Source organism: Streptomyces sp. NPDC086519, from assembly GCF_040686075.1.
Classification (GTDB): Bacteria; Actinomycetota; Actinomycetes; order Streptomycetales; family Streptomycetaceae; genus Streptomyces; species Streptomyces shenzhenensis.
In genome coordinates this window covers 54,807-110,856 of sequence record NZ_JBFBJL010000009.1, presented here as the reverse complement: position 1 = coordinate 110,856, position 56,050 = coordinate 54,807, and the positions used below count along the sequence as shown (strand labels likewise).

Here is a 56,050-nt window from a genome sequence, read left to right as displayed (position 1 = left end):
GCGGAGATTGCGGGCGTCGCGGCCCCACAGGATGGACACCAGCGGCTTGCCGCGGTCGGCCAGCGCCCGGATGGCCTGCTCGGTGACCTCCTCCCAGCCCTTGCCGCGGTGCGCGGCCGGGCTGCGCGGAGCCGTGGTGAGCGCCCTGTTGAGCAACAGGACGCCCTGCTGGGTCCACGGGGTGAGGTCACCGTTGGACGGCTGGGGCAGGCCCAGGTCGGTGGTCAGCTCCCGGTAGATGTTGATCAGGCTGCCGGGCAGCGGCCGCACCTCGGGCGCGACCGAGAACGACAGCCCCACCGCGTGCCCCGGGGTCGGGTAAGGGTCCTGGCCGACGATCAGGACGCGAACGTCGTCGAAGGGTTGCTGGAAGGCCCGCAGAACGTTCGGGCCGGCCGGGAGGTAGGTGCGTCCCGCGGCGATCTCCGCGCGCAGGAAGTCGCCCATCGCGGCGATCCTCCCGGCCACTGGTTCCAGGGCTTTCGCCCAGCCCGGTTCGACGATCTCATGCAAGGGTCGTGGTGCCACGGCGTCAGCCTACTGCCGTACACGGGTCGGCGATCAAGCCGTGGCCACCGCGGTCACGGGACGACCGAGGACGACCGGACCCTCGCCCCGGACGACGCAAACCCCCCTCCTTGCGGGAACCTGCCCTCAGGCGACGACCGCGGCCCGTACGCACAGCACGTCCGGCAGATGGGAGGCCAGCTGGCGCCAGCTGTCGCCGTCGTCGGCCGAGGCGAACACCTCGCCGTTGCGGTTGCCGAAGTACACGCCGGCCGGGTCCGCGTCGTCCGTGCAGAGCGCGTCGCGCAGCACCGTGCCGTAGTGGTCCTCCGGCGGCAGCCCCGCCGACAGCGGATCCCAGGTCCTGCCCGCGTCGGCCGTGCGGAAGACCCGGCAGCGGTGCTGGGCGGGCACCCGGTCCGCGTCCGCGTTGATCGGGAAGACGTACGCCGTCTCCGCGCGGTGCGGATGGGCGGCCACCGCGAAACCGAACGTGGACGGCAGCCCCGCGCCGATGTCGGTCCAGTGCGCCCCCGCGTCGTCGCTCCGGTACACCCCCCAGTGGTTCTGCAGATAGAGGCGGTCCGGACTCCCCGCGTCCTGCGCGATCTTGTGCACGCACTGACCGAACTCCGGGTCGGGATCGGGCAGGAACACCGCGGAGACACCGGAGTTGGACGGCGTCCAGCTCGCACCGCCGTCGCTGGTGCGGAACACGCCGGCCGTCGAGACGGCGACCGTCACCGCCTTCGGGTCGCGCCGGTCGGTGACGACGGTGTGCAGGCCCTCACCACCGCCGCCCGGCACCCACTTGTCGCGCGTCGGGTGCTCCCACAGCGGCCGGACCAGCGTGAAGCTCTCCCCGCGGTCCTCCGACCGGTACAGCGCGGCCGGTTCGGTGCCCGCGTACACCACCCCCGGCTCGGCCGCCGCCGGATGGAGCTGCCAGACCCGCTCCAGCGAGGCACCGGTGTCCTTCGGGAACTTCACGGCGGGCCGGGCCGGTTCGCTCCAGGTGCGGCCCAGGTCGTCGGAGTGGAACACCGAGGGCCCCCAGTGCGCGCTGTCGCCGCCCGCCAGCAACCGGGGCCGCTCGCCCCGGGTGTCGATGGCGACCGAGTAGATGGCCTGCGCGTTGAAGTAGGGACTCTCGTCGAACTCCCAGGCGCCACCTCGCCGCCTCCCGAGAAACAGACCCTTCCGGGTTCCCACGGCGAGCAGTACCTCGGTCATGCCGACCACCTCCATGACGCCTTTGTCACACCCGTTTTCAGACACCGGCCAGTCTGCACCCCACCACTGACAGTCACCCCTGGGACTGCGTCGTCGCAGGTCGGAGCCGTCGTGTCGGTCGGTCGAACAAGGCGGCGGAATGCGTTCCGGCAGACGCCTGCGCGAGCGGGGCCGGTCGTGCGACCGTCGACATGGAGTCCGCCGTGAGCAACGGGGCGGCGGCTCCCGTATGGGAGGGCGGTACGGGGCTGTCCGTACGCGCGTGAGGAGGATGCCGTTGAAGGCGTTCCGTGGTCCGAAGGTCTGGCTGTGGCGCTGGCGGCGCAACCCGCTGAAGCGTCGCGCCGACACGATGGAGGCCTGGGTGCTGCTCGGCACCTGGCTGCTCACCCTGCTGGCCGGGGTGCTCGCCGGGCTCGCGGCGGCCCGGTCGGTCGAGGACGGCCTGGCCCGTGAGCGCGTCGAATGGCACCCGGTCGTGGCCCGCGTCCTCGACAAGGCCCCCGGGTCGGCGCGATCGAAGTCCCACTCCTCCGACGGAGAACGGGTCTGGACGAGAGTGGGCTGGACCGTCGCCGACGGCTCCGCGCACACCGGCCAGGCGCGGGTCGCGGCCGGCAGCAAGGTCGGCACCCCGATCACCGTCTGGACGGATCCCCAGGGGCACCTCGTCACCCGGCCCGCCACCGCCTCCGAGGCCCACTTCCGCGCCACGCTGATCGGTGGACTGGCCGGGCTGAGCGCGGCCGCCGTGCCGCTCGTCACCGGGCTCGTCGCGCGTGGCCGCCTGGAGCGGCGGCGGATGGACCGCTGGGACGCGGAATGGGCACGGCTCGGACCGCAGTGGGGCCGGACGACCGGCTGACGCCCGCGCCTTGCGCGGCACGGCCGCCGGTCACCGGCTCGCTGGCGGCCGACGGCACGGCAGCCGGTCACCGGCGGCGCGTGACGGCGCGGCCTCCGGTCACTGACTCGCCAGCGCCTGGCGGCAGTCGGAGAGCAGCCGCTCGTCCTGGGCGATGTCGTGGCTGCCGAACCCGCCCGGTCGTGCCGTGTGCCGCCGGGCGGTGGCGAGTTCGGCCGTCATCAGATCGCGCAGCGGGGCGGCCGCCGGGCCCGTCGCGGCCAGACACCCGGCGATCGCGCCCCGTGTGCAGGGGTTCTCCGACCAGGCGGTCCGGAACACCGGCAGGACGGGCTCCGGATCCCCGCCGATCCGCCACAACGCCTCGGCCGCCGCCGTCCGTTCCCCCATCCGGCCGGATCCGGCCAGCCGGTGCAGCGCGGGCAGCGCGTCGCGGGCGGCCGGCCCCAGCCGCCCCAACTGCCCGGCCGCCGTCCGCGCGCTGCGGCTGCGACCGGAATCGGGCGGCGACCGTGTGCGATCCGTCGGCGGTCACCGGCCGCGGCCACCCGCACGGGGGTCAGTTCCGGTCAGGCAGTGCCCGCTCCAGGATCGCGTCGAACGCGGCGCCGGCGGGCAGGGTGCCGAACGCGTGCCCCCAGTCGCCGCCGAGCCGGGTCGCGCAGAAGGCGTCCGCGACGGCGGCCGGGGCGTACCGGACCAGCAGCGAGGCCTGGAGCGCCAGCGCCATCCGTTCGACCACCCGGCGCGCCCCCACCTGATCGGTCCCGGCCAGTTCGTTCTTCAGCCGGGTCACGGCGGCGTCCAGCCGGGTGTCCGCTCCGCGGGCGTGCGCGAGTTCGCCGAACAGGACGTCGGCGGCCCCGGGTTCGCGGGACAGCGCCCGCAGCACGTCGAGCGCGTTGACGTTCCCCGAGCCCTCCCAGATCGACAGCAGCGGGGCCTCGCGGTAGTGCCGGGGCATGCCGGAATCCTCGACGTAGCCGTTGCCGCCCAGGCACTCCAGCGCCTCCGCGGTGAAGGCCGGGCCGCGCTTGGTGACCCAGTACTTGCCGACGGCGGTCGCGATCCGCCTGAAGGTCCGCTCCTGCTCGTCCCCGCGCACCGCGCGGTCGGCGGCCCCGGCCAGCCGCAGCGTCAGCGTGGTCGCTGCCTCCGACTCCAGGGCCAGGTCGGCCAGGACATTGCGCATCAGCGGCTGGTCGACGAGCCGCGCGCCGAACGCGCTGCGGTGGCGCACATGATGACCGGCCTCGACGAGCGTCTTGCGCATCAGGGTCGCCGAGTTCATCACACAGTCCAGCCGGGTGCAGTTGACCATCTCGATGATGGTCTTCACCCCTCGCCCCTCGGGCCCGACCAGCCAGGCCACGGTCCCGTCGAACTCCGGCTCGGAGGACGCGTTGGAGCGGTTGCCGAGCTTGTCCTTCAGCCGCTGGATGCGGAACGCGTTGCGGCTGCCGTCCGGCAGCACGCGCGGGACCAGGAAGCACGACAGGCCGCCCGGTGCCTGGGCCAGCACCAGGAAGACGTCGCACATCGGCGCCGAGGTGAACCACTTGTGCCCGCGCAGGGTGTACACGCCCGGCTCGGCGGTGGGGGTGGCGGCCGTCGTGTTCGTCCGTACGTCCGAACCGCCCTGTTTCTCGGTCATGCCCATCCCGGCGAGCAGTCCCGGCTTCTCGGTCGGCACGCGCAGCCCCGGCGCGTACTCCCGGCTGGTCAGCAGCGGTTCGTACACCTTGGCCAGCTCGGGCTGGGCGCGCAGCGCGGGAACGGCGGCGTACGTCATCGACGTGGGGCAGCCGTGGCCGGACTCGGTGTGCCCCCACACCAGCCCACCCGCGGTCCGCGCGACGTGTGCCCCCGCCCGGTCGTCCGCCCAGGCGGCCCCCGCCAGTCCTTCCGCCACCGCCACCCGCATCAGGTGGTGCCAGCTGGGGTGGAAGTCGACCTCGTCGACCCGGTTGCCGTACCGGTCGTGGCTGCGCAGCTCCGGCTCGTGCCGGTTGGCCAGCTCACCCCACTCCTGCGCCGCCGCGCTGCCGGCCCGCACCCCGAGCCGCCGGATCCCCTCCTCTGCCCACTCCGCCCCCTCCCGGCGCAGCCCCTCGATCAGCACCGGGTCGTCGGAGGCGTCGTACGGGGCGAGCGGCGGCGCCTGGTTGGTGACGTCGTGAGTGGCGTACTGCGGTTGCGGAAGCGCGACGGTCGAGTCCATGGCTCTATGTTGCGATAATTCTGCGACCGCAGCAATAGTGCAACAATCCTCCGCACGTACAGTACGTGAGCATGCGCATGAACGACGTGTCCGCCGAGCCCGCCGACGTCGGACTGCGGCCCCTGTCGGCTCGGTCGGTCGTGCTGAGCCTGCTGCTGGGCACGCATCCGCCGGAGCTGCCGGTGAAGGACCTGATCCGGTTCGTCGAGCCTTTCGGGGTCGGCGGCTCCACGCTCCGGGCCGCGCTCAGCCGTATGACGGCGGCCGGCGACCTGCGCCGCGGCGACGACGCCGTCTACGGCCTCAGCGACCGGCTGCTGGCCCGCCAGCGCCGCCAGGACGAGGCGGTACGGCCCCGCACGCGCGCGTGGCGCGGCGACTGGGAGATGCTGGTCGTCACGGCCACGGGCCGCGACCCCGCCGCACGAGCCGACCTGCGCTCCCGGCTGGCCTCCCTCCGCCTGGCCGAACTCCGCGAGGGCGTCTGGCTCCGCCCGGCGAACCTGGTGAGGCCCCTGCCCGCCGACCTCGCCGACACCGTGCAGTCCTACACGGCCCGCCCCGACCTGCCCGCAGTCGAACTGGCCGCCGGCCTCTGGCCGTTGACCGCCTGGGCCGGCACCGCCCGCGCGCTCCTCGCCCGAGCGTCCGCGTCCCGCCTCCCGGCCGACCGCTTCACGGTCTTCGCGGCGGCGGTACGCCACTTGCTGACCGACCCGGTCCTGCCCCCGGAACTCCTGCCCGCCGACTGGCCGGGCGACGAACTGCGCGCCGCGTACACGGGGTACCGGGCGGAACTGAGAGGGCCGACGGGGGGCACGGCGGCCTGACGGTTCTCCGGCTCTTGCGAGGGCCCCCGGCGCGGGCGCGCCGGGGGTGTGTGACGGGGTGCGGTCAGGTGGTGCAGCTGGTCGCCGCCGACGAGTCGGCCCTCGCCCCTGTCGTCTCGGAGACGCACCTGGGGCCGTCGGCGGCGGCCGGTCGCCGATGAGAAGGCCGGCTGCCGAGGCGTGCGGATCAGCCGCTTCGACAGCGACGGCGGACTCGTCGAACGGTGGGGCGGCGGTGACGAACTCGGCATGGTCCGGCAGCCCGGCCTCGTCGAGGTGCGAAGCCGCCCGCCCCACCGCCCCGGCTCACTTGTAAGTGATGTCCGAACTCGCGTACTTGCAGTACGTCCCGTCCGGCCCGCTCCCGTTCGTCGGCGGTTCGGCGCCCGTGTTGTTGCCGATGTACTTCTGGCAGGGCACGATCTTCTTGCTGCTGTCCCCGACGATCGTGATGTTCTTCAGCGTCGCGCTGTCACCGTAGTTGGTGTTGATCCCGACCAGCGCACTGCCCTTGTACGTCGCCTCGATGGTGTTCAGGTTGATCGTGCGCTTGTACTGCGTGGAGCAGTTGCCGCACGAGCGGACCAGTTTGCCGAAGTTCTGCACCGCGAAGTTGGACACGTTCAGCGTCCCGGCACCGTTGAACTGGAACACCTTGTCGCTGGCTTCCTTCGCGCCGCCGCCCGAGACGGTGTACACGTTGGACGACGAGGAGCCGCGGAAGGTCGCCGCGTCCTCGCCGACGTCCTCCCACCACACGTTCTGCAGCGTGCAGCTGCCCTCGCAGTGGATGCCGTCCGCGGCGGGCGCGCCGATGATGACGTTCTTCAGGACGGTGCCGGCCGCCAGATCGAGGATCGGGTCCTGGCTCTCGCTCTGCCCGCCGGTGCCCAGGTCGCCGCTGCCGTACAGGCGCAGCATCCCGTAGTCCTTCGTCCCCGACAGCTTGATCGTCGCGGTGACGGCCTGGCTGCCGCTCGCGGTCGGCCAGGTGGCCGCTTCCGCCGAGGCTCCATCAGTCATGATCATGCCAATCGAGAGTCCCAGGGCGGCCAGCGCGCCCAGCAGTGCGCGCGCACTGTTCGGTGCTCGTGAAGTCATGTCCCGTATGCCTTCTTTCGAGTGGGGGGCCTGCCTGCGATCCAACAGGGTTGTTCATGTATCTGATGTGCGTTCAGTGTGTGGATCGCCGCGTTCGTGCACCTGCGCGAACGGCGGCCTGTCGGTGCCCGCCGGTCAGGGTGCTGAACGGAACGTAGAATGAAAGCGCTTTCTGGTCAACGCCTCGCGCAGCATCCGTTCCGGCCGTCCCGTGTCCTGCGAAGGTGACGTGGGAGCGCTTCCGTGAGCGGCCGTGTTCATGTCACCATGCCGGGAGTTCCCCGCACGACGCCGCACCGGGCCGCGATCAGAAAGGGACAACGACGTGCCCCCCACCCGTCCCCACCGTCGACGCACCGCGCACCGGGCCGCTCTCGGTTCGCCTCGTCCCGCTGGGGGTGCCGCTGCCGCCGCTCGCGGCGACGGCCGTCTCGGCGCCCGCCGTCCCGGCCCGCCCCGCCGCCGTCCCCGCGGCGACGCTCACCGAGGTGACCGGCTTCGGGGGCAACCCCGGCGGCCCGCAGATGCCCCGGCCGGTGCCTGCGGGGTGACGTCCACCACCACCGCCTGGAACACCGCCCTCACCGAATCCGTGACCCTCACCGACACCGGCACGACGACCATCGGCGGCTGACGGCTCGGCTTCACCCCGACCTCGGCCGGACCGTCACCCACGGCTGGAACGCCACGTACAGCCCCGTGTCCGGCGCGGTGGCGGCGGCCGACGTGTCGTACAACGCCACCATCGCGCCGAGCGCGAGCGTGAGCATCGGCCACCAGGCAGTCCACACCGGCGACAGCGCGGCCCCCACCGCGTACTCGCTCAACGGCACCCCCGCACGGTCAGCCGACGACGGCACCGCCGCCGTCCCCTCGCCCGGAAGGTCCCCGTGAAGCCGCAACCCAGCAGAACGCCGCTCGCCGCCCTGCTCAGCACCTGTGTCCTCGCCCTCGTCCTGGTGGTGACCGCCACGGCCGTCACCGCGCTGGTGCGCGGTCCGCGCCCGGTCGCCTCGGCCGCCCGCCAGGGCAGTCACTGGGTGACCACCTGGACCGGGATGCCGCAGCTCACCGAGGCCGGCAACCTGCCGCCCGCGCCCTTCACGGGGGAGAAGTCCGTCCTGGCCGACACCACCCTGCGCCAGACCGTCCGCGTGACCGTCGGCGCCCACCGGCTCCGGTTGCGCTTCTCCAACGCCTACGGGGACACCGCGCTGCCGCTGACCTCGGTGACCGTGGCGCTGCCGGCGGGCGGCCGGGCGGGGGTCTCCGCGATCGTTGCGGGCAGCCTGCACCGGGTGACGTTCTCCGGGCGTGCCGCGACCGTCGTACCCGTCGGGGCCCAGGTCGTCTCCGATCCCGTCGGCCTCGAACTGGCACCGGGGGCCGAGCTCACGGTCACGGCGTACACCGCGCAGGGCCAGCCCGATCTGGCGCTCACCTCGCACCCGGGTTCGCGCACCACGTCGTACCTCCTCGGCGGCGACCACACGCGGGACCCGGATCTGACGGGCGCGACCGCGGTCGACCACTGGTACCTGCTGAGCGACGTCGAGGTCCTGGCGCCCGCCGCGACCCGGGCCGTGGCCGTTCTCGGCGACTCCCTCACCGACGGCCGGGGGTCCACGACCAACGGCAACGACCGCTGGCCGGACCAGTTCTTCGACCGTCTGCGGTCCGGGGCCGGTACCTCGGGCATCGCCGTGCTCAACCAGGCGGCCGGCGGCAACCGGGTCCTCGCCGACGGCCTCGGCCCCAATGTCCTGGCCCGACTCGACCGGGACGTCCTCTCCCGCAGCGGGGTCTCCTGGCTGATCGTCTTCGAGGGCGTCAACGACATCGGCACCGCCGCCGCCACCCCGCAGGCCCAGCAGGCCGTCGCCGACGACCTCGTCGCCGCCTACCGGCAGATCGTCGTCCGCGCCCACGCCCAGGGCATCCGGGTCTACGGCGCCACCCTGCTGCCCTTCGGCGGCAACGCCTACGACGACGGGGCCGGAGTGCGCGAGGCGGCCCGCCGGCGCGTCAACGCGTGGATCCGGGGGCACGGGCACTTCGACGCGGTGATCGACTTCGACCGGGTGGTACGGGACCCGGCCGATCCGAGCCGCCTGCGGGCCGACCTCCAGGTGGGGGACTGGCTGCACCTCAACCCGACCGGGTACGGGGCACTGGCGGCAGCGGTGCCCGCTGGGCTGTTCCGCACGCCCCGGTGACCACGGAGTCCCTGCCGGCGCCGGACAGGGGCTTGCCGGCAGCCCCGGGCTACGGCCCGGCGACCGCGACGCCGAGTTCGGTCGCCGCGCGCACGGCGAACCAGACCTCGGTGAAGGCGGCGGTCGTCGACAGATCCCGGCCGGTCACCTCGCCGAACCGGCGCAGCCGGTAGGCGAGGGTGTTCGGGTGGACGTGGAGGGCCGCGGCGGCGTCCTCGGTGCGGCGGTCGCGCTCCATCCAGGTGCGCACGGAGACCAGCAGCTGTGACCCGTGCGCCTCGTCGTAGCGCAGGGCCTCGCCGAGGACCTGCTCGACGAGTGCCGCCAGCAGCCGGCGGTCCTCGGGCAGCCAGCGCCCGGTGGCGTCCTCGCCGTAGTGGAGGAGCGGCTTGCCCGCCTCCTCGGCGCGTCCGGCCGCCCATTCCGCCTCCTGCTGGGCGACCCGCAGGGGCTCGCCGACGGTGAAGGGGCGGCTCACCCCGCACACCGCGCCGGGCAGCCCGGCCAGGGCCTCGGTGAAGCCGGGTTCGGCCAGGACCAGCCGGTCCTCACCGCGGCGCAGGGTCAGGTGCGGATGGTCCGACAGGGCGCCGTCCAACTGCTCGTCCTGGGCGCGCCGGAGCACCGCGAGGACCACGGGCCGCCGCGTGTCCAGGCCGTGGTGGGCCAGCCGGCGCTGGGCGCCGGCCGGGTCGAGGGTGTCCTGGAGCAGCTCGGCGAGGGTCTCCGCCCCCTCCCGCCGCAGCACTTCGCGTTCCTGGCGGACCATCGCGAGCCGCAGGGCGGCGACGGTGGCCAAGTGCTGGACGACGGCCAGCCCGGCCGGACGGGCGCCGGCCTGTTCCAGCGCGACCAGGTAGCCGGCCGCGCCACCCGGGCCGAGGACCGGGAGCACGAAGCCGCCGGGCACGGTCGGCGGGGCGTCCGGGTCCGCCGGCAGCACCGAGAGGTCCTCGGGCGCCGCGACGCCGGGCAGCAGCGGGCGCCCCTGGGGGGTGCACAGGAAGAGGCGGTAGCCGCTGAGCTGCTCCAGGCGGTCGAAGAGCGCGGGGATGTCGAGGTTCTCCTCGGCCATCCAGCGCAGTGCGCCGAAGACCTGGAGCTGGGCGCCGAGCCGCTCGGCGGACTTCTCGCTGACCGCCGCGGCGACCTCCTGCGCGATGGTGACGAAGGGAACGGTGAGCGGCACCTCCAGCACGGGGAAGCCGCGTTCCTCGGCCGCGGCGAGGAACGCCCGCCGCAGCGGCGGGGTGCGCAACTGGGTGCTGAGGACCAGCGCCGCGACGCCCGCGTCGTCGAGCCGCTCCAGATAGCGCCGCTGGGCCTCGCCGGCGCGCGGCACGGCGAGGCCCACGGTCATGAGGACCTCCGAACCCTGGAGCCAGGGCGTGGGGTCCTCCAGTTCGCTGACGTGCGCCCAGGAGACCGTGCGGCCCAGGCCGCCGCCGCCCGCGAGCAGGCGTATCTGGAGCGCCGGGAACGACAGCAGGTCGCCCACGGTGAGAACGGAACGCGGCGTGGCTTTGTGGTCGGACACAAGTCAACTGTAGTTCTTCGTGTCGTCAACAATTGACCCTGCTGTTGGGCCGTCCGCACACTGAGTCATCCCCGGTGACCGGAACCACTCACTCCGCCCCGGGGGCCGCCCATCCGGCGTGCACGTACAGACTTGACAGGAAGGTGCCCGATGACGACCCAGCCCCGTGGACCCGTGGACTCATCCCGCGTCCCCCGCTACGCGGGACCGGCGACCTTCGCCCGGCTGCCGCGGCTGGACGAGGTGCCCCGCGCGGACATCGCCGTCGTCGGCGTCCCCTTCGACACCGGGGTCTCCTACCGGCCCGGCGCCCGGTTCGCCCCGGCCGCGGTGCGCGAGGCCTCCCGGCTGCTGCGCCCGTACCACCCGGCGCTCGACGTGTCGCCGTTCGCGACGGTGCAGGTCGCCGACGCCGGTGACATCCCGGTGAACCCCTTCGACATCAACGAGGCGATCGAGACCGTCGAGCACGAGGCATCCCGCCTCCAGTCCGACGGCACGAAACTGGTCACCATCGGCGGCGACCACACCATCGCGCTGCCGCTGCTGCGCGCGGTCGCGCGGCGGCACGGACCGGTCGCCGTCCTGCACTTCGACGCGCACCTCGACACCTGGGACACCTACTTCGGCGCCGAGTACACCCACGGCACCCCCTTCCGCCGCGCCGTCGAGGAGGGCATCGTCGACACCGAGGCGCTCAGCCACGTCGGCACCCGCGGCCCGCTGTACGGCAAGCGGGACCTGGAGGAGGACCGCCGCCTCGGCTTCGGCATCGTCACCTCCTCCGACGTGCTGCGCCGCGGCGTCGACGAGACGGTGGACGCACTGCGGCAGCGCATCGGCGACCGGCCGCTGTACGTGTCCGTCGACATCGACGTCCTCGACCCCGCGCACGCCCCCGGCACCGGTACCCCCGAGGCCGGCGGCATGACCTCGCGCGAGCTGCTGGAGATCCTGCGCGGCCTCGCCGGACTCAACCTGGTCGGCGCCGACGTCGTCGAGGTCGCCCCCGCCTACGACCACGCCGACATCACCTCCGTCGCGGCGTCCCATGTCGCCTACGACCTGATCAGCCTGTTCACCCTGGACTCCACCGGCCCTCGCGAGGAGCAGACATGACCACCAGCCCCCCGTCGGAGCAGCACGACGCTCCGGCGCTGACCGAGATCGAGACGTACGGGGTGGAGCGCATCCCGGACGCCGACCGCACCGCCCGGCCGCTGGACCTTTTCCGGGTCGCCTTCGGCGGCGCGAACACCTTCGCCACCTGTGTCCTCGGCGCCTTCCCGATCCTGTTCGGGCTCTCCTTCTGGCAGGGCCTCGCGGCCACCGGCCTCGGACTCGCCGTCGGCGCGCTGATCCTCGCCCCGCTGGCCGTGTTCGGGCCGCTGAACGGCACCAACAACTCGGTGTCCTCCTCCGCGCACCTGGGTGTGCACGGCCGGGTCGTCGGCTCCTTCCTCTCCCTGCTGACCGCGGTCGCCTTCTTCTCCATCTCCGTGTGGTCCTCCGGTGACGCCCTGGTCGGCGGCGCGCACCGGATGTTCCACCTGCCGACCAACGAGGGCGTCTACGCGCTCGCCTACGGGCTGTTCGCCGCGCTGGTGCTGACGGTGTGCATCTACGGCTTCCGCTTCATGCTCTTCGTGAACAAGATCGCGGTCGCCGCCGCCTCCCTGCTCTTCGCCCTCGGCCTCCTCGCCTTCGGGGGCGACTTCGACCCCGGCTACCAGGGCAGCTTCCACTCGCTGAGCACCCCCGGCTTCTGGCCGGCCTTCATCGGCTCCGCGCTGATCGTGCTGTCCAACCCCGTCTCGTTCGGAGCCTTCCTCGGCGACTGGGCCCGCTACATCCCCGCCGACACCCCGCGCCGCCGGGTCATGGGCGCGGCCTTCCTCTCCCAGGTCGCGACGATCCTGCCGTTCTTCTTCGGCCTGGCGACCGCCTCGATCATCGCCGCGAAGGCGGGGAACTTCCTCGACCCGAGCGCCCCGGACTACGTCGGCGGCCTGCTGGCCGTCTCGCCCTCCTGGTACTTCCTGCCCGTCTGCCTGCTCGCGCTGATCGGCGGCATGTCCACGGGCACCACCTCGCTCTACGGCACCGGCCTCGACTTCGCCAGCGTCTTCCCCCGGTTCAGCCGGGTGCAGGCCACCGTGTTCATCGGCGTCCTGTCGATCTCCTTCATCTTCGTCGGCCGCTTCGCCGCCAACCTGACCCAGTCCATCTCCACCTTCGCGACGCTGATCATCGTGTGCACCGCGCCGTGGATGGTCATCATGACCCTGGGCTTCCTCACCCGCCGCGGCTGGTACGATCCCGACTCGTTGCAGGTCTTCAACCGCCGTCAGCGGGGCGGACGTTACTGGTTCACGCACGGCTGGAACTGGCGCGGCATGGGCGCCTGGCTGGCCTCCGCCCTGCTCGCGGTCCAGTTCGTCAACCTCCCCGGTCAGTTCGTCGGCGCCCTGGGTGACCTCGCGGGCGGCGTGGACATCTCGCTGCCCGTCGGACTGGGCCTGGCCGCGGTCGTCTACCTCGCGCTGCTGTGGTTCTTCCCCGAACCCCGCGCCGTCTTCGGCCCCGAGGGCCCGCGGCTGGTGCGCGCCGTCGACACCCCGGTGGCCCCGATCACCGCCGCCGACGGCGCCCCCGTGGCCACCCCCGAGCCCGCGGAGGTGTGAGGGGGATGCGCCTGATCGACCTGTCCGTGCCGCTGCGCACCGGGATGCCGGTCTACCCCGGCGATCCGCAGGTGGACATCCGGCCCGCGCTGACCGCGGCCCAGGACGGTGTCAACGTCCTTCAGGTGCACATGGGTTCGCAGTCCGGCACGCACGTGGACGCCCCCTCCCACATCGAGGACGGCCTGCCCACGCTGGACCAGCTGCCGCTGGACCGTTTCGACGGCCCCGCCCACGTCGTCGACGCCCGGGGTCTGGCGCCCCGGGCGGCCGTCGGAGCGGACCTGCTCGCCCGGGTCCCGGCCGGCCGGATCGTGCTGATCGCCACCGGCTGGTCCGCGCACTGGGGCACCGACGCCTACCACGACCACCCCCATCTGACGCAGGAGGCGGCCGCTCTCCTCGTCGCCCGGGGCGTGTACACCGTCGGCATCGACGCCCTGAGCGTCGACCCGACCCCCGGCGAGACCCTTCCCGCCCACCGCATCCTGTGCGGCGCCGACGCCGTCATCGCCGAGAACCTCACCAACCTCGCCGAGGTCCTCGACGCCCAGCACAGCGGCCACGACGTCCACGTCAGCCTCTTCCCCCTGCACCTGCCCGGCGCGGACGGCGCACCCGTCCGCGCCGTGGCCCGGATCTCGGAGCCGCGCCCATGACGAACGACCACGACACCGTCCTCGCCGCGGCGGACGCCCTGATCGCCGCCTTCGCCGAGGGCCGCACCGACGACTACTTCGACGCCTTCGCGGCCGACGCGACATTCGTCTTCCACACCACCGACCGGCGGCTGGACTCCACCCAGGAGTACCGGGCCCTGTGGCAGAAGTGGAGCGACGAGGACGACTTCCGCGTCCGGTCCTGCGACTCGAACGACCGCCGCCTCCAACTCCTCGGCGACACGGCTGTGTTCACCCACTCGGTGACCACCCGCGTCGCCACCACGGCCGGCGAGGAGGTGCTGCACGAGCGCGAGACCATCGTCTTCCACCGTGTCGGCGACGGGGACTGGCGGGCGGTTCACGAGCATCTGTCCGCCGCCCCGTCCACCGCGGCCGGATCCTCTTGACGACAACCCCGGCCAAGCCTTGACGACAGGCCCTAGGCGGAGCCGGCTCCGGTGGGAACCGTCCCCGGGGCCGGATCGGTCCTCGACGGCAGGTGGTTGAAGAGCAGGTTCAGCACGATCGCGGTCAGGCAGCCCGCGCTGATGCCGCTGTTCATCACCGTCTGGAACCAGTCCGGGAACTTCGCGTAGACCGTCGGCACGCCCACCGGCAGTACACCGACCGCCACCGAGACGGCCACCACCGTCAGGTTGTTGTTGCCCCTGAAGTCGACGGCCGCCAGGGTGCGCAGACCGCTCGCCGCGACCGTGCCGAACATCACCAGCCCCGCGCCGCCCAGTACCGGAGCCGGAATCGCTGCGACCACCGCACCCAGCTTGGGCAGCAGACCGAGCAGCACCAGGATGCCGCCGGCCGTCGCGACCACCCACCGGCTGCGCACCCGGGTCATGCCGACCAGGCCCACGTTCTGCGCGTAGGCCGTGTACGGGAAGGTGTTGAAGACACCGCCGAGGACGGTCGAGAGGCCGTCGGCGCGCAGCCCGTCGGCGAGGGAGCGCGGCTCGACCTCGCGGCCGGTCAGTTCGCCGACCGCGAGCAGGTCACCGGTCGTCTCGGTCATCGTGACCAGGGCCACCACCAGCATCGAGACGATCGCCGACGCCTTGAACGTCGGCGCCCCGAAGTGGAACGGCGTGCTGATGCCCAGCCAGTCGGCGTCCCCGACCCCGCCGAAGTCGGTGAACCCGAAGGGCACCGCCACCGCGAGGCCCACCGCGATCCCGATCAGGACCGCGATCCGGGCGAGCTGGGCCGGCGCGAACCGCTGCACGCCGATCACCACCGCGAGCACGAAGGCCGCGAGCGCCAGGTTCTTCGGCTCCCCGAAGTCCTTCGCGCCCGCGCCGCCCGCCGCCCAGTTGCCTGCCACCGGCAGCAGCGAGACCCCGATGATCAGGATCACCGTGCCGGTGACCAGAGGCGGGAAGAAGCGCAGCAGCCGGCCGAAGACGGGCGCGAGCAGCATGATCGCCAGGCCCGCCACGATCACCGAGCCGTAGATCGCGGGGAGTCCGCCGCCCGTCGTACCGATGAGGACCATCGGCGAGACCGCGGCGAACGTGCAGCCCTGCATGATCGGCAGGCGGACGCCGAAGCGCCAGAAGCCGACGCACTGGATGAGGGTGGCGATGCCGCACACCAGCAGGTCAGCGGTGATCAGATACGCCAGGTCGGCGGGCGACAGCTTCATCGCGCCGCCCACGATCAGCGGCACGGCGACCGCGCCCGCGTACATCGCGAGCACATGCTGAAGGCCGAACGTGGTCAACTGCCGTACGGGTGGGACCTCGTCGACGGGATGGACGGAGGCACTGGTGGGGGCCACGGGGACTCCAGGGCGGGACGACATCCGGACAGCACGAGACGGTAAGCGGCTTGAACAGTTTGTTGATTTCCGACTCGTTGCCGATACGTGTCATGCCCACCTGATCGCGTGCGACTCCGCTACGACCCCGAGCGCGCCGCCGCCAGCAGGGAGTTCCAGTCGGCCAGCTTGACCACGCTCCGGCCGAGCCGGGCGCCGAGCGCCGCCTCGGCCCGCTCGATCGCCTGCCATCCCGTCCACTCGACCGGCTCGACGCCCGCCGAACGCAGCGCGGCGACCGGGTCCTCGGGCACCTCCTTGCGCAGCAGTGCGGGCGCGTCCGCCAGGAGGGAGGCCACCGTCTCCTTGGCGTCGGGCCGGTTGGTGCCGATGACGCCGGTCGGTCCCCGCTTGATCCAGCCGGCCACGTAGTCGCCGGGTGCGCCGAAGCAGCTGTGCAGGACCCGGCCCGCCTCGTGGGGTACGGTGCCGCTCTCCTCGTCGAACGGGAGTCCGTCCAGCGGCACTCCGCGGTAGCCGACGGACCGCAGTACCAGCTGCGCCTCGACCGTCTCGTACCGCCCGGTGCCGCGCACCCCGCCGTGCCCGTCCGGCGCGGTGCGCTCGAAGAGCACCGCGCCGACCCGTCCGCCCTCGGCGAGCAGTTCGACCGGGCGCAGGAAGAAGCGCAGCCGGATGCTGCGCTCCGCTCCCCGGCCGCCGGCGTCGTCCCAGCCGCGCAGCACCTCCACGTTGCGACGCTGGGCGGCGGGCAGCGCTGACGGGTCGGCGCAGGCCGGGTCGAGCGCCAACTCGGCCGGTTCCACCCGGACTTCGGTCGCCGGCAGCCCGGCCAGCTCGCGCAGCTCCTTGGTGGTGAACCGGGCCTGTGAGGGACCCCGCCTGCCCACCACGTGGACCTCTCTTATCCGGCTCGCCGCCAGCGCGCTCAGCGCCTGCTGCGGCATGTCGGTGGGGCTCAGCTCCGCCGCACCCCGGGCCAGCATCCGCGCCACGTCCACCGCGACGTTGCCGACCCCGATGACCACTGCCGAGCGGGCGTCGCGCACGAACCCGGCGTCGACCGCGTCGGGATGCGCGCTGTACCAGGACACGAACTCGGTGGCCGACCAGCTGCCCGGCAGCTCCTCGCCGGGAATCCCGAGCCGCCGGTCGGTGGCGGCGCCCACGCAGTACACCACCGCGTGGTACAGCTCCCGCAGCCGCTGCACCGGCACCCCGCCCGTGCCCCCGACCCTGACCCCGCCGAGGAACCGCACCCGCTCGTGCTCAAGGACGGTGCGCAGGTTTCCCTGTAGTGACTTGATCTTCTCGTGGTCGGGAGCGACGCCGTAGCGCACCAGCCCGTACGGGCACGGCAACCGGTCCAGGACGTCCACGAGGACCGTGGGGTCGAGCTGGACGAGGTTCTGGGCGGTGTAGCACCCGCTCGGCCCGGAGCCGACGACGGCGACACGCAACACGGGGGAACTCCTTGCCCGAGGGGCTGGTGGCTCCAGCATCCCACCGGCCCGGCCGCCTCGACAGGGCCGCTGGGGTGACGCGGACGTGCGCCCCTGGCTGCGCGGTGTGATCATAGAGTCACGCCATGTGTGTGTCAGAAGCGTCCCTCCGGCTCGCGCGCGGGCGCGTGACGCGGGCGTCCTGACGGCGGCGCGGATCGCGTCACGCCCCCGTCGGCTGACCGGTCAGGACTCCGGCACGGATCCGGGCTCGGTCCGGTCCCCGGTCGCGAAGAACCGGGACAGGTCCTGCCGCTCGGTCGCCGGCGCGGACTCCGGGGGAGTGCCCAGCTCCCAGTCGAGCCCGTAGCGCTCGAACAGCTCCGCCCGCAGCGCGGGGATCGGCATCGGCACCCCGGGCACCAGCGCCGCGTACACCGCCCCCATCAGCATGGCGCGCAGCATGGGGTAGTCCGCCTCGACCTGGTGCGAGCCGTACCGGGCGACGGTCTCGCCCAGCAGCTCCGCCAGCCGGCGCTGCTCGGGGCACTGCACGAAGCCCTCGGCCTGGAGCAGCCCCGCCATGTGCTGGCGCATCAGCACCGGCCGGTCGTGCGCGAGCCCCAGGATCGCGTCGATGGCCCGGGCCAGCCGCTCCCGCCCGTCCTCGGTGCGCGGCTCGTGCTCCAGCGCCTCCTCCAGCGTGCGGTGCATCAGCCGGTGCACGGCGGACTGGACCAGCTGGCGCTTGCCGGGGAAGTAGTACGACACCAGTCCGCGCGCCGACCCCGCCCGGTCCGCGATGGCGCCCAGCGTCGTCGCCTCGAAGCCGTGCTCGTCGACCAGCTCCACCGCGGCCTGCAGCAGTCGCTCGCGCGAACGCCTGCGCAATTCTTCATTGACCGAGGGGCTGCGCGGGGACATGCTGGAACTCCTGCGTTGACTGGCTGCCAGCCAACTATAATCGACGCGGTCGGCACCGCCCTGCGCGGGGCCGGTTCAGGGCTGCCGTCCGTCCGGGGCGACACGGGGGAGCGTCTCGGGCGGACGGCGCGGCAGGTCAGGCCTGGGTGGGCGTGGCCGGTCGGCGCGCCACGCCCACCAGGTCCAGAACCGTCAGCAGCGCGTCCGGCCGTTCGGCCGCCGGCAGGTGGTCCACGAAGTGCACCCGGCAGCCGAGCGCCGCCGCCCCGCCGTCGGCGGGCCTGCTGTCCCCGACCATCAGCGTCTGCGCCGGCGCGGCCCCGAGAGCCTCCAGGGCGACCGTGAAGAGCCGCGGATCCGGCTTCTGGACACCGTGTTCGTACGACAGGACGTAGGCGTCCACGTACGCGTCGAGTCCGTGCTCGCGGAAGACCGGGCGCAGATCCCAGCCGATGTTGCTGACCACACCGACCCCGATCCCCTGCTCGCGCAGCGCGCGCAGCACCCGGGCGGCGTCCGGGTACGGCGTCCAGGCCCGCGGGTCCATGTGCCGCTCGTACAGCGCGTCGTGCAGGGCGGGGTCCGGCAGCGCCACCCGCCGGGACAGGCCGGTGTACGCGGCCCGGTGCAGCTCCGCGCTCTCGTCGCGCACCGCCCACACGTCGGACAACTCCTCGGGCAGCGTGGCCGGGAAGGCCCCGCCGGGCTGTGCCCCGGCCGCCTCCAGCGCCTGCGCTTTCCGTGTCAACTCGGCTTCGGTGACCGGTACTTCGGCTTCGGCGAGCACCGCCCGCAGCCAGGATTCGGCGGACTCGATGCGAAAGAGGGTCCCGGAGAAGTCGAAGAGCACGGCAGTCATGTGCCGGACTCTACCGACGGCCGGGTGTGCCCGTGGACTACGGGTGAGGGTGTCCCCGGCCGTCGGGCTGCCACTCGTACGCCAGCACCGCCAGCGCCACCACCAGGGCCCCGAGCAGCCAGCCGCCGAACACGTCCGAGGGCCAGTGGACGCCGAGCCACACCCGGGTCAGGCCCACGCCCACGACCGAGACCCCGGCCGCGGCCAGGGCCGTACGCCATATCGCGCGGCGGGTGCCGCAGCGGTGCAGCAGCCACAGCAGCAGGCCGCAGACGACCGTGGCCGTCATGGTGTGCCCGGACGGGAAGGCGGCGTAGTGGGCGGAGTCGACCGGGTCGGGCCACACCGGGCGCGGGCGGCCGACGGCGGTCTTGAGGGACTGCTGGGCGAGCGTCCCGAGCGCGCAGGTCAGGGCCAGCCACAGGGCGGTCCGCCACGCCGAGTGCCGCCACACCAGCCACACCGCGACCGCCGCGCACAGCAGGCGCATGGTCAGCGGGTCCCAGACCCAGTCCGTCAGGACGCGCAGCACCTGTGTGGTGCCGTGGTCCGCCACGGCCCAGCGGTGGGTGGCGTCGGCGATGTCCTCGTCCACCGCGACCAGGGGAGGCCACTCGCCGGCGACGAGGGCGAGCAGCAGCGCCGAGGAGAGGGCGAGAACGGCGGTCGCGAGAAGGGGAGCGGAACGGTCACTGGGCGGGGGACGCATGGCGTGATCTTTGCCGAATCATTGCCCGCGGAGCAATTCCTCCGCCGGGTGCGGCCTCACCCGAGGGCTCGCAGGCTGGGTACCAGCGCCACCAGCACCGGGAGCACCGGGACCAGGGCGGCCGTCGCGGTCAGCCGCAGCCGGTGCCGGGCCGGGAGGCGGTCCGGGGCGGTGAGCAGCCGGTGGACCCGCTGCGGGACGTGGGCGTGCGGGGTCGGTCCGGGGCCGAACACCCCCCGGTCCTCGTTGAGTTCGACCAGGGCGAGCGCGGTGGTGAGGCGGCCGTGGCGCCGGGAGGCCACGTCGTCGGCGGCCAGTTCGACCAGCCGGTGCATCTCGTCGCGGAACGCGGCGAACACCGGGATCTGCGGGAACCCGCCTGCCAGCGCGCCCGAGCAGTGCAGCAGCCAGTCGTGGCGGGCCTGTGCGTGACCCTGCTCGTGAGCCAGGACCGCGTCCAGCTGACGACCTTTCAGGCGGCGCAACGCGGCCGTGGTGACGACGAGTTGGGGCGCCGCTCCGGGCAGCCACCAGGCATCCGGGCGGTCCCCCTCAAGGACGACGAGCCGGCCGTCGGCCGGTTCCTCGCCGGGCAACAGCGGTGCGCGGACGAGGAGTTCGGCCCGTTCGCGGCTGTGCCTGGACCTGGCCCGCGCGATCTCCCGCACCAGCATCGCCCCGCTCCACAGCCCGGCGCAGGCCAGGACCACCGCGGTCACGGCCGCCCACGGGCCCGTCGTACCGAGCGCGTAGGCGTCCACCACCCCGCTCGGGGCGGTCGCGAAAACGTGCCCCCGCACCGCCTGCCAGGCGGCCGCCGCGCTCAGCGTCATCGACAGCGCGCAGCACAGCAGGACGGCCGCCACCACGCACTGCCACACCCACAGCGCGACCACCGGTTCCCGGTCCGCCCAGTCGGCCCGGGCGAGCAACCGGGGGCCGGCCACGGCGGTCAGGGCGCCTAGCAGCAACAGTGCCACGGGGACCATCATGGCCAGCACCCTATGAGCGGGGAACCGCCCACGGGTACAGCCCGTTGCGCCAAAGTGACGCAGGCAACGTCTGCGGCGCGAGTGCTGTCACCTGCTCACAGCGCCAGCAGCATCGCCACCATGCCGATCCCCATCGACAGCCGGCACGCCCGCGCCAGTTCGGGCCGGTCGCCCCACCGGAGCGCGCCCGTTCCGGCGGTCACCGCGACCGGGACCAGCCGTGCGCCGGACAGCAGCACATAGCCGGTGAAGTAGAGCAGCAACGGCCCCGTCACCAGCGGGACTCCGGCGCCGCCGTGGTGGTGGGCGCCGGGGGCGGCCGCCATCGCCACCGCCATGTAGACCATCGCCGCCGCCCCCACCAGATGGTGCAGATGACGCGGACTGCTGCGGGCGCTCCACAGCGCGTGCAACGCGGCCGCGCCGAACACCGCAGCGTACAGCGGCCACGCCCACCCCGGCGGCGTGAACACCGACGCGGGCACCGCCATGACGGCCATGCCGAACCCCATCAGCGCCTCGCCTCCCGCGGCGCGCCGCTGCTCCTCGACCCTGCTGCGCATCCGCAGCAGGCAGTAGGCCCCGGTCGCCGCGCACAGCGCGACCAGCAGCCAGCCGGGCGAAGCCGGTCCGTGCACGGCGCACCTCCCCGCTCGACGTCGTGTCGAGGGATGCGATGCCCCGGCCGTACGGCGCGCACGCGAGCGCAAGGACGTACACGGGGAGCATTCGCCGGAGCACAGCATGTGACCAGGGCTGTTCGAGAGTGCTTTACGAGTAAAACACATGCTAAATTGATGAGTGTGAGCACCACGACCCCCACGACCGCCCGCCGCCTGCCCCTCGCCGGTGTGCTGCGCCTCGGCCGGCCCTCCGACATCTGGTTCAAGCCCGCCTGCAGCGTGGTCGCCGCGGTCGCCCCGCCCAGCCTGGCCCTGCTGGCCCTCGGCCGCCTCGACCTGGCGATGTACACGATGGCCGGATCGCTGTGCGCCCTCTACGGCCACAACCGCCCCTACCCCGCCCGCGCCCGCACCCTGGCCCGGGTGGTCCTCGGCATGGTCGGCGGCCTGGCCCTCGCCCTGACCGCCGCCTCGCTCACCGCGAACGCGGCCGTCCTGGTCACCGTCGGCGCGCTCATGGCCGCCGTGCAGAAGGTCCTCTGCGACGCCACCCGCGTCGGCCCGCCCGGCAACGTGGTCCTCACCTTCATCAGCTCCGCCTCCCTGTTCGCCCCGCAGACCCTCGGCCAGGTCCCCGGCCATGTCGGCCTCGCCCTGGCGGCGGGCGCCTGGGCCTGGCTGGTCGGCATGGCCCCCGGGCTGCTGCGCCCGCACGGCCCCGAACGCCGGGCCACCGCCCACGCCCTGCGCGCCACCGCCGCCTACGCCGACACCCGCGGCACCGGCGTCGGCCACGACCGGGCCCGCGCCGCGGCGGCCGCCGCCGTACAGGCCGCCTGGCAGTCCCTGCTCGCCACCGGCGCCCGCACCGACCGCACCCGGCGCGCCCTCGAACACCTCGTCGTCCGCGCCGAGGTCGCCCTCGCCGCCCCCGCCGACGCCGACCCGCGGCTGCTCCGCGGCTGGGCCCGTGGCCTGCGCGGCACCGGACGCGTCCCGCGGGTCGCCGGAGCCGACGACGACCTGCTCGGCGTCGACGCCGAACGCGCCGTACCGCAGCGCCCGTTGTGGCACCGCCTCGGCCCGCTCACCCCCCTCGCCGCCCGCACCGCGCTCGGCTGCGCCCTCGCCGGCTACACCTCCCTCGCCCTCGGCGTCGGCCGCCCCTACTGGGCGCTGGTCACCGCGGCCTCCCTCTACCAGGCCAACGTCACCCTCACCTGGAACCGGGGCGTCCAGCGCGTCGTCGGCAACCTCCTCGGCGTCCTCGTCTTCGCCGCCGTCGTCCCCCTCGCCCGTCTCCACCCCGCGGCCCTGGTGCTGTGCTGCCTCGCCTTCAACTTCGGCGCCGAGGCGCTGATCGGCCGCAACTACTGGCTCGGCAGCGTCTGCGTCACCCCGATGGCCCTGCTCGTCACCGAGTTCGCCCGCACCCAGGACGCCGGGCAGCTGATCACCGAGCGGGTCGTGGACACCCTGGTCGGCGCGCTCGTCGGTTTCGCCACCGCCGTCGTCGTCACCAACCGCCGGGCTGGTGACCGCATCGAGCACGCCCTGGCCGCAGTCGAGCGGGCCCGCGAACAGGCCGCCCGGCTGCTCGCCGGGCCGCAGCCGGCCCCGCGCGCCCTGGAGACCGCCCGGCGCACCCTCGCCGCCGCCCTGGCCGAGCTGCGCGCCACGGTCGACGCCGCGTCCGGCGAGTGGTGGCAACGCGCGCTGCCCCAGGAGCGGGTCGTGCTCGCCGAGCAGTCCGGACACCGTACGCTCGCCGCGACGGTACGACGCCAGGGAGCGCACTCCTGGGGCGGCGCGAGGACAACGGAGGACGTACGGCCATGACGGCGACCAGCGGACGACCGGCGGCCGCGAGCGACGCGGGAAGGGGCGCGGGCGGAGGCATGGACGACGAGGGCGCGGACAGGGGGGCCGGCATGGACGACACGGTCGCGGCCGTCGTCCGGCAGTGGCGCAGTGTCCACCCCGCGCTGGACACCGGGCCCATGGAGGTCATCGGCCGGATCAACCGCTGCGCCGCCCTCCTCCAGCAGGCCGAGGACGCCCCGCTGCGCCGGGCCGGCCTCAGCCGCCCCGAGTTCGACCTGCTCGGCGCGCTCCGCCGCACCGGCCACGAGCTGACCCCGAGCGAGCTCGCCAAGGAGACCTTCTCCTCCGGCGCCGCCGTCACCAAGCGCCTCAAGCAGCTCACCGAGCGCGGCCTGGTCGAGCGGCGCGGCGACGCCCGTGACCGCAGGGTCGCCCACCTGCGCCTCACCGACGCGGGCCGCGACCTCGTCGACGGCATCCTGCCCGAGCAACTCGCCTACGAGACGGCCGTGCTGTCCGTCCTCGCCCCGGAGGGCCAGGGCGAACTGGCGGGACTTCTTGCGGAGTTGCTGGGCCGTCTGGAGGGGAGGATGGGGGCGCTGCGGGCCTGACCGGCAGCTCGGCCCTCTTCGGCCGGCCCTCGCGGGTCCGGCGAGGTCCGCCGCGGTTCGGCAGCGCCCCGAAGGGGCGCGGGGAAACTGCGCGACCAGCCACGACGGCGCCGCGGACGATCGACGACATGCCGCGGCACTTCCGGTCGGTACGTGCACCATGCGACCGGAGCGTCATGGCCTGCCGCCCCGTGAGCCGGGCGGCGCGAGGTGCCGGAAGCGGGGCCGGGCGGCGGGGATAAGCTCGTGCCCGGCTGAGCCGCGCTTGAGATCGGAGAACCCGCCCATGGAGAACGCCGCCGGACTGACCTTCCGTGACGCCACCGACGCCGATGTGGACGTCCTGGTCGCGTTGATCGAGTCGGCCTACCGGGGCGACGACAGCCGGGTCGGCTGGACCACGGAGGCGGACATCCTGGAGGGGCAGCGCACCGACTCCGAGGGCGTCCTCCAAGTGATCAAGGCGCCGGACGGCAAGCTGCTCACCGTCGAGCAGGCTGGCCGGGTCGTCGCCTGCTGCCAGCTCGAGCACCGGGGTAACCACGCCTACTTCGGCATGTTCGCGGTGAGCCCCGGCCTCCAGGGCGCCGGGCTCGGCAAGGCCGTCATCGCCGAGGCGGAGCGCCAGGCGCGTGAGGACTGGGGCGTCACGGAGATGCGCATGACGGTGATCTCGGTGCGCGAAGACCTGATCGCCTGGTACGAGCGGCGCGGCTACCGCCGTACGGGAGAGATGTCGCCGTTCCCGTACGGCGAGGAGCGCTTCGGCGTTCCGCGGCGGCCGGACCTGCAGTTCGAGCTGCTGGTCAAGCCGCTGGTGTGAGGCGCGGGCCGGGGGTCACGCGGTGAAGCGGGCGGTGCGTTTGATCTCCGGGTAGTCGGTCGTCGCGCCGTCCAGTTGCAGCGCGCGCACCAGCCGCAGATGGTCCTGGGTGTTCACCACCCAGCCGATCACCCGCAGATCCGCCTTGCGGGCGTGCTCGACGACCTCCAGGGTCAGCCGCCGGATGTTCAGGCAGAGGGTCGCCGCACCCGCCTCCCGGGCCCGCTCCACCACGTCCGTGCCATAGCGGGACGCGATCAGCGCGGTGCGCACCCCCGGCACCAGCCGGCCGATCTCGGCGACCGCCTCGTCGTGGAACGAGGACACCTCCACCCGGGACACCAGGTCACGCCGCTGCATGACCTCGGCCAGCGCCCGGGCCGCGGCCACGTCCTTGATCTCGACCTGCAAGGGCGAGCGCACCGCGTCCAGGACCTCCTCGAGCACCGGCACCCGCTCGCCCCGGCCCGCGTCCAGCGCGCGCAGCTCCTCCAGGGTCTTCTCGGCGATCGGGCCGGTGCCGTCGGTCGTGCGGTCCACCTCCGCGTCGTGCATGACGACCAGGGCGCCGTCCTTGCTGAGATGAAGATCGAGTTCGATCAGGTCGAGGCCGGCCTGCTGGGCGGCCACGAAGGAACGGAGGGTGTTCTCGGGCTCGACGCCCATGACTCCGCGGTGACCGATGGTAAGGAAGTTCAAGATTCAACTCGCTTCCGTCGACGGCGGCGGTGGGGGCAGGCGCGCGAACCGTACGACGGACGTCGCTGTCCACGCGGCTGGGCGCAGCCTAACGGCCGCCCGTCGCGATGAACCCGTACGTACACGGGGGGATTGGCGCGCGGGGCGCGCGGCATCTGGTCCGTACCCCGGTCGGCGGTCACCCGGGGGTGGGCGCGTCCCGCCGCGCATTGACCGGCCGGATCCGTGCGGTCCCGCCGAGCTGACGCTTCGTCACCGGCTGTGGTGAATGTGAGCGCCTTCACGGTTTAAGACAGGAAAAAGCGCGGTGAAGACGCGATGCCACAGGATAATTTCCCGAGGGCCCCCTTGCTGGGAGAAACCTCGTATGCATACGGTGTCCTTACGGAAGTTTCTCCCGCGGAGGGTGGGTCATGACGGAAATTCTTGTGCAGGTGGGTTCGGAGGAGCAGGTTCCTCCCGTGACCAGGGTGGTCGAACACCCGGCGTGGCCCGTGCTCAAGGATGCCGTGGAGCGGATCCGGCCATGGCAGGCCAAGGACGGATCCATCGACTTCGAGGCCGAGGGCGCGCCCGCGCGGTACGACGTCGAGGCGGCCGTACGGCGTGTCGTCGAGGCCGTGGAGGAGCTGTCCCCGCTTCTCCCGCACGACGCCGACTACCACCGCGCGCTGGTGACGGACCTGCGGCACTGGGCAGCCGGCGGCTTCCAGGTGCCGGACTTCCTCGACTCGCTGCTCGCCTTCCAGCCCGCCGCGGGCCGCGCGGACGGCCTCCAGCACCTGGTCGTCTTCCCGATGTACACGCAGAACGGCAACCCGGACCGCAACCTGGAGGCGGTCGTGCTGCGCATGGTCTGGCCGGAGTGGCTGGCCGAGCTGGAGCGCACCCGGTACGACAACCCGCTGTTCTGCGGCATCACCTTCGAGGACTTCACGGCCGGCTACGACACCAACTCGGCCGTCCTCTTTCCCGAGACCATCGCCGTACGCGAAGCGCCGGAACGATTCTCCTGGGGCGGTATCTTCTGCGACCGCGAGGCCGCCCGCTTCCGCCGGGTCACCGACGCGGCCGTCGACATCCTGGGCCTCGAACTCCCCGAGGACATCGCCGCGATGGTCCACGACCAGAAGCGCTGCGAGGAGGCCTTCGTGCTGTGGGACATGGTCCACGACCGCACCCACAGCCACGGCGACCTGCCCTTCGACCCCTTCATGATCAAGCAGCGCCAGCCGTTCTGGATGTACGGCCTGGAGGAGCTGCGCTGTGACCTCACCGCCTTCAAGGAGGCCGTGAAGCTCGCGGCCGACGGCGTCCCGCAGGCCCGTGACGTGCAGTACGCGGTGCTCTTCGACCGCATGTTCCGGTTCCCGGTCACCGGCGACCGCGTCCGCAACTACGACGGGCTCGGCGGCCAGCTGCTCTTCGCCTACCTGCACAAGCACGACGTGGTCCGCTGGACCGACAACAAGCTCGCCATCGACTGGGAGCGTGCCCCGCAGGTCACCAACCAGCTGTGCGCCGAGATCGAGAAGCTCTACAAGGACGGCATCGACCGGCCGAAGCTCGTCCACTGGTTCGCCGGGTACGAACTGGTCGCCGCCTACCTCGCCCCGCACCCGGGCTCCAAGTGGGCCAAGGGCCCGGACGCCCTGGACCTGACCCTGCCGCCGCGCAAGCTCGTGGACGACGTGCTTCCCGACGAGTTTCCGCTGAGCATGTTCTACGAGGCGCTGTCCAGGAAACTGAAGAACGTGATCGCCGAGACCAAGGGCATCACGGCGGACAGCGCCGAGCCGGTCGCCGCGTGAGCGGCCGGCCGCGGAACACTGCTCAAGAGGGGAAGCACATGGCGGGCAACGGGTCTCTCAGTGGTGCGGTGATCGCGGTGGCCGGTGCGGGCGGACCCGCCGGCCACGCGACGCTGGTCAGGCTGGCGGAGGCGGGCGCGACCCTGGTCGGGGCCGACAACAATCCCGAACGCCTGGCGGAGGCCGTGGACGCCGCCCGGTACGCGGGCGGCGGCGCCGTGGTCACCGGTGAGACGGTCGACCTGCTCAACCTGGACTCGACCAGGGCGTGGGCCGACCGCATCGAGAAGGACCACGGCCGGGTCGACGGCCTGGTCCACCTGGTCGGCGGCTGGCGCGGCAGCGCCACCTTCGCCGAGACCGACCTCGCCGACTGGGACCTGCTGGAGAAGCTGCTGATCCGCACCGTCCAGCACACCTCCCTGGCCTTCTACGACGCCCTGCAACGCAGCGAGCGCGGCCGGTACCTGCTGATCAGCGCCGCCGGCGCGTCGAAGCCCACCGCCGGCAACGCCGCCTACTCCGCCGCCAAGGCGGCCGCCGAGGCCTGGACGCTCGCCATGGCCGACGGCTTCCGCAAGGCCGGGGGCGAGGCGGGCCCCACCTCCGCGGCTGCCATCCTGGTGGTGAAGGCGTTGGTGCACGACGCGATGCGCGCCGAGCGGCCCAACGCGAAGTTCGCGGGCTTCACGGACGTCAAGGACCTGGCCGAGGCCGTCGAGGGCGTCTGGAGCAAGTCCGCCGCCGAAGTGAACGGAAACCGTCTGTGGCTGACCGAGAAGCCGTGAACCCTCCCAGGACCGACGCGCGTCGCCATCACGACCCGCAGGTCCGCGGTTTCGCCAGTGACAACTACGCCGGAGCCCACCCCGAGGTGCTGGCCGCCCTGGCCCTCGCCAACGGCGGCCATCAGGTGGCGTACGGCGAGGACGCGTACACGGAGAACCTCCAGCGGATCGTCCGCAGCCACTTCGGGGCCACCGCCGAGGCCTTCCCGGTCTTCAACGGCACCGGCGCGAACGTCGTCGCGCTCCAGGCGGTCACCGACCGCTGGGGCGCGGTGATCTGCGCCGAGAGCGCGCACATCAACGTCGACGAGGGCGGCGCCCCCGAGCGCATGGGCGGCCTCAAGCTGCTCACCGTCCCCACCCCCGACGGCAAGCTCACCCCGGAGCTCATCGACCGGCAGGCGTACGGCTGGGAGGACGAGCACCGTGCGATGCCGCAGGTGGTCTCGATCACCCAGAGCACCGAGCTGGGCACCCTCTACACGCCGGACGAGATCCGGGCGATCTGCGAGCACGCCCACGCGCACGGCATGAAGGTGCACCTGGACGGCTCCCGGATAGCCAACGCGGCGGCCTCCCTGGACGTCCCGATGCGCACGTTCACCAACGCCGTCGGCGTCGACATCCTCTCCCTGGGCGGCACCAAGAACGGCGCGGTGTTCGGCGAGGCGGTGGTGGTGATCAACCAGGACGCCGTCAGCCACATGAAGCACCTGCGCAAGCTGTCCATGCAGCTGGCCTCCAAGATGCGCTTCGTGTCGGTACAGCTGGAGGCCCTGCTCGCCAAGGACCTGTGGCTGCGCAACGCCCGGCACGCCAACGAGATGGCCCAGCGGCTCGCCGAGGGCGTCCGGGCCGTGCACGGCGTGGAGATCCTCCACCCGGTGCAGGCCAACGGCGTCTTCGCGCGGCTTCCGCACGACGTGAGCCTGCGCTTGCAGAAGCGCTTCCGGTTCTACTTCTGGGACGAGGCGGCCGGGGACGTGCGCTGGATGTGCGCCTTCGACACCACCGAGGAGGACGTGGACGCGTTCGTGGCGGCGCTCAAGGAGGAGATGGCGCGCTAGTCCCACCGCCGCACTGGATGCATAGATATGCGGTCACCCGAAAAATCATTGACGCTCGGGTGATCGCTTTCCTATGCTCTGCGGGCATGGAGCTGATCCAGAACACCGCCGACCTGTCCGCGTACCTGGCCGCTGACGAGGTCATAGACCATCACCATCCCCGGGTTAGGGAGACAGCCGCGCGGCTGGCGGCGGGAGCCGAGGACTCGTATGACTATGCGCGCGCGGCGTACGAATTCGTGCGGGACGCCATCCCCCACTCCCAGGACTCCGGCGACCTGCGTGTGACCTGGCGGGCCTCGGACGTGCTGGAGAAGCGCACCGGCATCTGCCACGCCAAGGCCCACGCCCTGGCCGCCCTGCTGCGTGCCGAGGACATCCCCACCGCCCTGTGTTATCAGCGCCTGACGGCCGACGACGGCGCCGGTCACGTCGTGCACGGCCTGATCGCCGTCCGCTTCCACGGCGCCTGGCACCGCCAGGACCCACGCGGCAACAAGCCGGGCGTCGACGCCCGGTTCTCCCTCGACGGCGAACGGCTGGCCTGGATCCCCGACCCCGAGTCCAATGAGATGGACTATCCAGTCCTGTACGCTGAACCTCACCCGGTCGTGCTCGGCGCGCTCACAGCGGCGCCCGACCGCCCGTACCTGTGGAAGACGCTCCCCACCGCACTCTGAGGCAAGACAGATGACTCTCACGCTCACCGTGTCCGACGAGGTGCGCGCCCTCGCGCCCGGCTTCACGCACCTTGTGATCGAGGCCCACGACCTGGTCAACGGGCCCAGCACGGAGGCGAGTTCAGGGCTCCTCGACGACGCGGCCCGCCGTCTGACCGTACGCCTCGACGGGCGCGCCCCGCACGAGGATCCGCACATGGCCGCCTGGCGGGCGGCCTACACGGCCTTCGGCTCCAAGCCGTCGCGCACCCGCAACTCGGCCGAGGCGCTGGCCAGACGGGCCCTCGCGGACGGCGGCCTGCCCCGCATCAACCTGCTCGTGGACCTCTACAACGCGATCAGCGTCGCCCACCTGATCCCGGTCGGCGGCGAGGACCTCGGCCTCGTCCGGGGCGGGATGCGGCTGGTGCGCGCCACGGGGGAGGAGGACTTCGTGACCGTGGCCGGGGGCGAGGAGGCGGTCGAGCACCCCGACGCCGGCGAGGTCGTGTGGTGCGACGCCGCCGGAGTCACCTGCCGCCGCTGGAACTGGCGCCAGGGCCCCCGCACCCGCCTCACCGAGCGGACGACCTCGGCCGTCTTCCTGCTGGAGAGCCTCGCCCCGATGCCGGTGGCGGAGCTGGCCTCGGCGGGTGCCGAACTCGCGGAACTGCTGGAGAAGTTCAGCCCGGGTGCCCGCATCGAGGTGCGCGCGCCCGAATCGGCGGGCTGAGGCTCAGATCGCCTCGGCGGCCTTCAGCTGATCCAGCGTGGGGGCCGTGCCGCCCAGGTGTGCCGGGAGCCACCAGGTGTCGGTGGCGTCCTTCGGGCGGCCCGGGTAGGCGCGCTGGGCGGCCTCCAGCAGCTCCTGGACGCGCCCGCGCAGCCGGCGGGTGATGGCGCCCGCGTACTGTTCCCGGGGAGCGTCGACCGGCTCGCCGACCCGGATGGTGATGGGCAGGTGGTTGCGCTTGAAGTTGCGCGGCTGGCCCTTGGTCCAGATGCGCTGGGTGCCCCACAGAGCCATCGGGACGAGCGGAACGCCGGCCTCCTGGGCCAGGCGCGCGGCGCCCGACTTGAAGCTCTTGAGCGTGAACGACTGGGAGATCGTGGCCTCCGGGAAGACGCCCACGATCTCACCGGACTTCAGCGAGGCCAGCGCGTGCTGGTAGGCGGCCTCGCCCTGCGTGCGGTCCACCGGGATGTGCTTCATCCCGCGCATCAGCGGGCCGGAGATCCGGTGCCGGAACACCGACTCCTTCGCCATGAACCGCACGAGGCGCTTCTGCGGAAGCGCCGCCAGGCCGTCGAAGACGAAGTCCAGGTAGCTGACGTGATTGCTCACCAGCACGGCGCCGCCCGAGCGCGGGATGTTCTCCGAACCCTGGCAGTCGATCTTGAGGTCCCAGACCTTGAACAGTGTCTTGGCGAAACCGATGACGGGACGGTAGACCAACTCGGCCATGGGGGGGACGGGCCCTTTCTGCTCTGCCTGGGAAAAGGGCTCCCAGCGGGAAAGTTACGGAGCCGTAGGTTTACGGCGTCTCGCAGATGGTGCCCGAAGAACGGACGGGGAGCCAGCCCTGGTGCCCGGGAGCGGCGAGATCCTCGTCACGTTGGTCCCTTGATCCACCTCGTGGTTTTAATGCTTCTTTACTCCGGGTGCGCCGTCAACCGCCGCACGAGCAGGAACATCTCGCAGCCCAGGCAGTACCCGAATGCCGCATTGAGGAAGGCCGCGGCGAGCGCGATCCCGGTCGCCGCCAGGCCCAACCACGCCGGGCCCAGCGCGAATCCGACCAGACCGAGCCCCGCGAAGACCAGTCCCACCGCCTGTGCGAACCGCGGGGGCTCCGGCGGCTCGAACTCGGTCGGGGGGCCGAGGCGCGGTCGTAGGGCCGTCCGGAACACCCAGCCGTACGGCGAACGGGCCATGCCCCCCGCGGCGCCCAGCGCGAACGCCGCCGTCTGCCAGGCGAGGATCCAGGGGCTGCGGGTGATGAGTGCGGCGGCCAGTACGACCGTCGTCACGGCCGCCGCGAACCGCGGCCCACGTGCGTCGATGTCCATGAACCAAGGATTCCGCCCCGTACGCCGATTGGGGAGCCGGGAATCTTTGCAATCTTGTGAACGCTTGTTCCTGAGGCGGGCCGTCTCGTGGATCCTTGTCCGGTGATGACCGGACTGGTGGTGTGCGTGGCGGTGCTCGCGGCGGCGAGTGTCCACGGAGTGCTGCACAAGCGGCGGAGCGGGAGGGTACGGGTGCGCGGGCGGGACGACGGCAAGCGGCTCGGAGCGGCCGAACTCGGCGGCGACCTGGGCGAACGGGCCACGCTGGTGCAGTTCTCCAGCGCCTTCTGCGCCCCCTGCCGGGCCACCCGGCGGGTGCTGGGCGAGGTCGCCGGGATGGTCCCCGGGGTCACCCACGTCGAGATCGACGCCGAGGCCCGCCTGGACCTCGTACGCGACCTGGAGATCCTGAAGACCCCGACCGTGCTGGTGCTCGACGCGGACGGCCGGGTGGTGCGCCGGGCCAGCGGACAGCCCCGCAAGGCGGACGTCATCGCGGCGCTGGGAGAGGCCGTCTGACGGACGTGCCGATGACGGTGAGGCACCTCCCATATGCCGGAACGTACTTGACTGGGCGCACCACCTATCGTCAGTCTGACCGTATGCCTCAGGATCTCCTTCTCTTCGGGCGGGTCCATGTGGACCTGGCCCGCACCGCGAGCGTGCGCTGTCCGGGTTGTTGAGCCGCTCCGGACCCGAAGACCGCCCCCCGCAGAAGGACAACTCCATGACGGCCACGCCCGACCTCGGCGCCCCTCAGCTCGCCTCTCCCGATCTGCTCCGCTCCGCCTTCCGGCGGCACGCGGCCGGTGTGGCGGTGATCACCGCGCGCGGCGCCGACGGTCCGGTCGGCTTCACCGCCACCTCCCTCACCTCCGTCTCCGCCGAGCCCCCGATGCTCTCCTTCGGTGTCGGCGCGGGCGCTTCCAGCTGGCCCGCGATATCCACCGCCGAGCATGTCGGCGTCCACATCCTCGGCGAGCACCAGGCGGAGCTCGCGGCCACCTTCGCGCGCAGCGGTGCCGACCGGTTCGGGGCGCCCACCGACTGGCGCGACGGCCATGCGGGTGTCCCGGTCATCGACGGCGTGCTGGTGTGGCTGGTGTGCCGGATCGTCGCCCGCGTGCCGGCCGGTGACCACCGCATCGTGCTGGCCGAGGTGCTCGTCGGCGATCCCTCCGGCGCCGGCCGGCCGCTCCTGTACCACCAGGGGGGCTTCAACGGCCTGCGCGACTGATCACAGGCCCCCCGTTCCGCGGATCACACGTCGCTCGCTCTGCGAACGCGTCGAGTTCCGGTTACGCTGCGTTGCGAAGGTCACAGTTCAAAGCGCTTGCTTAGCGGGCATGAACTGGCTGTACTGGTGAGTAATATTTCGTTCGGAGCGCGCGGCCGCCCCGACCGGGATGAGCCGCTTGAGGCGCCTATGCTGCCTTCAAGAGGCAGCCCAGAAGAGACGATGCAGTAGGAGAGCCGGCGTGAGCCTGAGGATCGTTGTCACTGTGAAGTACGTGCCCGACGCCACTGGCGACCGGCACTTCGCCGATGACCTGACCGTCGACCGTGACGACGTGGACGGTCTGCTCTCCGAGCTGGACGAGTACGCGGTCGAGCAGGCGCTGCAGATCGCGGAGAACTCCGACGACGACGTCGAGGTCACCGTTTTGACGGTGGGTCCGGAGGACGCGAAGGACGCGCTGCGCAAGGCGCTGTCGATGGGCGCGGACAAGGCGATCCATGTCGAGGACGACGACCTGCACGGCTCCGACGCGATCGGCACCTCGCTGGTGCTGGCCAAGGCGATCGAGAAGGCCGGCTTCGACCTGGTGGTCTCCGGTATGGCCTCCACCGACGGCACCATGGGCGTGCTGCCGGCCCTGCTGGCCGAGCGGCTGGGCGTCCCGCAGGTCACCCTGCTCTCCGAGGTCTCGGTCGAGGACGGCACGGTCAGGGGCCGCCGCGACGGCGACGCGGCCAGCGAGCAGCTGGAGGCCTCCCTGCCGGCCGTGGTGTCGGTGACCGACCAGTCGGGTGAGGCGCGTTACCCGTCCTTCAAGGGCATCATGGCCGCCAAGAAGAAGCCGGTTGAGTCCTGGGACCTGTCCGACCTGGACATCGAGGCCGAGGAGGTCGGCCTGGAGGGTGCCTGGACCAAGGTCGAGGACGCCACCGCGCGTCCGGCCCGTACGGCGGGCACGATCGTCAAGGACGAGGGCGAGGGCGGCAAGCAGCTCGCCGAGTTCCTCGCGGGCCAGAAGTTCATCTGAGCCCAGCACTCGCTGACCGCCCCTCAACTTCGTTTCGCAGGAGAGCAATCCCATGGCTGAAGTCCTCGTCTACGTCGACCACGTGGACGGTGCCGTCCGCAAGCCCACCCTGGAGCTGCTGACGCTGGCCCGCCGCGTCGGCGAGCCCGTCGCCGTCGCGCTCGGCGCGGGTGCCGCCGACACCGCCGCCGCACTCGCCGAGCACGGCGCCGTCAAGGTCCTCACGCACGACGCCTCGGAGTACGCCGACTACCTGGTCGTCCCGAAGGTGGACGCGCTGCAGGCCGCCGTCGCGCAGGTGTCCCCGGCCGCCGTGCTGGTCCCCTCCTCCGCCGAGGGCAAGGAGATCGCCGCCCGCCTCGCGCTGCGCATCGGTTCCGGCATCATCACCGACGCCGTCGACCTGGAGGCCGGCGACGAGGGCCCGGTGGCCACCCAGTCGGTGTTCGCCGCCTCGTTCACCACCAAGTCCCGCATCTCCAAGGGCACCCCGGTCATCACGGTCAAGCCCAACAGCGCCGCCGTGGAGGCCGCCCCGGCCGCCGGCGCGGTCGAGGCCCTCGCGGTGACCTTCTCCGACCAGGCGACCGGCACCAAGGTCACCGGCCGCACCGCCCGCGAGTCCACGGGCCGTCCGGAGCTGACCGAGGCCGCGATCGTGGTCTCCGGCGGCCGTGGGGTCAACGGCGCCGAGAACTTCGCGATCATCGAGGCCCTCGCCGACTCCCTCGGCGCGGCCGTCGGCGCCTCGCGTGCCGCCGTCGACGCCGGCTGGTACCCGCACACCAACCAGGTCGGCCAGACCGGCAAGAGCGTCTCCCCGCAGCTGTACATCGCCAACGGCATCTCCGGCGCCATCCAGCACCGCGCCGGCATGCAGACCTCGAAGACCATCGTGGCCGTCAACAAGGACGCCGAGGCCCCGATCTTCGAACTGGTCGACTTCGGCGTCGTCGGCGACCTCTTCGACGTCGTCCCGCAGCTGACCGAGGAGGTCAAGGCCCGCAAGGGCTGACCGCCGCCAGGCTGTCCGAGGCCCCCGTGACCGGCACCGGTCACGGGGGCCTCGCCGTACGGCCGTCGGCCTGGTTCGCCGTGGGCTCGGCTCAGCGCAGGCTCAGGGAGACCTGCACGGGCAGGTGGTCGCTCGGGAACTGGCCGTGCATCGAGAAGGTGTCCATCGTCGCCCGGTGCGTGGTCACCCCCGGCGAGGTCAGGATCCAGTCGATACGGTCGCCGTCCGGCTTGAGCCGGTGGTAGCCGTGGAACGTCGCGTACTGGGGGCCGCGGTGCTCCGCCGCGTCCCAGGTGTCGACGAGTCCCGACCCCACCAGGGTGTCGTAGGCCGGGTTCTTGTGGGCGTAGGCGTTGAAGTCGCCGGTCACCACGACGGGCAGCCTCCGGTCGAACTCCGCGATCCGCTTCACCAGGAGCGTGGCGCTGCGCTCGCGGGCGTACTGGCTCTTCTGGTCGAAGTGGGTGTTGGCGACGTAGAACTCCCCTCCGCCTTCTGTGAGATCGCGGAAGCGGACCCAGGTGACGATACGGGGGAAGGCGGCGCCCCAGGTGTTGGAGCGGATGACCTCAGGGGTGTCGGAGAGCCAGAAGGTGTAGTGCTCCACGGGGGCCAGGCGCCGGGTGTCGTAGTAGACGGCGGTCGACTCGTCCCGGCTGCCGCCCTCGCGGCCGGTACCGATCCAGTCGTAGTGCGGTCCGAGGCCGGTTTCGATGTCGAGCAGTTGCTGGTAGAGACCCTCCTGGGTGCCGATGACGTGAGGGCGCGCGCGGCGCAGCAGTTCGCGCATCACCGGCCGGCGGTCGGCCCAGCTGTCGGGCTCGGCGCTGCTGGCGTACCGCAGGTTGAAGGTCATGACGTCGAGGCGGGGCGCCGGCCGGGACGGTGCCGCGAGGGTGGTCGGCCGACGGGTGCGCGGTGTTGCGGAGGAGGTGGAGATCGCGGCACTGGACAGGGGCACGGTGACCGCTGCGGCCAGTAGGACCTGCAGTCCCAGCCGGCGGGTGACTCGGCGCTGGTTCGGCACGGCGGCTCCTTCAGGGGCACAAGCCGGACGGGCGGGCGTTGAGCAGTGTGATACCCAGGCGTGTGATGAGCGTGAACATGCCCAGATGGGGGCGTGTCGCCTCGTGGACACGGTGTTGACCGCTCCGAAAACGCCCGGATACCTTCATTCAACGGATTGTTGATTCCGTACAGTGGAAAACAGGAGGGTGCGGGATGGGTCAGAGGCGGCAGGAGAAGGTGGCGACGAGCCTCGCGGGCGCCGTCAGTGAGGAGATCAGCGCCTCCCTCGCACCCGTCGACGCCGAGCTGGAGCGCCGCTATCCAGGTGACCCGGGAACCCGCCAGCCCGTCCACACCGTGTACGTCCCCGGCGACGCCTTCACGGCCGGCACGATCCGCTCCTGGGGCGACCAGGCCCTCGCCGCCCTCGACGAACACGCCCCCGACGCCGCCGCCTTCGCCGCCGTCCTCGGCCTGCCGGACTCCCTCGCCGGGCCCGTCCACTCCCGGGTCCGCGCCAAGCTGGAGCGTGAACCGGTGGAAGACCTGCGCGTCGACTTCGAGGACGGCTACGGCCCGCGCCCCGACGCCGAGGAGGACGAGACGGCCGCCCGTGCCGCCCGGCTGATCGCCGAGGCGTACGCCGAGGGCACGGCGGCGCCGTACATGGGCATCCGGATGAAGTGCATGGAGGCCGCGGTGCGCGACCGCGGCATCCGCACCCTGGACATCTTCCTCACCGGGCTGATGGCCGCCGGCGGGCTGCCCGCCGGGCTCGTGCTGACCCTGCCCAAGGTGACCTACCCCGAACAGGTCACCGCGATGGTCCGGCTCCTGGAGGCCTTCGAGAAGACCCACGGACTTGAGCCCGGCCGGATCGGGTTCGAGATCCAGATCGAGACCAGCCAGTCCGTCCTCGCCACCGACGGCACCGCCACCGTCGCCCGGATGATCCAGGCCGCCGAGGGCCGCGCCACCGGACTGCACTACGGCACCTTCGACTACAGCGCCTGCCTCGGGGTCTCCGCCGCCTACCAGGCCAGCGACCACCCGGCCGCCGACCACGCCAAGGCGATCATGCAGGTCGCCGCCGCCGGCACGGGCGTACGGGTGTCGGACGGCTCCACCAACGTCCTGCCGGTCGGTCCGACGGCCAAGGTGCACGACGCCTGGCGGCTGCACTACGGCCTCACCCGGCGCGCCCTGGCCCGCGCCTACTACCAGGGCTGGGACATGCACCCCGGCCACCTCCCGACCCGGTACGCGGCGGTGTACGCCTTCTACCGCGAGGGCCTGGAGCAGGCGGCCGCCCGGCTCGCCCGGTACGCCGACCGCGCCGGCGGTGACGTCATGGACGAACCCGCCACCGCCAAGGCCCTCAGCGGCTACCTGCTGCGCGGTCTGGACTGCGGCGCCCTCGACACCGCCGAGGTGGCCCGGCTGACCGGTCTGACCCGGGCCCGTCTGGAGGGCTTCGCGATGCCCGGGCGCGGCGGCCCGACGGCCTCCGGCAAGTAGCGCGTACCGGTCAAGTCACGGCTTTTCCCGCCGACTTGAACCGACCCTGTCATCTCCCCGTACTCTGGTGCGCCATTCACGGACGGGTCATGAGGAACGGGGCTGTGGTGTCGGGTTCGTACGGACAGGCTGACGCGACCGGCCGCCTGCTGGCAGGGCGGTATCGGGTCGTGGCCCGGCTCGGGCGCGGTGGTATGGGCGTGGTGTGGCGCGCCGTCGACGAGGTCCTCGGCCGCGAGGTCGCCGTCAAGGAACTGCGCGCCTACACCGACAGCGCCGGGCCGGAACTGGCCGATCTGCGACTGCGGATGCAGCGCGAGGCGCGGGCCGCCGCCCGGGTGCGCCACCGCGGTGTGATCGTCGTGCACGACATCGCCGAGATCGACGGCCGGCCGCTGATCGTCATGGAACTGGTCGACGGCCCCTCCCTGGACGACCTGCTGCGCGAGCGCGGCACGCTCCCGCCGCACGAGGCCGCCCGCGTCGGCGCCGAGGTCATGGACGCCCTGGCCGCGGCCCACCGGGTCGGTGTCCTGCACCGCGACGTCAAGCCGGGCAACATCCTCCTCGACCGCTCGGGCCGGGTCGTCCTCACCGACTTCGGCATCGCCACCATGGCCGATCCCGGCGACGGCTCCGCCACCCACCTGACCGGCAGCGGCGAACTCGTGGGCTCCCTCGACTACCTGGCGCCCGAGCGGGCCAAGGGCGCGGCCCCCGGTCCGGCCTCCGACACCTGGGCCCTCGGCGCGGCTCTGTACGCGGCCGTGGAGGGCGCCTCGCCCTTCCGTCGTACATCCACCTTCTCGACGCTCACCGCGATAGTCGACGAGCCCCTCCCGGAGCCCCGCAGGGCGGGACCGCTCGCCCCCGTCCTCCGCCGCCTGATGGACAAGCGGCCCGAGGCCCGCCCGGACGCCGAGGAGGCCGGCGGGCTGTTGCGTGCCGTGGCGCGGGAAACGGTCCTGGACACCCCGACGACGGCCCTGCGGGAGCCCGCGCGGCCGGGACCCGGAGCCGGCGTGCCGGCGCCGCCTCCGGGACGCGGGCCGGCCCCAGGGGGCGACGACGCGGCCGGCGACGGGGCCGACGACGGACCGGCCGAGGTGACCGGCCGGGAGGCTGACGGCGGGCGCGTGCAGGGCTCTGTGGCGGCCCTCGGCCAGGGACCCGCCGAGGGCCCCGCACAGGGGGCTGTCGCGGGACCTGTGCACGGGCCCGCTCAGGGGTCTGCCGAAGGGGCTGTCGGGGCTGTCGAAGGGCTCGCTCGGAGGGCTGCCGGAGAGGCTGTCGCGGAGTCTGCTCCGGAGCCCGTCGGCCGGCTCGCCCCGGTGCCCGCCGCCGGACTCGCCAAGGCAGCCGGAGCTCCGGGGCCGGGGCTGCTGCCCGCCCGAAGACCAGACCCCGCGCCCCTGCCCGGCGCCCCGGAGGGCCCGCTGAGCCCCGCCCGGCCGAACCGCGGCGGTCGTCGCCGGGTCCGGCTGCTGGTCGTGGCGGCCGTCGCCGTCGTCCTCACGGCGACCGGGCTGACCGTCGCGTTACGGAACGACAGGGGACAGACGGCTCGGACGGACGCGGGGCCGCCCGCCCCGACCGCGCCCGGCCCCTCCGAGAGCGTCCGCGGCACCGGCGCCCGGCACCCGGCGGTCGCGGACCCCGTGGGACAGGGCGAGGAGACGGGTGCCGTACCGGCCCCCGGCGCCACGGCCGCCGGGGGCGGACCGGCGGACCGCGCCTCCGCCACACCGTCCTCGGCGCGGACCTCCGGCCCGGCCCCCACCGGCGGTTCCGGCACCGCCGGTGCCACCGCGACGGCCTCCGACCCCGCGACCGCCGCCGCGGTCTGCCAGGCCGCGGGCGACGGCACGTACACCTGCCTGGTGGGCAGCGGCGGCGCCAAGTCCTACACCGCCGACGGCGTCAAGGTCGGCAAGGTCGGCCAGGGCAGCCACTCCTTCTACTGCCAGGTCGACCTGGGCCGCCGGGAGACCCACGGCCGGCGGACCAGTGCCTGGTGGGCCGAGACGGACGACGACGAGGGCAACACCGGGGTGTACATCAGCGACGTCTACATCAAGGGCGGCGTCGACGACGGGCCGCTCCCCGGACTTCCGGTCTGCTGAGCACGGACGTACCGTTCCAGGCCCGACGCGACCGCCCACCTCCACTCCGCGAACAGCCGGGTGCCCCGCCGGCACAGCGCGGAGTCGGCCCGCGCCCGCGCGCAGAACTGCTCGGGCGTGCCACCGAACAGCTCTCTCAACTCGGCCGAGTCCGAGAGGAGCTCGGTGAGGAGTGCGCGCTCGCCGGGGTGGCGGCGGGGCGTGCCGGTGCCGTCGTGCAGCACGCCGTGCCGGTTGACGTACGCGTGCACGCCGGGGAGCGCCGTGCCGTCCGCGAGCGTGGCGCGTACCGCCGGGGCGGGCAGCCAGGCCCGCTCGAAGTTGCCGTTCGGCAGCGGTACGCCCTCGCTCGCGTCGATCACCTCCAGCTGCCGTCCGTCCAGCCAGAGGACGAACAACTCCCGTGCCGCCGAAGGGGATGCGACCGGTGACGCCGAGACGTAGCCGAGGCGGCTGACATGCGCGGAGACGCCCACGTCGAGGCCCGCCACCCGGGCACGCACCATGGGAATCGGCCCGCTGACGCCGAACTCGGCCATCTTGTGCTGGAGTTGAGCGGGAGAGGCGTTGGAGCCGACCGCGAGCACCGGTACCCGGCCGTCGCCGTGGACCAGGCCGTCGAGCGGCAGCAGCCGGTCACCGTCGAGGAGAGCCGAGTCGGGCGGCCAGGCGCCGGGGTAGGTCAGCGGATGGTCGCGCGGCGCCATGTGGAGCCCTAACTCGACGAGCGTACGGCCGGTCACGGGCGGCTCGAACCCGTGCGCGTGCGGCCGTTCGTAGGGCGGGTCGGCGGCGCGGGCGTCCGGTCCGTCATGCGCGGCTCAGTCCGCCGGGGGCAGCTCGCCCGAGCCGCGGGTGATCAGCCTGGTCGGCAGCTCGATCCGCTCCGGCGCCAGGAGGGTGCCGTCCAGCTGGCGGAAGAGCCGGTCGGCGGCCGTGCGGCCGAGCAGGGCCGCGTCCTGGGCGACGACCGTGAGGCCGGGGTGGAGCAGATCGGCGAGCTCGATGTCGTCGAAGCCGACGAGCGCGACCGGACGGGTCCGCTCGGCGAGGACCCGGATCACGGTGACGGTGACACGGTTGTTGCCCGCGAAGATCGCGGTGACCGGATCCGTCCCGGTCAGCATCTCCTCGGCGGCCCTGCGCACCCGCTCCGGGTCCGTCACCCCGAGCGAGGTCCACGCCTCCTCGACGGCTATCCCGGCGTCCTCCATCGCCGCCCGGTAGCCGCGCAACCGCTCGGCCGCCGTGTGGATGCGGGGCATGTCGCCGATGAACCCGATCCGGCGGTGGCCGTGCGCGATCAGGTGGGCGACCCCGTCCCGGGCGCCGCCGTAGCTGTCGGACAGCACGACGTCGGCGTCGATCTTCCCGGCCGGGCGGTCCACGAACACCGTCGCCACGCCCGCCCTGATCTCCGGCTCCAGATAGCGGTGGTCGTCCCCGGCCGGGATCACCACCAGGCCGTCCACCCGTCGCGCGCAGAGCGCCAGGGCCAGCTCCTGTTCGCGGTCCGGGTCCTCGGCGCTGGAGCCGTTGATGAGCAACGCCCCGTGCGCCCGCGCCACTTCCTCCACCGCGCGGCTCAGCGGGCCGTAGAACGGGTCGGCGAGGTCCTCGAGGACCAGGCCGATGCTCGCCGTACGGCCCTTGCGCAGCACCCGCGCGCTGTCGTTGCGGCGAAAGCCCAGTGCGTCGATCGCCTCCTGGACCCGGCGCTCGGTGTCCGGGGTCACCCCCGGCTCGCCGTTGACCACCCGGGAGACCGTCTTCAGGCCCACACCGGCCCGCGCCGCCACGTCCTTCATCGTCGGCCGGGTCCCGTAACGGGAGCCGGGAAGACGGTCTGCGCGGCGGGAGGTGTCGGGCACGATGCGGCGTCCTGTCCTGTCGTCCACGGGATGCATGGGCTCATGGGTTGTGTCTGGGCTCATGGGTTTGTATCAGGGATACACAGGCTCGTGGGTTTGTATGAGGATGTGGCGTCGAGCATAGAGCCTGGACAACGTTGTCAGATGCAAGGGAGACTGTCCACCGCAATCTCCGGCCTGCGCCCCCACCGCTTGACCGGCCTGTTGTGTCACTCGGCTACTCATGGTTGACGGGGAGAACTGACTCTGATGCACACCGACCTCGTGGCGGCCCTCGACATCGGCGGCACCAAGATCGCCGGCGCGCTGGTGGACGGTCACGGACGGATCCAGGCGCGCGCCCAGCGCGCGACACCCGCCCAGCAGGACGGCGAGACGGTCATGGGGGCCGTCGAGGAGGTGGTCGGCGAACTCGCCGGTTCACCTCTGTGGGGACGCGCCCGCTCGGTCGGGATCGGCAGCGCGGGCCCGGTGGACGCCTCCGCCGGCACCGTGAGCCCGGTCAACGTGCCCGGCTGGCGGGACTATCCGCTCGTCGAACGGGTGCGGGCGGCCGCCGGCGGGCTGCCGGTCGAGCTGATCGGCGACGGCGTCGCCATCACGGCCGCCGAACACTGGCAGGGGGCGGCCCGCGGCCACGACAACGCGCTGTGCATGGTGGTGTCGACGGGTGTCGGCGGCGGCCTGGTGCTCGGCGGCAGGCTGCACCCCGGCCCGACCGGCAACGCGGGCCACATCGGCCACATCAGCGTCGACCTCGACGGGGATCCCTGCCCCTGCGGGTCGCGCGGCTGCGTCGAGCGCATCGCGAGCGGCCCGAACATCGCGCGGCGCGCACTGGAGGGCGGCTGGCAGCCGGGATCCGACGGCGACACCTCGGCCGCGGCGGTGGCGGCCGCGGCCCGGGCCGGCGACCCGGTCGCGGTGGCCTCCTTCGAGCGGGCCGCGCAGGCGCTCGCGGCCGGGATCGCGGCCACCGCGACCCTGGTCGAGATCGACATCGCGGTGATCGGCGGGGGCGTCGGCAAGGCGGGGGACATCCTCTTCACGCCGCTGCGCAAGGCCCTCACCGACTACGCCACCCTCTCCTTCGTCCAGCGTCTGACGGTGGTGCCGGCCCAGATGGGCACGGACGCGGGCCTGGTGGGCGCCGCGGCGGCGGCGCTGGCCGCCAGGCCGGACGCGGAGGCGGAGGCGGCGGAGGTCTCGGGGATTTCGGGGGTCTAGGGACTCCGACGGCGGCCGCAGGGCCGTGCAGGAATGTTCAGGCCCGGTCGGCCGGGGTTCAGGTCCGGCCGACCGGGCCGAGGACGCGCGCGCGGGACCTCAGCAGGTGATCCGCGCGTCCGCCCAGTCCCCGTGGTCGGAGGTGATGCCGTCACCGCCGTCGGTGACGACGAGCCGGATCACCTCGGCGCCGGTCACGTCGGCGGTGAGCGGCTGGGCGGGCATGTCGGTGGTCAGCACGCCGGTCGAGGCGACCTTCGTACCGTCCGCCCAGACCTCGAACGAGACGGTGCCGTTGGCGGCTTCCTCGTCGTCCACCCCGACGTCCGCGGTGACCCTCTCGCACGTCTTCCCGGTGTAGTAGTCGACTTCGCTCTGGGCGTGGGTGCCGAGCCCCTTGGCGTACACCACCCCGCCGATGGTGATCGGATGTCCGTCGCCGGCGGCGGTCTCCCCGTTGCTCGTGTCGCGCTCCACCGGCCCCCAGCCGTTGCCGGCCGACAGCCAGGGCAGGTCGCTGAGGTAGGAACTCCCGGCGGGCGGCGGGTCCGCGACCGTCATGGTGAGGGTCGTCGTGCTCTCGGCACGTACTCCGGTCGGCGACCGGTAACTCGCCCTGAGCTCCAGGTCGTACGACCCCCTCGGCGTTCCTTGGGGAGCGGCCACCCGCCAACCGGTGCGCAGGGTGCGGCCGGTCGGCAGCGCCGGGGCCTTCGTCGGCGAGGTCGCCCGGACGGTCCAGCCCGCGGGGCCGGCGAGCGACACCGAGACCTTCCCGGCCGTGGTGCGGCCGAGGTCGGTGACCGACGTGGTGAGCTCCGACACCTTGCCCGGCTCGATGAACCTGCTGCCGTCCAGGCCGAGTTCGACGGCCGGGGGGTTGGCCGCCCAGCGCCGGCCGGCGGCGACCCGCACCAGGACGGTGCCGTGCGCCGGGACCATCGCGGAGACGGTGCCCGCCGTGTTGTAGCTCCGGTGCTGCCACAGGTCGCGCAGGGTGTAGGCGGGGGCCTTCGGAAGGCCGACGGCCGCCGCCGAAGTCGCGATGCGCTGTGGGGAGCCGGACTCGTTGAACAGGGCGACCGCACGGCTGCCGTCGCTCATCTCCTTGGCGACGACCCAGCGTCCGCCCTCCGAGGAGACCACCGTGCCCTGCTTGCCCAGCGGGTCCTGGTCGACGGCGATGACCTCCCTGTTGTCCAGGATGCCGAAGGTCGCCGCGGAGGCCTTGCGCAGGTCGGTGCCGATGAGCAGCGGGGCGGCCATGACCGACCACATCGAGAAGTGCGAACGGTACTCGGTGTCGGTCATCCCGCCGTTGCCGACCTCCAGCATGTCCGGGTCGTTCCAGTGCCCGGGCCCCGCGTACGGCGCGAGCGGCAGGTTCTGCTTGAGGATCGACACCATCGAGCCCCAGTTGTCGCTGATGTCCCCGGTGGTGCGCCACAGCTGGCCGACGTCGCCGGCCCACTCCCAGGGTTTGTTCTCGCCCCATTCGCAGATACTGAAGACGATGGGCCGGCCGGTCGCCTTCAGCGCGTCGCGCATCGTGGTGTACCGCTGCCTGGCGTCCACGCCCTGGTTGTTGCAGTTGTCGTACTTGAGGTAGTCCACGCCCCAGTCGGCGAACTGCCGGGCGTCGCTGTACTCGTGGCCCAGCGCGCCGGGGAAGCCGGCGTCGTTGCAGGTCTTGGTGCCTGCGCTGGTGTAGATGCCGAGCTTGAGGCCCTTGGCGTGCACGTAGTCGGCGACGGCCTTGATGCCGCCCGGGAAGCGGGCCGGGTCCGCGACCAGCTTGCCGTCCGCGTCCCGTTCGGGCAGGGCCCAGCAGTCGTCGAGATTGACGTACTGGTAGCCGGCCTTCTTGAGGCCCTTCGCCACGAAGAGGTCGGCGATGTCCTTGACCATGGCCTCGTTGAAGCCCGCGCCGCACTGCGTGGAGTTCCAGTTGTTGAAGCCCATCGGCGGGGTCGGCGCGAGACCGCCGGTCTGGGCGGGGGAAGCGGTCTGCACGTCGGCGACGGCGGGTGCGGCGAGGCCCGCCGCGCACAGCAGGGTCACAGCCAGTGCTCCGACCACTCTTCGGCGGGTCGTGCGGGTGTGAGGTTGACGCATCGTTACGTTCCTCCGACTCGCGAAAGCTGCGATGACGGCATGTACCCGTCACCACTCTGTGTGGTTATGTTAGAACCCGTCGGACTGTGGTGGACAGAGAGCGGAGATGATGGTTCGACGATTCATCGGGAGCCTGCTTGGTCCGGACCGGAACGAATCGGGTCATCCGATGTTCCGGTCGGCCGGGTGGAACTCGAGGACCGCCTCGGTCGTGCCGACGATGTGCGCGTCGAACCCGTCCAGCTGACCCCGTCCAGCTCCTCGGCGGGGACCCGGAGTCCCAGGATCGTTCTGCCGCCCGCCTGCCGTACGGACAGCGGCGGACGAACTCCGCCCCACCTTCCGGACCAGGCCGAGTGCCACGGGGCCGGTGGGGTGCCACCGGGGCGCGGCCGGGCGGGGGCGGTCATGGCGTACGGCTTCCTGTGCGCGTGCGAAGTTCTGGGCGTGCCGGTGCCGGTGCCGGTGCGGGTGTGCGGGGTGTCGGCCGGAGCTCCGGCGTCGTCGGCGGCGTGATCGTCCGGCCACCCGGTCTCCGCTCCGGCGGACCGTGTTGCTCCCCTCGCGGGTACGGCCGTGACTCCAGGCCGTCCGCGTAGTTGAGACGGGCATGAAGAAGCGCAGCATGCTCGCCATCGCAAGCCTGGCCACCGGTTTCGTCGTGGCAGCCGTCACCCCGTCCCACGCGGCCGACGCAGGCCCGCTCGGTGACCTGAACGTCTCGGGCGCCCTTGAGCACGTCGACCACATCGTCAGTCAGGACAGCTTGCAGACCGACCAGAACCTCCTGGGCCAGGAGTAGCCCCGCGCAGCGACAGCGGGCCACGGTGCCGGCGTTCCAGGCGAGGGACGCCGGCACCCGTCTGCGCGCCCTCAACGGGAACTGGTTTCCGTGGCAGTGTGGAGCGGGCAAGCCACAGGGGGCCAACAGAAGAGGGGGAGTCCGTGATCGTCTGGGTCAACGGCGCGTTCGGTGCGGGTAAGACCACCACCGCACGTGAACTGATCGAACTGATCCCGAACAGCACGCTCTTCGACCCCGAGCTCATCGGCGGGGCACTGACGCACCTGCTGCCGGCCAAGCACCTCGCCGAGGTCGGCGACTTCCAGGATCTGCCGATCTGGCGCCGGCTGGTGATCGACACCGCGGCCGCGATGCTCGCCGAGCTGGGCGGAACCCTGGTCGTTCCGATGACACTGCTGCGTCAGGAGTACCGCGACGAGATCTTCGGCGGCCTCGCCGCCCGCCGGATCGCGGTCCGGCACCTGTGTCTCACCCCGGCCGAAACGATCCTGCGCGAGCGAATAGCCGGCCGGGAGATCCCGCCCGACCTGCCCGACGGCGAGATGCGGGTCCGGCAGTGGTCGTACGACCACATCGAGCCCTACCGCACCGCCCTCTCCTCCTGGATCAGCGCCGACGCCCATCTCGTCGACAGCAGCGGGCTCAGCCCGTATGAGACGGCGGTGCGGATCGCGGGGGCGGTGAGCAGCGGCGAAGCCGTGGCATGTGACATAGTGCAAACCCCCGAACCCACCGCCGAGACCGTCGCCGCGGGCGTCCTCCTCTTCGACGAACAGAACCGCTTCCTCCTCGTGGACCCCACCTACAAGGCCGGCTGGGAGTTCCCCGGCGGTGTCGTCGAGCCCGGTGAGGCCCCGGCCAGGGCGGGGGTGCGCGAGGTCGAGGAGGAGACCGGGATTCGCCTGGAGGAGCTGCCGAGGCTGCTCGTCGTCGACTGGGAACAGCCCGCGCCACCTCGCTACGGCGGCCTGCGGCTGCTCTTCGACGGCGGCCGGCTGGACTCCGCCGAGGCCGGGCGGCTGGTGCTGCCGGGGCCGGAGCTGCGTGGCTGGCGGTTCGTCACCGAGCAGGAGGCGGCCGAGCTGCTGCCGCCGGTGCGCTACGAACGGCTGCGCTGGGCGCTGCGCGCCCGCGAGCGCGGCGCCGCGCTCTATCTGGAGGCCGGCGTCCCGGTCGGTTGACATTTTCTGATGTCTCGTCAAGTTTCCGCCGCATCCGTGATGTTGGCGGGAACTTCGGCATTTCTGGGCGTGTGTAGGGGACTTTGCCCGGCGTGGAAGGTTCCTGGAGGAAAACGAGGGTGAATTGTCGCCGTCCCGGTATGAACAAGAACGTGAAGGAGGTACACAAACGTTCTACCGTCGGTGCGCAGCTCAACTTCCTCGCGGCCGCCGGCCGCCTCGCACAGGCCGGTGAACCGCCGGCTGAAGGAGGGACATGCGCGCGCACTCTTCGGCCCTCACAAGGGGACTTGCACTGACCGCCGGGCTCGTCCTGGCACTCGCCGCCTGCAGCAGCGGGGGAGGCGGCGGGGGCAGCGGCGGCACGGGCACCTCGGCCGGTCTCACGTCCTGCGCCACCCAGGGCAAGGCCGACACCTGCAACTCCGGCGCCACCAAGGCCGGCGGCACGTTCACCTACGTCATCGAGAAGAACATCCAGCAGTGGAACGTGCAGGACACCAACGGCAACACCTTCGAGAACGCCGAGGCGCTGAGCGCCGTGCTGCCCCAGGTCTTCGTTCCGCAGCCGGACTTCAGCGTCAAGCTCAACACCGACCTGGTGACCTCGGCGGCCCAGACCGGCACCAGCCCGCAGACCATCGTCTACAAGATCAACCCCAAGGCGTCCTGGAACGACGGCACGCCGATCACCGCCGACGACTTCGTGTACTACTGGCGCACCAACGACGGCAAGGACTGCCCGCCGCCCCCCGCCGGCGACTCCACCCAGACCAAGGGCTGCCTGCCGCAGAGCACCGCCGGTTACGACCGGATCAAGTCGGTCACCGGCTCCGACGGCGGCAGGACCGTCACCGTCGTGATGGCCAAGCCCTACTCCGACTGGCGGCAGATGTTCGGCGCGGGCTACCCGCTCTACCCGGCCCACGTCGCCGAGAAGCTCTCCGGCGCCACGGCCGGTGACGCGGCGCACATGACCGCCGCTCAGATGACCCAGGGCTGGCAGTACTTCCAGAAGACCCCGCCCACCGAGTACGCGACCGCGGGGCCGTACAAGATGACCGAGTGGGCCGACAACGACCACGCCACCTACCAGCCCGACCCCAAGTGGTGGGGCAAGAAGGCCACTCTGCAACGGCTGATCTTCAAGGTCATCTCGGACGCCACCCAGGAACCGATCGCGCTGCGCAACAACGAGGTCCAGGGCATCTACCCGCAGCCCGAGGTGGACCTCGTCAACCAGGTGAAGGCCATCCCCGACGTCACCTACGCCATCGGCAACGGGCTGACCTGGGAGCACTTCGACCTCAACCTGCACAACCCGGTGATCGGCAAGTACCTGGCGCTGCGGCAGGCGATGTTCACGGCCATCAGCGTCAAGGACATCATGGCCAAGACGGTCGCCCAGTTCGATCCCGGCGTGAAGCAGCTCGGCAACCACAACTACGTGCCGGGCCAGGCCGGTTACAAAGACGTGGTGAGCGCCGGCGGACAGGGCTCGGGCAACCTCGCCAAGGCCAGGAAATACCTCACCGACGCCAGGTTCACCGGAGTCGGCACGGCCCTGAAGACCCCGGACGGCACGGCCGTCGGACCCTTCAACTGCCGCTACACCACCGGCAACCAGATCCGGCAGAGCGAGTGCCAGATCCTGCAGAGCGACCTCGCCGAACTCGGGATCAAGGTCACGATCAAACCGATCGGCGCCGCCGACCTCGGCACGGTCCTGGCCGGCCACCAGTACGACATCATCGTCTTCGCCTGGGTCGCCTCCCCCTTCCCGACCAGCAACGCCCAGCAGACCTGGTCGACCGGTGGCGGTGGCAACTACGGCGGCTACAGCAACAAGAAGGTCGACTCCCTGATCAGCCAGGCCGTCGGCGAGACGGACCAGACCAAGGCCGCGGCCCTGCTCGACCAGGCCGACCAGCTCATGGTCGACGACGCCTACGTGCTGCCGCTCTACCAGAAGCCCACCTTCCTCGCGGTGCAGACCCGGTTCGTCAACATGCGGAACAACTCCACCAACGTCGGACCGCCGTACAACGTCGGCGAGTGGGGCCTGAAGAAGTAGCCCCACCGGAGCCCGTCGGATCCCCCGTGCCCGGCCCCGGCGATCCCGGGGCCGGGTCTCCGCCTCCGCCTCCGCCTCCGCCTCCGCATCCGTGAGATCCGTGAGATCCGTGAGAGAAGACCGCATGCTCGCCTACACCGTGCGCCGCATCCTCGTCTCCATACCCGTCCTGATCGTCTCGACGTTCATCGTCTTCCTGGTCGTCGTCAACTCCGGGGACCCGGTGGCCAACTTCGCCACCTCCCGGCAACCGCCGCCCAGCAAGGCCGCCGTGACCGCCTTCGCCCGCCACATCCACGCCGACGAACCGGTCGTGGCACGCTACTGGAACTGGATCACCGGCGTCCTGCACGGCGACTGGGGTCCGTCCGTCCAGTCCAACCTGGACATCGGCCACGACCTTTTCACCCGCTTCCGGGTCACCGTCACCCTGGTCGCCGCCGCCATGCTCCTCGCCCTCGTGATGTCGATCGTCTTCGGCGTGTTCAGCGCGATCCGCCAGTACAGCGTCGCCGACTACACCATCACCTTCCTCGGCTTCCTGTTCCTCGCCATGCCCGTGTTCTGGTTCGCGGTCCTGCTCAAGCAGGCCGGAGTCTGGTTCAACCAGGAGACCGGCAGCCAGTTCCTCGGCACCATCGGCGAGAAGTCCCCGTACCTCGAAGTCGACACCACCTGGAACGAGTTCACCGACCGCGTCGGCCACCTCATCCTGCCCACCATCACCCTGGCCCTGGTCTCCTTCGCCTCCTGGACCCGCTACACCCGCGCCGCCATGCTCGAAGTCCTGGACAGCGACTACGTTCGGCTCGCCCGCGCCAAGGGGCTGCGCCGCGGCCGGGTGCTCACCCGTCACGCCCTGCGCACCGCGCTGATCCCGCTCGCCACCGTCACCGCCCTCGACATCGCGATCATCCTCGGCGGCGCGGTCATCACCGAGACGATCTTCCAGTGGCACGGCATGGGCGAGATGCTCGTCCAGGCAGCCACCACCCTCGACGTCTACCGGACCATGGCCTGGCTGCTGCTGTCCGCCGTCGTCGTCATCGTCTTCAACCTCTTCGCCGACCTCCTCTACGCCGTTCTCGACCCGAGGATCCGCTATGACTGACATCGGGGCACTCGGGCCGGCCGGCACGCGAACGCCGGGCGACGACGGCGAGTTCACCGTCGTGCAGCGCAGCCAGACCCAGCTCGTCCTGCGCCGCTTCCTGCGCCACCGGGCCGCGATGATCAGCCTGGCCGTCTTCGTGCTGATCGTGCTGTGGGCCTTCGTCGGCCCGCACTTCTGGCACTACTCGTACGCCAAGTACACACCCGACAATTCCCAGCCCCCCTCCCGGAAGCACCCGTTCGGCACCGACTCCTCGGGGTACGACGCCTACGCACAGGTGATGCGCGGCACCCAGACCTCGCTGAAGATCGCCATCCTGATCGCGCTCGGCTCGACCCTGGTCGGCGCCGTGTGGGGCGCGATCGCCGGCTTCTACCGGGGGCTCGTCGACGCACTGATGATGCGCATCGCCGATCTGGTGCTGACCCTCCCGCTGTTCGCGATCGCGCTGGTCATCTCCTCGCGCAGCGGCGGTTCCTGGTACTGGATCGCCGTGGTGATCGCCGGACTCACCTGGGCGTACGTGTCCCGGGTGGTGCGCTCGTCCGTACTGTCCCTGCGCGAGAAGGAGTTCGTGGAGGCCGCCCGGGCGCTCGGCGCCTCCGACACCCGGATCATCTTCCGGCACCTGCTGCCCAACGCGCTCGGCCCGATCATCGTGAACGCCACCATCCTGGTCGCCACCGGCATCCTCACCGAGACCGCCCTGTCCTTCCTCGGGTTCGGCGTCCAACCACCGGACACCTCCCTCGGGCTGCTGGTCGCCCAGGCGCAGACCGCGGTCGACACCCGGCCCTGGCTCTTCTACATCCCCGGCGCCTTCATCATCGCCATCGCCCTCACCATCAACTTCATCGGCGACGGACTGCGCGACGCCTTCGACCCCCGGCAGCAAAGGGTGCGACAGTGACCGACACGGGCAACCGCAAGGGCATCGACAGGGTCGTGGGGAAGGGCGAAGAATCCGGCGCCGTTCTCGAAGTCGAGGACCTGAGCGTGGAGTTCCCCACCGAGGACGGGACCGTACGGGCGGTGCGCGGCGTCGGCTACCGGCTGGAACCGGGCGAGGCGCTGGGCATCGTCGGCGAGTCCGGCTCCGGCAAGTCCGTCACCGCGCTGGCGGTGATGGGGCTGCTGCCCGGCTCGGCCCGGGTGCGCGGCTCGGTGCGGTTCGAGGGCACGGAACTGCTCGGCATGTCCGACGCCCGCCTCTCGGACGTACGGGGCAGTGGCATCGCCATGGTCTTCCAGGACCCGATGACCTCCCTCAACCCCGTCTACACGGTCGGCTACCAGATCGCCGAGACCCTGCTCAGACACCACCCCGGGCTCGGCAGACGCCCGGCCCGCGCACGTGCCGTGGAACTCCTCGGCACGGTCGGCATCCCGAGCCCCGAACGGCGCGTCGACAGCTACCCGCACGAGCTCTCCGGCGGCATGCGCCAGCGCGTCGTCATCGCCATCGCGATCGCCAACGACCCGGACGTGATCATCGCCGACGAGCCCACCACCGCCCTCGACGTCACCGTCCAGGCACAGATCCTTCAGGCCCTGGAGACGGCCCGCGCCGAGACCGGCGCCGCGCTCGTCCTGATCACCCACGATCTCGGCGTGGTCGCCGGCCACACCGACCGGGTCGCCGTCATGTACGCCGGGCGGATCGTGGAGACCGGCTCGGTCGAGGACATCTTCTACACCCCGCGCATGCCCTACACCCTGGGCCTGCTCGGCTCCCTGCCCCGCCTCGACCGCGAGGAGGACCGCCTGACCCCCATCACCGGATCCCCGCCCTCGCTGCTCAACCTGCCCCCGGGCTGCCCCTTCGCACCCCGCTGCCCGATGCGCCGGGAGCCCTGCGACAGCACCGAACCCGCCCTGCGCGCCGCCGGATCGGACGCCCACCGCAGCGCCTGCCACTTCGCCGACGAACTCGTCGGCACGGCGGCCGACGAGGTCTTCGGCACCGTCGGCGCCGACACCGAGGCACTGGCCCGGTTCGCGGACCTGGAGGACGATGCCCGATGACCGATCCGCTGCCCCCGCTGCCCGGTCACGGCGGCACCGACGACCCCGTCCTTCAAGTTCGTGACCTGGTCAAACACTTCCCCGTGATGTCGCGGGGCGTGGTCCGCCGCCGGGTCGGCGACGTGCACGCCGTCTGCGGGGTCTCCTTCGACCTGTACGCGAACGAGACGCTCGGCCTGGTCGGCGAGTCCGGCTCCGGCAAGACGACCGTCTCCCGGACCCTGCTCAACCTGGAGACGGCCACCTCGGGCTCCGTCCACTACCGCGGCCGGTCGCTGACCGACCTGAGCAGACGTCAGATGCGGCCGCTGCGCCGGGAGCTGCAGATCGTCTTCCAGGACCCGTACGCCTCCCTGGACCCCCGGATCTCCGTCCACGAGATCGTCGCCGAACCCCTGCGCATCCACGGCCGCTACGGCCCCGGCGCCCCCGACGAGGTACGCGAACTGCTTCGCCTGGTCGGCCTGAACCCAGAGCACGGCAACCGCTTCGCGCACGAGTTCTCCGGCGGCCAGCGGCAACGCATCGGCATCGCACGGGCGTTGGCGCTGCGCCCCAGGGTGGTCGTGCTGGACGAGCCGGTCTCCGCGCTGGACGTGTCGATCCAGGCAGGCGTCCTCAACCTGCTGATGGACCTGCAGAGCGAACTGGGCCTGTCCTTCCTGTTCGTGGCGCACGACCTCTCCGTGATGCGCCATGTCGCCCACCGGGTCGCGGTGATGTACCTGGGCCGCCTGGTGGAGATCGCCCCCGCCCGCCGGCTCTTCGCCCGCCCCGCCCACCCCTACACCCAGGCCCTGGTCTCGGCGATCCCGCTGCCCGACCCGCGCAAGGAACGCGCCCGGAAACGGATCACCGTCCAGGGCGACGTCCCCAGCCCGGTCCGCCCGCCCAGCGGCTGCCGCTTCCGCACCCGCTGCCCCACGTTCGCCGGCCGGCTCACCGACAGCGAGCGCACCGCCTGCGTCGAACAGGTGCCGGACCTGGTGGACCGGGGCGGCGGCCACCCGGTCGCCTGCCACTACGCGGAGAACGTGCAGCTGCTGTGACCGTCCGGGCCGGGGAACGGCGTCAGCCGGCTCTCCCGCTCCACCCGTCGGCAGAACACCTCCATGGGGACGGCGTGCGGGGCATGGCGGACCAGCAGGTCGGCGGCGGCCCGGGGAATGCCCTCGGGACGGCTGCCCGCGGCGCAGCAGCGCACGAACTCGGCGCGCTCCTCGCCCCGGTACCCGTACAGGGCGGTGACCAGCCAGATCACCAGGTAGTAGCCGGTGTACGCGCGGTCGTAGTGCCGATGCCGGTCGAAGAAGTCCCGTTCGTCGGGGGCCAGCCGGAAGCGGGAGCTGAGGCTGAGCCCGAAGTCGGTGAGGTACAGCCGCCGGCCGTCGGTGAGGATGTTGCCGAAGTGGGCGTCGAGGTGCAGGAGATGACTCTCCGAGAGGAAGGCGGTGAGTTCCGCCAGGCCGTGGGCCGTGCGGACGCAGGCCGAGTCCGCCCGGTCCGTGCGCAGTTCGGCGTCCAGCCAGTCGTGCAGGGTGTACGGGATGTGCTCCAGGAACAGCGTGAGGCTCGCGGAGGCGTCCCGCAGGGCCTCGATGCGCTCCCGCACTCCCGTGGAGCCGCCCCAGTAGGCCACCGCCCCTTCGATGTCGGCGAGTTGATCCGGCAGCGGGGCCGGCGCGGCGGGCAGGACCCGCCAGTGGTGCAGCAGCGGGAAACCGGCGAACCGGCCTGCCAGCACCCAGTCCGTGGTCACCTGGTGCGCGGCCAGCTCCCGCCAGGCGCCGAACCCCGGGCTGCCGATCGTGCCGATGCCGTAGTGGCAGTACGCCGGCAGGGCGAAGAGGTTCTCGGTGGAGCGGGTGTGCCGCGGGTCCTGTTCCCGGTCGGTCAGGGGGATCCGCTTCACGAACACCGGTCTGCCGTCCACCGTGAGCCGCACCGCTCGGCCGCCGATCCCGGTGCCGAGCGGCCGGCCGGCCGCGACCAGTTCGGCCAGCTCGACGTCGCTCAGCAGGGCCAGGGAGGTCGCGATGCCGGCGTGGGCGGCGACGCGGCTCGTGGTGTCGGTCATCCCCCCATGGTCACCGCGGCGGCCCCCAGCTGTCCGCGGATTCCCGCAGCGCCCGTGCCGCGCCGGTGATCAGCGGATCACCGTGGCCGAAGCACGCCGTCTCCGTGTCCAGGGTGGCCAGCAGCCGGAAGGAGGCGACGGCTTCGTCCCGGTCGAGGTTGAACACCCCGGGCATCACCGCACCGGTGGCCGGGGCGGCCGCCACCGCGTCTCCGGTGAACAGCACACCGTACGCCGGCAGATGGAGGGCGACGCTGCCGTGGGTGTGCCCGGGTACGTGGACGACCCGGGCACCGCCGCCGAAGTCCAGGACGTCCCCGTCGGACAGCTCCGTCACCTCCGCCGGGGGCGCCGGCTCGCCGGCGGGCAGCAGTTCGAGGACCGCGGCGCGGATCGGCAGCTCCCAGTCCTCGAACACCGGTGGCGGGCCCGGGAGCTCGCGCCGGATCACCGGAGCGTCCAGGCGGTGGGCCAGCACCTCGGCTCCGCTCAGCGCGGCGAACTCGGCGGCCCCGCCGACGTGGTCCTCGTGGAAATGGGTGAGGACGATCCGTCGTACCGTCGCGGGAGACCGCCCCAGCGCGGTGAGCGCGTCGGCGATCGGCCGGCCCGAGCCGGGCGGGCCGGAGTCGATCAGCGTCGAGGCGCCGGTGTCCGGGTCGTGCCAGAGGTAGGCCTGGCCCACCGGGAAGCGCAGCAGGTGCAGCCGGGGGAGCAGCTCGATGACGTCCATGTCCCGACCGTAGGAAGGACCCCGTCCATGGACGAGGGCCCTCCGCCGTGGGCGGAGCGATTCAGCCCACCGCGTACGCGGGCCCACCGTGTAAGCGGGCCCAGCGTGTGAGCGGGCCCACCGCTTACACAGGCCGACCGCGTGTGCGGGCCGGCCCGGTGTGTCAGCTCGCCGCGTAGTTCCGCAGGAACAACGCCTCCGCCACCGACAGGCGCTCCAGCTCCTCGGGGGACACGCTCTCGTTGACGGCGTGGATCTGCGCCTCCGGCTCGCTCAGGCCGATCAGCAGGATCTCGGCCTGCGGGTAGAGACCGGCGAGGGTGTTGCACAGCGGGATGGAGCCGCCCTGACCGGCGTACTGCATCGTCTCGTCCGGGTAGGCGACCGCCATCGCGTCGGCCATCGCCCGGTAGGCCGGGCTGCTGGTGTCCGCGCGGAACGGCTGGCCCTGGCCGACCGCCTCGGTCCGCACCCGCGCACCCCACGGCGTGTGCGCCTCCAGGTGGGCCTGGAGCAGCTTGCCCGCCTCCGCCGCGTCCACGCCCGGCGGCACCCGGAGGTTGACCAGGGCGCGGGCGCTGGCCTGCACCGACGGGGTGGCGCCGACCACCGGCGGGCAGTCGATGCCGAGCACCGTGACCGACGGACCGGCCCAGATGCGGTCCGCGACCGAGCCGTCGCCGATCAGTCCGACACCGTCCAGCACCTTCGAGTCCGTACGGAACTGCTGCTCGTCGTACTCCAGGCCCTCCCAGCGGGTCCCGGGCGTGAGCCCGTCGACCGTCGTGGAACCGTCCTCGGCGCGCAGCGAGTCCAGGACCCGGATCAGCGCGGCCAGCGCGTCCGGGGCGGCACCGCCGAACTGGCCCGAGTGCAGGTTGCCCCGGAGCGTGTCGATCTGGATGCGGACGGAGGTCATCCCCCGCAGGGTCGTGGTGACGGTCGGCAGCCCCACCCGGAAGTTGCCCGTGTCACCGATGACGATCGCGTCCGCCGCCAGCAGCTCGGGGTGCTGTTCGGCGTACCGCTCCAGGCCGCCGGTGCCCATCTCCTCCGAGCCCTCGGCGATCACCTTGACGGTGACCGGGACGCCGCCGTTCGCCTTCAGCGCGCGCAGCGCCAGCAGGTGCATGATCACGCCGCCCTTGCAGTCGGCGGCACCGCGCCCGTACCAGCGGCCGTCCCGCTCCGTCAGCTCGAACGGCGGGGTGGTCCAGGCGGTCTCGTCCAGCGGCGGCTGCACGTCGTAGTGCGCGTACAGCAGGACCGTCTTGGCACCCTCCGGGCCCGGCAGACAGCCGTACACCGACTGCGTGCCGTCCGGGGTGTCCACTATGGCGACGTCCGT

54 protein-coding genes (2 of these 54 only partly in view) are annotated in these 56,050 nt (G+C 72.3%); 31 read left to right on the top strand and 23 right to left on the bottom strand.

What is annotated here, in order from left to right; translation table 11 throughout:
• Positions 1-528 carry the 5' portion of a uracil-DNA glycosylase gene (locus AB0P24_RS11640; protein ID WP_365792674.1) on the bottom strand. It extends 150 nt beyond the left edge of the window, so the window shows 528 of its 678 coding nt (coding positions 1-528); the start codon lies at positions 526-528; the stop codon falls past the left edge of the window.
• A gap of 126 nt (positions 529-654) precedes the next feature.
• A complete protein-coding gene (locus AB0P24_RS11635) occupies positions 655-1,740 on the bottom strand; it encodes a sialidase family protein (RefSeq protein WP_365792672.1) in 1,086 nt (361 codons plus the stop codon).
• 271 nt (positions 1,741-2,011) lie between these two features.
• Here AB0P24_RS11635 and AB0P24_RS11630 point away from each other — a divergent pair, with 271 nt between their 5' ends.
• Positions 2,012-2,605, top strand: a complete 594-nt coding sequence (locus tag AB0P24_RS11630; RefSeq protein ID WP_365792670.1) for a hypothetical protein — start codon at positions 2,012-2,014, stop codon at positions 2,603-2,605.
• 99 nt (positions 2,606-2,704) lie between these two features.
• Here the strand turns inward: AB0P24_RS11630 and AB0P24_RS11625 are convergent, their stop codons facing one another.
• Both AB0P24_RS11625 and AB0P24_RS11620 read right to left on the bottom strand, forming a co-directional pair.
• Positions 2,705-3,064: a hypothetical protein gene (locus AB0P24_RS11625; RefSeq protein ID WP_365792668.1), complete on the bottom strand. Its 360-nt coding sequence runs from the start codon at positions 3,062-3,064 to the stop codon at positions 2,705-2,707.
• Positions 3,065-3,164: 100 nt separating this feature from the next.
• The gene (locus AB0P24_RS11620) at positions 3,165-4,826 is read right to left on the bottom strand and encodes an acyl-CoA dehydrogenase family protein (RefSeq protein ID WP_365792666.1); all 1,662 of its coding nucleotides are present in this window, start codon (positions 4,824-4,826) and stop codon (positions 3,165-3,167) included.
• Positions 4,827-4,897: 71 nt separating this feature from the next.
• Between AB0P24_RS11620 and AB0P24_RS11615 the strand changes: the two genes are divergently transcribed.
• A complete protein-coding gene (locus AB0P24_RS11615) occupies positions 4,898-5,656 on the top strand; it encodes a PaaX family transcriptional regulator C-terminal domain-containing protein (RefSeq protein ID WP_365792664.1) in 759 nt (252 codons plus the stop codon).
• Between the two features lie 306 nt (positions 5,657-5,962).
• On the opposite strand, the gene AB0P24_RS11610 is transcribed toward AB0P24_RS11615, so the two are convergent.
• Positions 5,963-6,757 (bottom strand): pectate lyase, encoded by a 795-nt coding sequence (locus AB0P24_RS11610; protein WP_365792662.1) that lies wholly within the window; start codon positions 6,755-6,757, stop codon positions 5,963-5,965.
• A 398-nt stretch (positions 6,758-7,155) separates the two neighbouring features.
• Between AB0P24_RS11610 and AB0P24_RS11605 the strand changes: the two genes are divergently transcribed.
• The 3 genes from AB0P24_RS11605 to AB0P24_RS11595 all read left to right on the top strand — a co-directional run bounded on the left by AB0P24_RS11605 (position 7,156) and on the right by AB0P24_RS11595 (position 8,973).
• Positions 7,156-7,308 (top strand): hypothetical protein, encoded by a 153-nt coding sequence (locus tag AB0P24_RS11605; RefSeq protein ID WP_365792660.1) that lies wholly within the window; start codon positions 7,156-7,158, stop codon positions 7,306-7,308.
• Positions 7,309-7,456: 148 nt separating this feature from the next.
• Positions 7,457-7,651: a cellulose binding domain-containing protein gene (locus tag AB0P24_RS11600; protein ID WP_365792658.1), complete on the top strand. Its 195-nt coding sequence runs from the start codon at positions 7,457-7,459 to the stop codon at positions 7,649-7,651.
• Positions 7,648-8,973 carry an SGNH/GDSL hydrolase family protein gene (locus AB0P24_RS11595; protein ID WP_365792656.1) on the top strand — a complete coding sequence of 442 codons (1,326 nt, stop codon included), beginning with the start codon at positions 7,648-7,650 and terminating at the stop codon, positions 8,971-8,973. Before AB0P24_RS11600 ends, AB0P24_RS11595 begins: the two co-directional genes overlap by 4 nt.
• Positions 8,974-9,022: 49 nt before the next feature.
• Here the strand turns inward: AB0P24_RS11595 and AB0P24_RS11590 are convergent, their stop codons facing one another.
• A complete protein-coding gene (locus tag AB0P24_RS11590) occupies positions 9,023-10,510 on the bottom strand; it encodes a PucR family transcriptional regulator (RefSeq protein WP_365792654.1) in 1,488 nt (495 codons plus the stop codon).
• Between the two features lie 150 nt (positions 10,511-10,660).
• Between AB0P24_RS11590 and speB the strand changes: the two genes are divergently transcribed.
• From speB to AB0P24_RS11570, 4 genes are read left to right on the top strand one after another with little or no spacing between them, the layout of a single operon-like run.
• A complete protein-coding gene (gene speB, locus AB0P24_RS11585) occupies positions 10,661-11,629 on the top strand; it encodes an agmatinase (RefSeq protein WP_181806108.1) in 969 nt (322 codons plus the stop codon).
• Positions 11,626-13,194 carry a cytosine permease gene (locus AB0P24_RS11580; protein ID WP_365792652.1) on the top strand — a complete coding sequence of 523 codons (1,569 nt, stop codon included), beginning with the start codon at positions 11,626-11,628 and terminating at the stop codon, positions 13,192-13,194. Before speB ends, AB0P24_RS11580 begins: the two co-directional genes overlap by 4 nt.
• A 5-nt stretch (positions 13,195-13,199) precedes the next feature.
• Positions 13,200-13,853: a cyclase family protein gene (locus AB0P24_RS11575; protein WP_365792650.1), complete on the top strand. Its 654-nt coding sequence runs from the start codon at positions 13,200-13,202 to the stop codon at positions 13,851-13,853.
• Entirely contained in the window at positions 13,850-14,263 is a 414-nt protein-coding gene (locus tag AB0P24_RS11570) for a nuclear transport factor 2 family protein (RefSeq protein WP_365792648.1), read from the top strand. Before AB0P24_RS11575 ends, AB0P24_RS11570 begins: the two co-directional genes overlap by 4 nt.
• Positions 14,264-14,295: 32 nt before the next feature.
• Here the strand turns inward: AB0P24_RS11570 and AB0P24_RS11565 are convergent, their stop codons facing one another.
• The 7 genes from AB0P24_RS11565 to AB0P24_RS11535 form a co-directional block, all read right to left on the bottom strand.
• Positions 14,296-15,648 (bottom strand): nucleobase:cation symporter-2 family protein, encoded by a 1,353-nt coding sequence (locus tag AB0P24_RS11565; RefSeq protein WP_365792646.1) that lies wholly within the window; start codon positions 15,646-15,648, stop codon positions 14,296-14,298.
• A gap of 119 nt (positions 15,649-15,767) precedes the next feature.
• Positions 15,768-17,111 (bottom strand): FAD-dependent oxidoreductase, encoded by a 1,344-nt coding sequence (locus AB0P24_RS11560; RefSeq protein ID WP_365792644.1) that lies wholly within the window; start codon positions 17,109-17,111, stop codon positions 15,768-15,770.
• A gap of 225 nt (positions 17,112-17,336) precedes the next feature.
• Positions 17,337-18,014 (bottom strand): helix-turn-helix domain-containing protein, encoded by a 678-nt coding sequence (locus tag AB0P24_RS11555; RefSeq protein ID WP_365792642.1) that lies wholly within the window; start codon positions 18,012-18,014, stop codon positions 17,337-17,339.
• A 136-nt stretch (positions 18,015-18,150) separates the two neighbouring features.
• On the bottom strand, positions 18,151-18,873 hold the full coding sequence (locus tag AB0P24_RS11550) for an HAD-IA family hydrolase (RefSeq protein WP_365792640.1): 723 nt from the start codon (positions 18,871-18,873) through the stop codon (positions 18,151-18,153).
• A gap of 37 nt (positions 18,874-18,910) precedes the next feature.
• Complete coding sequence (locus AB0P24_RS11545) at positions 18,911-19,582, bottom strand: phosphatase PAP2 family protein (protein ID WP_365792638.1); 672 nt, start codon at positions 19,580-19,582, stop codon at positions 18,911-18,913.
• A gap of 56 nt (positions 19,583-19,638) precedes the next feature.
• On the bottom strand, positions 19,639-20,574 hold the full coding sequence (locus AB0P24_RS11540; RefSeq protein WP_365792636.1) for a M56 family metallopeptidase: 936 nt from the start codon (positions 20,572-20,574) through the stop codon (positions 19,639-19,641).
• 95 nt (positions 20,575-20,669) lie between these two features.
• On the bottom strand, positions 20,670-21,212 hold the full coding sequence (locus tag AB0P24_RS11535) for a DUF5134 domain-containing protein (protein WP_365792634.1): 543 nt from the start codon (positions 21,210-21,212) through the stop codon (positions 20,670-20,672).
• 159 nt (positions 21,213-21,371) lie between these two features.
• Here AB0P24_RS11535 and AB0P24_RS11530 point away from each other — a divergent pair, with 159 nt between their 5' ends.
• The 3 genes from AB0P24_RS11530 (at position 21,372) to AB0P24_RS11520 (ending at position 24,455) form a co-directional block, all read left to right on the top strand.
• On the top strand, positions 21,372-23,036 hold the full coding sequence (locus AB0P24_RS11530) for an FUSC family protein (RefSeq protein ID WP_365792632.1): 1,665 nt from the start codon (positions 21,372-21,374) through the stop codon (positions 23,034-23,036).
• Positions 23,033-23,632 carry a MarR family transcriptional regulator gene (locus tag AB0P24_RS11525; RefSeq protein WP_365792630.1) on the top strand — a complete coding sequence of 200 codons (600 nt, stop codon included), beginning with the start codon at positions 23,033-23,035 and terminating at the stop codon, positions 23,630-23,632. The genes AB0P24_RS11530 and AB0P24_RS11525 overlap by 4 nt, the downstream gene beginning before the upstream one ends.
• A 286-nt stretch (positions 23,633-23,918) precedes the next feature.
• Positions 23,919-24,455, top strand: a complete 537-nt coding sequence (locus AB0P24_RS11520) for an N-acetyltransferase (protein WP_365792628.1) — start codon at positions 23,919-23,921, stop codon at positions 24,453-24,455.
• Positions 24,456-24,470: 15 nt separating this feature from the next.
• On the opposite strand, the gene AB0P24_RS11515 is transcribed toward AB0P24_RS11520, so the two are convergent.
• Complete coding sequence (locus AB0P24_RS11515; RefSeq protein ID WP_365792626.1) at positions 24,471-25,154, bottom strand: glycerophosphodiester phosphodiesterase family protein; 684 nt, start codon at positions 25,152-25,154, stop codon at positions 24,471-24,473.
• Between the two features lie 413 nt (positions 25,155-25,567).
• On the opposite strand from AB0P24_RS11515, the gene AB0P24_RS11510 reads away from it, so the two are divergent.
• From AB0P24_RS11510 to AB0P24_RS11490, 5 genes are all read left to right on the top strand, one after another.
• Complete coding sequence (locus tag AB0P24_RS11510; protein ID WP_365792624.1) at positions 25,568-26,965, top strand: DUF6421 family protein; 1,398 nt, start codon at positions 25,568-25,570, stop codon at positions 26,963-26,965.
• 38 nt (positions 26,966-27,003) lie between these two features.
• A complete protein-coding gene (locus AB0P24_RS11505) occupies positions 27,004-27,753 on the top strand; it encodes an SDR family oxidoreductase (RefSeq protein WP_365792622.1) in 750 nt (249 codons plus the stop codon).
• The gene (locus tag AB0P24_RS11500; protein ID WP_365792620.1) at positions 27,750-28,820 is read left to right on the top strand and encodes a low specificity L-threonine aldolase; all 1,071 of its coding nucleotides are present in this window, start codon (positions 27,750-27,752) and stop codon (positions 28,818-28,820) included. The genes AB0P24_RS11505 and AB0P24_RS11500 overlap by 4 nt, the downstream gene beginning before the upstream one ends.
• A gap of 86 nt (positions 28,821-28,906) precedes the next feature.
• A complete protein-coding gene (locus AB0P24_RS11495; RefSeq protein WP_365792618.1) occupies positions 28,907-29,500 on the top strand; it encodes a transglutaminase domain-containing protein in 594 nt (197 codons plus the stop codon).
• A gap of 10 nt (positions 29,501-29,510) precedes the next feature.
• A complete protein-coding gene (locus AB0P24_RS11490; protein WP_365792616.1) occupies positions 29,511-30,212 on the top strand; it encodes a phenylalanine--tRNA ligase beta subunit-related protein in 702 nt (233 codons plus the stop codon).
• A gap of 3 nt (positions 30,213-30,215) precedes the next feature.
• Here AB0P24_RS11490 and AB0P24_RS11485 read toward each other — a convergent pair whose 3' ends face one another.
• Positions 30,216-30,944, bottom strand: a complete 729-nt coding sequence (locus AB0P24_RS11485; RefSeq protein ID WP_365792614.1) for a lysophospholipid acyltransferase family protein — start codon at positions 30,942-30,944, stop codon at positions 30,216-30,218.
• A 188-nt stretch (positions 30,945-31,132) separates the two neighbouring features.
• Positions 31,133-31,549 (bottom strand): DUF4395 domain-containing protein, encoded by a 417-nt coding sequence (locus AB0P24_RS11480; RefSeq protein WP_365792613.1) that lies wholly within the window; start codon positions 31,547-31,549, stop codon positions 31,133-31,135.
• Positions 31,550-31,654: 105 nt separating this feature from the next.
• Between AB0P24_RS11480 and AB0P24_RS11475 the strand changes: the two genes are divergently transcribed.
• The 4 genes from AB0P24_RS11475 to AB0P24_RS11460 all read left to right on the top strand — a co-directional run bounded on the left by AB0P24_RS11475 (position 31,655) and on the right by AB0P24_RS11460 (position 34,831).
• The gene (locus AB0P24_RS11475) at positions 31,655-32,068 is read left to right on the top strand and encodes a thioredoxin family protein (RefSeq protein WP_365792817.1); all 414 of its coding nucleotides are present in this window, start codon (positions 31,655-31,657) and stop codon (positions 32,066-32,068) included.
• 208 nt (positions 32,069-32,276) lie between these two features.
• Positions 32,277-32,786 (top strand): flavin reductase family protein, encoded by a 510-nt coding sequence (locus AB0P24_RS11470; protein WP_365792611.1) that lies wholly within the window; start codon positions 32,277-32,279, stop codon positions 32,784-32,786.
• A 241-nt stretch (positions 32,787-33,027) separates the two neighbouring features.
• Entirely contained in the window at positions 33,028-33,816 is a 789-nt protein-coding gene (locus AB0P24_RS11465; RefSeq protein WP_365792609.1) for an electron transfer flavoprotein subunit beta/FixA family protein, read from the top strand.
• A 52-nt stretch (positions 33,817-33,868) separates the two neighbouring features.
• A complete protein-coding gene (locus AB0P24_RS11460) occupies positions 33,869-34,831 on the top strand; it encodes an electron transfer flavoprotein subunit alpha/FixB family protein (protein WP_365792607.1) in 963 nt (320 codons plus the stop codon).
• 91 nt (positions 34,832-34,922) lie between these two features.
• On the opposite strand, the gene AB0P24_RS11455 is transcribed toward AB0P24_RS11460, so the two are convergent.
• A complete protein-coding gene (locus AB0P24_RS11455; protein WP_365792605.1) occupies positions 34,923-35,858 on the bottom strand; it encodes an endonuclease/exonuclease/phosphatase family protein in 936 nt (311 codons plus the stop codon).
• 194 nt (positions 35,859-36,052) lie between these two features.
• On the opposite strand from AB0P24_RS11455, the gene AB0P24_RS11450 reads away from it, so the two are divergent.
• Both AB0P24_RS11450 and AB0P24_RS11445 read left to right on the top strand, forming a co-directional pair.
• Positions 36,053-37,357: an aldolase/citrate lyase family protein gene (locus AB0P24_RS11450; protein ID WP_365792603.1), complete on the top strand. Its 1,305-nt coding sequence runs from the start codon at positions 36,053-36,055 to the stop codon at positions 37,355-37,357.
• 89 nt (positions 37,358-37,446) lie between these two features.
• Positions 37,447-39,480: a protein kinase gene (locus tag AB0P24_RS11445; protein WP_365792601.1), complete on the top strand. Its 2,034-nt coding sequence runs from the start codon at positions 37,447-37,449 to the stop codon at positions 39,478-39,480.
• Here the strand turns inward: AB0P24_RS11445 and AB0P24_RS11440 are convergent.
• Both AB0P24_RS11440 and AB0P24_RS11435 read right to left on the bottom strand, forming a co-directional pair.
• Positions 39,426-40,187 (bottom strand): hypothetical protein, encoded by a 762-nt coding sequence (locus AB0P24_RS11440; RefSeq protein ID WP_365792815.1) that lies wholly within the window; start codon positions 40,185-40,187, stop codon positions 39,426-39,428. The genes AB0P24_RS11445 and AB0P24_RS11440 overlap by 55 nt on opposite strands.
• Positions 40,188-40,301: 114 nt before the next feature.
• Positions 40,302-41,387 carry a LacI family DNA-binding transcriptional regulator gene (locus AB0P24_RS11435; RefSeq protein ID WP_365792599.1) on the bottom strand — a complete coding sequence of 362 codons (1,086 nt, stop codon included), beginning with the start codon at positions 41,385-41,387 and terminating at the stop codon, positions 40,302-40,304.
• A gap of 213 nt (positions 41,388-41,600) precedes the next feature.
• On the opposite strand from AB0P24_RS11435, the gene AB0P24_RS11430 reads away from it, so the two are divergent.
• The gene (locus AB0P24_RS11430; RefSeq protein ID WP_365792597.1) at positions 41,601-42,578 is read left to right on the top strand and encodes an ROK family protein; all 978 of its coding nucleotides are present in this window, start codon (positions 41,601-41,603) and stop codon (positions 42,576-42,578) included.
• 99 nt (positions 42,579-42,677) lie between these two features.
• Here AB0P24_RS11430 and AB0P24_RS11425 read toward each other — a convergent pair whose 3' ends face one another.
• Positions 42,678-44,693, bottom strand: a complete 2,016-nt coding sequence (locus tag AB0P24_RS11425) for an NPCBM/NEW2 domain-containing protein (RefSeq protein WP_365792595.1) — start codon at positions 44,691-44,693, stop codon at positions 42,678-42,680.
• Between the two features lie 610 nt (positions 44,694-45,303).
• Between AB0P24_RS11425 and AB0P24_RS11420 the strand changes: the two genes are divergently transcribed.
• From AB0P24_RS11420 to AB0P24_RS11390, 7 genes are all read left to right on the top strand, one after another.
• Positions 45,304-45,495, top strand: a complete 192-nt coding sequence (locus AB0P24_RS11420; protein ID WP_365792593.1) for a hypothetical protein — start codon at positions 45,304-45,306, stop codon at positions 45,493-45,495.
• A 143-nt stretch (positions 45,496-45,638) separates the two neighbouring features.
• Entirely contained in the window at positions 45,639-46,679 is a 1,041-nt protein-coding gene (locus tag AB0P24_RS11415; RefSeq protein WP_365792591.1) for an NUDIX domain-containing protein, read from the top strand.
• Positions 46,680-46,935: 256 nt separating this feature from the next.
• Positions 46,936-48,753, top strand: coding sequence for an ABC transporter family substrate-binding protein (locus AB0P24_RS11410; RefSeq protein WP_365792589.1), 1,818 nt, complete (start codon positions 46,936-46,938; stop codon positions 48,751-48,753).
• Between the two features lie 124 nt (positions 48,754-48,877).
• The gene (locus AB0P24_RS11405) at positions 48,878-49,864 is read left to right on the top strand and encodes an ABC transporter permease (RefSeq protein WP_365792587.1); all 987 of its coding nucleotides are present in this window, start codon (positions 48,878-48,880) and stop codon (positions 49,862-49,864) included.
• Positions 49,857-50,777 (top strand): ABC transporter permease, encoded by a 921-nt coding sequence (locus tag AB0P24_RS11400; RefSeq protein ID WP_365792585.1) that lies wholly within the window; start codon positions 49,857-49,859, stop codon positions 50,775-50,777. Before AB0P24_RS11405 ends, AB0P24_RS11400 begins: the two co-directional genes overlap by 8 nt.
• A gap of 35 nt (positions 50,778-50,812) precedes the next feature.
• Complete coding sequence (locus AB0P24_RS11395) at positions 50,813-51,892, top strand: ABC transporter ATP-binding protein (RefSeq protein WP_365792813.1); 1,080 nt, start codon at positions 50,813-50,815, stop codon at positions 51,890-51,892.
• Positions 51,889-52,941, top strand: coding sequence for an oligopeptide/dipeptide ABC transporter ATP-binding protein (locus tag AB0P24_RS11390; protein ID WP_365792583.1), 1,053 nt, complete (start codon positions 51,889-51,891; stop codon positions 52,939-52,941). Before AB0P24_RS11395 ends, AB0P24_RS11390 begins: the two co-directional genes overlap by 4 nt.
• Here AB0P24_RS11390 and AB0P24_RS11385 read toward each other — a convergent pair.
• The 3 genes from AB0P24_RS11385 to AB0P24_RS11375 all read right to left on the bottom strand — a co-directional run.
• Complete coding sequence (locus AB0P24_RS11385; protein WP_365792581.1) at positions 52,914-53,969, bottom strand: protein kinase family protein; 1,056 nt, start codon at positions 53,967-53,969, stop codon at positions 52,914-52,916. The two genes, AB0P24_RS11390 and AB0P24_RS11385, sit on opposite strands and share 28 nt — an antisense overlap.
• Before the next feature lie 10 nt (positions 53,970-53,979).
• Entirely contained in the window at positions 53,980-54,702 is a 723-nt protein-coding gene (locus tag AB0P24_RS11380; RefSeq protein ID WP_365792579.1) for an MBL fold metallo-hydrolase, read from the bottom strand.
• Between the two features lie 163 nt (positions 54,703-54,865).
• Positions 54,866-56,050 carry the 3' portion of a dipeptidase gene (locus AB0P24_RS11375; protein WP_365792577.1) on the bottom strand. The gene runs 171 nt beyond the window's last position, so 1,185 of the gene's 1,356 nt are visible here — the last part of the coding sequence; its start codon lies beyond the right edge, outside the window — the gene reads right to left on this strand; the stop codon is at positions 54,866-54,868.

Bases quoted from the DNA above. Each gene is read 5' to 3' on its own strand.
- AB0P24_RS11460 (WP_365792607.1), top strand. From the start codon at position 33,869: ATGGCTGAAGTCCTCGTCTACGTCGACCACGTGGACGGTGCCGTCCGC.
- AB0P24_RS11420 (WP_365792593.1), top strand. From the start codon at position 45,304: ATGAAGAAGCGCAGCATGCTCGCCATCGCAAGCCTGGCCACCGGTTTC.
- AB0P24_RS11635 (WP_365792672.1), bottom strand. From the start codon at position 1,740: ATGACCGAGGTACTGCTCGCCGTGGGAACCCGGAAGGGTCTGTTTCTC.
- AB0P24_RS11575 (WP_365792650.1), top strand. From the start codon at position 13,200: ATGCGCCTGATCGACCTGTCCGTGCCGCTGCGCACCGGGATGCCGGTC.
- AB0P24_RS11475 (WP_365792817.1), top strand. From the start codon at position 31,655: ATGACCGGACTGGTGGTGTGCGTGGCGGTGCTCGCGGCGGCGAGTGTC.
- AB0P24_RS11545 (WP_365792638.1), bottom strand. From the start codon at position 19,582: ATGCGTCCCCCGCCCAGTGACCGTTCCGCTCCCCTTCTCGCGACCGCC.
- AB0P24_RS11390 (WP_365792583.1), top strand. From the start codon at position 51,889: ATGACCGATCCGCTGCCCCCGCTGCCCGGTCACGGCGGCACCGACGAC.
- AB0P24_RS11410 (WP_365792589.1), top strand. From the start codon at position 46,936: ATGCGCGCGCACTCTTCGGCCCTCACAAGGGGACTTGCACTGACCGCC.
- AB0P24_RS11400 (WP_365792585.1), top strand. From the start codon at position 49,857: ATGACTGACATCGGGGCACTCGGGCCGGCCGGCACGCGAACGCCGGGC.
- AB0P24_RS11495 (WP_365792618.1), top strand. From the start codon at position 28,907: ATGGAGCTGATCCAGAACACCGCCGACCTGTCCGCGTACCTGGCCGCT.
- AB0P24_RS11440 (WP_365792815.1), bottom strand. From the start codon at position 40,187: ATGGCGCCGCGCGACCATCCGCTGACCTACCCCGGCGCCTGGCCGCCC.
- AB0P24_RS11485 (WP_365792614.1), bottom strand. From the start codon at position 30,944: ATGGCCGAGTTGGTCTACCGTCCCGTCATCGGTTTCGCCAAGACACTG.
- AB0P24_RS11380 (WP_365792579.1), bottom strand. From the start codon at position 54,702: ATGGACGTCATCGAGCTGCTCCCCCGGCTGCACCTGCTGCGCTTCCCG.
- AB0P24_RS11505 (WP_365792622.1), top strand. From the start codon at position 27,004: ATGGCGGGCAACGGGTCTCTCAGTGGTGCGGTGATCGCGGTGGCCGGT.
- AB0P24_RS11445 (WP_365792601.1), top strand. From the start codon at position 37,447: ATGAGGAACGGGGCTGTGGTGTCGGGTTCGTACGGACAGGCTGACGCG.
- AB0P24_RS11430 (WP_365792597.1), top strand. From the start codon at position 41,601: ATGCACACCGACCTCGTGGCGGCCCTCGACATCGGCGGCACCAAGATC.
- AB0P24_RS11615 (WP_365792664.1), top strand. From the start codon at position 4,898: ATGCGCATGAACGACGTGTCCGCCGAGCCCGCCGACGTCGGACTGCGG.
- AB0P24_RS11570 (WP_365792648.1), top strand. From the start codon at position 13,850: ATGACGAACGACCACGACACCGTCCTCGCCGCGGCGGACGCCCTGATC.
- AB0P24_RS11520 (WP_365792628.1), top strand. From the start codon at position 23,919: ATGGAGAACGCCGCCGGACTGACCTTCCGTGACGCCACCGACGCCGAT.
- AB0P24_RS11580 (WP_365792652.1), top strand. From the start codon at position 11,626: ATGACCACCAGCCCCCCGTCGGAGCAGCACGACGCTCCGGCGCTGACC.
- AB0P24_RS11610 (WP_365792662.1), bottom strand. From the start codon at position 6,757: ATGACTTCACGAGCACCGAACAGTGCGCGCGCACTGCTGGGCGCGCTG.
- AB0P24_RS11405 (WP_365792587.1), top strand. From the start codon at position 48,878: ATGCTCGCCTACACCGTGCGCCGCATCCTCGTCTCCATACCCGTCCTG.
- AB0P24_RS11470 (WP_365792611.1), top strand. From the start codon at position 32,277: ATGACGGCCACGCCCGACCTCGGCGCCCCTCAGCTCGCCTCTCCCGAT.
- speB (WP_181806108.1), top strand. From the start codon at position 10,661: ATGACGACCCAGCCCCGTGGACCCGTGGACTCATCCCGCGTCCCCCGC.
- AB0P24_RS11490 (WP_365792616.1), top strand. From the start codon at position 29,511: ATGACTCTCACGCTCACCGTGTCCGACGAGGTGCGCGCCCTCGCGCCC.
- AB0P24_RS11620 (WP_365792666.1), bottom strand. From the start codon at position 4,826: ATGGACTCGACCGTCGCGCTTCCGCAACCGCAGTACGCCACTCACGAC.
- AB0P24_RS11550 (WP_365792640.1), bottom strand. From the start codon at position 18,873: ATGACTGCCGTGCTCTTCGACTTCTCCGGGACCCTCTTTCGCATCGAG.
- AB0P24_RS11480 (WP_365792613.1), bottom strand. From the start codon at position 31,549: ATGGACATCGACGCACGTGGGCCGCGGTTCGCGGCGGCCGTGACGACG.
- AB0P24_RS11530 (WP_365792632.1), top strand. From the start codon at position 21,372: ATGAGTGTGAGCACCACGACCCCCACGACCGCCCGCCGCCTGCCCCTC.
- AB0P24_RS11510 (WP_365792624.1), top strand. From the start codon at position 25,568: ATGACGGAAATTCTTGTGCAGGTGGGTTCGGAGGAGCAGGTTCCTCCC.
- AB0P24_RS11525 (WP_365792630.1), top strand. From the start codon at position 23,033: ATGACGGCGACCAGCGGACGACCGGCGGCCGCGAGCGACGCGGGAAGG.
- AB0P24_RS11385 (WP_365792581.1), bottom strand. From the start codon at position 53,969: ATGACCGACACCACGAGCCGCGTCGCCGCCCACGCCGGCATCGCGACC.
- AB0P24_RS11555 (WP_365792642.1), bottom strand. From the start codon at position 18,014: ATGTCCCCGCGCAGCCCCTCGGTCAATGAAGAATTGCGCAGGCGTTCG.
- AB0P24_RS11435 (WP_365792599.1), bottom strand. From the start codon at position 41,387: ATGCATCCCGTGGACGACAGGACAGGACGCCGCATCGTGCCCGACACC.
- AB0P24_RS11630 (WP_365792670.1), top strand. From the start codon at position 2,012: ATGCCGTTGAAGGCGTTCCGTGGTCCGAAGGTCTGGCTGTGGCGCTGG.
- AB0P24_RS11540 (WP_365792636.1), bottom strand. From the start codon at position 20,574: ATGATGGTCCCCGTGGCACTGTTGCTGCTAGGCGCCCTGACCGCCGTG.
- AB0P24_RS11450 (WP_365792603.1), top strand. From the start codon at position 36,053: ATGGGTCAGAGGCGGCAGGAGAAGGTGGCGACGAGCCTCGCGGGCGCC.
- AB0P24_RS11425 (WP_365792595.1), bottom strand. From the start codon at position 44,693: ATGCGTCAACCTCACACCCGCACGACCCGCCGAAGAGTGGTCGGAGCA.